Source organism: Pseudomonas syringae pv. tomato str. DC3000 (genome assembly GCF_000007805.1).
Lineage (GTDB): Bacteria > Pseudomonadota > Gammaproteobacteria > Pseudomonadales > Pseudomonadaceae > Aquipseudomonas > Aquipseudomonas avellanae.
The window spans coordinates 4,160,888-4,218,558 of record NC_004578.1 but is presented as its reverse complement, the minus strand read 5'-3'; the positions used below and the strand labels follow the sequence as shown (position 1 = coordinate 4,218,558).

Genomic DNA, 57,671 nt, shown 5'->3' with positions numbered 1-57,671 from the left:
GAGCATTGCCTGATTTTGCATCATGAGGTCACCCAGGATGGCGATGACCGAAAGCAACTGGAGCCGATGGCCAAGGCCGCCAAAGCAGAGTTACAGCAAGATGAGCTGACGGTCACTGCCGATGCCGGCTACTCCAATGGCAAGCAGTTTCAGGCCTGCGAGGATGCTTCGATTACGGCCTATGTACCGCCCAATCGTTCGAAAAACCCTGGCAGTCATGAAGAGCAGCTCTTTGAGCGAAAAGACTTTATCTATGAGGCCGGACACGATCGTTTCCAGTGTCCGGCAGGCAAATGGTTAACGCTAAAACAGCACAACAAAGGTGATCGGATCTATCAGGCTGAGGTCGATGACTGCGCCAACTGCGCGCTGAAAACGCAATGCACTCGAGCCCAGCGCCGTTATGTCTCACGACATGCCCATGAAGAGGCTTTCGAGCGGATGGAGCAAAGAATGCAGGCGCATCCTGAGATGATGGCCAACCGAAGATCCATCGTTGAGCACCCCTTCGGCAACCTCAAGCAATGGCTATTTGGTAATGGCCGTTTCTTGCTGCGACAACTGGAGGGGACAAAAGCTGAAATGGCCTTGGCGGTGAATGCTTATAACCTGAAACGAGCGATTAAAGTGCTCGGTGTGCGCCATCTGATGGCTTTGATGGGCTGAGCGGTCATTTTTTCGTCTGCTGCCAATACAAAACAAAACGCCCCGAACAAGTCGGGGCGTTTGCTTGGGCCTTCATCAGTGTGTTTTCACACAGTCTGCTTGAGGTGCCGTTTTTTTTGGGGCCAACAGGCTGATCAGTCGTGCAGGGTTTCGGCTGCGTACAGCGTGTTTTCCAGCAGGCAGGCACGGGTCATGGGGCCAACGCCGCCCGGGACCGGAGTAATCCAGCCGGCCCGGGGCAGGGCGGTCTCGTAAACCACGTCGCCGACCAGCTTGCCATCGTCCTGGCGGTTGATGCCGACGTCGATCACGATAGCGCCGGGCTTTATCCATTCGCCCTTGACCAGGCCGGGCTTGCCAGCGGCAACCACCACCAGATCGGCGCGGCTCACATGGCCTGCCAGATCCTTGGTGAAGCGGTGGGTGACGGTGACGGTGCAGCCCGCCAGCAGCAATTCCATCGCCATCGGGCGACCGACAATGTTCGACGCGCCCACCACCACGGCATCCAGGCCGTACAGATCGACACCGGTGCTTTCCAGCAGGGCAATGATGCCTTTTGGGGTGCACGGACGCAGCAGCGGAATGCGCTGAGCCAGACGCCCGACGTTATAAGGATGGAAACCGTCCACGTCCTTGTCCGGGCGAATGCGCTCCAGCAGCAGCGACGCGTCCAGGTGAGCAGGCAAAGGCAACTGCAGCAGGATGCCGTCGACAGCCGCGTCTTCATTGAGGCGGTCGATCAGATTAGTCAGCGCCACCTGAGTGGTCTCGGCGGGCAAGTCGTAGGCCTGGGAGATAAAGCCGACTTCCTCGCAGTCCTTGCGCTTGTGAGAAACGTACACCTGGGAGGCGGGATCGCTGCCAACCAGAATCACCGCGAGGCCCGGCGTGCGCAGACCTTGCTGGCTACGTTCAGCGACGCGTTTGGCGATCTGCTGGCGCAGGCTGGCGGCGATCGCCTTGCCGTCGATTAGTTTTGCAGTCATGACGCGTGATTAACCATCGAGAGGAAATAAAATGAGCGCGCATTCTCGCATGACATGGCGCGAGGGCAAAGGCGCTTGCTCTGCATATTCAGCTAACTCCTTTATCTAGCTGAATTTTTTTCAAAAAAAGGTTGACGACCCCGGGGGCCGTCTATAAGATTCTTCGCACTTGCCGGGCAGAGCCCAGCACTGGTTAAGCTAGCACTGGTTGATTAGGTCAGGCAGAGTTGCAAATCAGCTCGGTGTGATTGAAAGCCCTTTAGTTTGTTATCGCAAGAATACAAATTATATAAGTGCCCGTAGCTCAGCTGGATAGAGCATCCGCCTTCTAAGCGGATGGTCGCAGGTTCGAGTCCTGCCGGGTGCGCCATTAAAGGCAGCTTTGGCACAGCAAGTAAGATACACCGTCACATGCAATATGGTGGGCGTAGCTCAGTTGGTAGAGCACAGGATTGTGACTCCTGCGGTCGTGGGTTCGAACCCCATCGTCCACCCCATATTAAGAAGGGCGCCAGATTCATAGTCTGGCGCCTTTGCTTTAAAAGTCTGAAATGCGGATGTGGTGGAATTGGTAGACACACTGGATTTAGGTTCCAGCGCCGCAAGGTGTGAGAGTTCGAGTCTCTCCGTCCGCACCAGATGTACTTTCGCAGGGTTCCGTTGAGAACCGCGAAAGTCAGAAGAAGCCCGCCAAGTGCGGGCTTTTTGTTGCGTTGAGTTCCGCAAGACTCCAGCGTCTTCCGCGCATTTTTAGTACATTAGTCAGCCCGTCGTGAATCCGGGTTGACTGGTGATGCACTAATGCCCCTGGCTGACACCGCCGTCCGGCAAGCAAAGCCCAAGGAAAAAGACTGCAGCGTCTACCTGCCGTGAAAGTGGTGCCGGTGAGGTGGGAGGGGTTGTTGTTCGGGTTGAAAAAATAGAAGTTCCGGACGAGGAAGAGTACGAAGAGCAAACTGTTGAAGTGTCTGTCGTGGATGGCAAGGCTGTTCGCGTTTAATCGACAGTCATCAAAACTCGCCAGCTCATGGACACCTATCCAGAGTTTGATGCAGCCGGTAAGCGTGTCATGATCATGGCAAACGTTGCAGACGGTACTTACATTGATGAGACTGGCGATACCAAGATTAAATTTATTGAGGTGTTGCAGGAGTCTTCAATTCAGATCGGCAGGAAGAAAACAATAGATGTAGAGATTTCGAAGATGTTGTGACCAAGGCAAAAGGCTGCCGCATCCATTACAGATTGGGTGCCCAGCAGGTCAAAGATGCGATGACGTCAGTCGGTATTGATGATTTTGCGGGATGGGTATTGTCCGACAAGAATGATCGCAATTCGCGCCAAGGGCTTCGCTATGAGCAATTCATTGCGGTGCTGATCAACGGCGTTAAGCAGCTCGATGAGCGTCTGGAGCGTTTGGAAAGCAATCTGGCGTGTGACCAGATGTAGCGGCCCGGGGCTCTGGTCCTGAGTTTATTTCCCCATTGCTGCGTTATCTCTAGGGAAGGTCTGAAGTAGGCATCGATTTTTGACGCTCTCATGGCCTGAGGTTCAAAAAAAGCTCGCCCGATCAGATAATTAGACGTTTTCCGCTCTTAACTCATCGATTTTCCTTCAAACAGCACCTTTCCAAGGCGTTTTTCCGCATTACAGGCGCACCTCTCCCATCGCCAGCAGCCGTTTTCGCACCATCCAAAGGTTCGACAAGGCAAACAGAGTAGCCTGTTGCGCGGTGTTTTTAGCCAGCCCGCGAAACCGGACTTTCGTATAACCAAACTGGCGCTTGATCACGCGAAACGGATGTTCAACCTTCGCCCGTAACTGGGCTTTCGTGAACTCGATTTTGCGATAGACCCGTGCGATCAAACTTTTCTCGCCATGCTTTTTATAACGGCTTGGGCGGGCCGCAATTGACCAGATCATCTGACGATCCTGATGCTCCGCACGCTTGTCCACGCCGGTGTAGCCCGCATCACCGCTGACATAGGTTTCCTCACCATGTAGCAATTGATCAACCTGAGTCACGTCCGCCACATTCGCCGCAGTACCCACCAGGCTATGGACTAAACCCGACTCGGCATCGACGCCGATATGCGCTTTCATGCCGAAGAAATACTGGTTTCCTTTCTTCGTCTGATGCATTTCGGGATCGCGTTTGCCGTCCTTGTTCTTGGTCGAGCTCGGCGCATGAATGATCGTCGCATCGACCACCGTACCTTGGCGCAGCATCAAACCTCGATCACCCAGATAGCCATTGATGACCTGCAAAATCCCGCCTGCCAACTCATGCTTTTCCAACAGACGCCGGAAGTTGAGAATCGTGGTTTCATCGGCGATTCGATCCAGACTCAACCCTGCGAACTGGCGCAGGATCGTTGTCTCGTAAAGTGCTTCCTCCATCGCCGGATCGCTGTAACCAAACCAGTTCTGCATCAGGTGAATACGCAGCATCGCCATCAGCGGATAAGCCGGACGGCCACCTTCGCCCTTTGGATAATGTGGTTCGATAAGGGCAATCAAGCCTTTCCAGGGCACAACCTGATCCATCTCGATGAGAAAGCGCTCGCGGCGGGTATGCTTACGTTTACCCGCGTACTCGGCATCGGCGAAGGTCATCTGTTTCATCAGGGAAGCTCGGTGAAAGGTGTTGGGGTATTTTGCCAAATCAGGAAACCTTTTTCAGAGTTTCCCTAGGTGTTTCAAATATACATGGTACAGTCCGGTCAGTATTTTCATACTTGACGCGAAGGAATGCAGCAATGATAACCCTTGTACAGTCAGACTTGGCTGCACAGAAGATTAGAATAGAAGCGTTTTGTAAACGTGTTCTGATCGTTCTGCTAGTTGGATTGCCGATACTTTCCGCTGTTTTTAATATTGTCTCATGGCTTCGCTATGGCGTTGACCTCCCTTTTCTGGACGATATCAGACCTTATTATCACGAAACTGCGGGCTCCCTCAAACTGCACGACCTTTTCACCTCCTCAAACGATACCCTTTACCCTCTGGGGATGGCACTGGATTCATTGGCGTTCAGGTGGTTGAGTGGGAACACCATTGCATACCAAGCCATCAGCATGACCTTAGTGCTTGGCGGGATACTGTTAATTCAATGGAAATTGCTCGAGTACTGTTTGAACGACAAACTGTTATCCGCAGCTGCCTTTTCAAGCCTACTGATAATGCTGCAGCCCGATTCATACTGGGGCCTTCAAAACATGGCGTACCATCAGGTGCTGCCTTTGCTTTTCATCCTGACGGCCTCACTTGTCAGTGTGAGCTCGTTTGGCACAAAGCTTAAATGCACATTCGGCATTCTTCTGGCGACGGCATCCGGGCTGGTCTATATCAGTGGTGCCTTCGCTTTTCTCGCTTTCTCTGTGGCAATGCTGACTCGTGAGCTGTTTGTGGTTAAGAAGTCGCCACAAGTAATGGGTATGGCGATATCGATGCTTTTACCTTCGATACTTACCAGCCTGTTGCAAGGGTGGGTGATTGTAGGAATACAGCATGGTATTCATCGGGCTGATACTGCAATGGCTTATCCGTGGGATGCCGAATTCTGGATATTCATTCTTTCTAAAATTGCACGATCTCTTTATCTATCCGAGATGTTTCCGTTTTTATCATTGGGTATTGCTAGCCTGGGGCTTGCCTCTCTGCTGCTTATATCTCTGTTGTCGTTGGTAGTGGCTCGACGTTACGGAAACTACGGTGCATTAGGTCGAGTCTCATTTATCGCGTTCCCGGTGTTTGCTGCGATATTAGTTTACCTTGGGCTCGTCTCGGCGGGTCGGGCAAACCTTCATCCAGCAAGCATCGATTCTGGAATGAAGTTGTTTACGTTTGGTTTCGTAAGATTTCATTTCTTCTGGGTGTGCGCTGCGTGGCCACTGGTAATAGCAGCCGTGTTTGCTGCGATGTCGAAAGCCAACAAAGTGTTTCCGGTTTCTCTTGTCATCGTTATGTGTTTCGCATCTGTCGCACTCGTTGTCGGCACAAAAATCACAGAACACGACGCGTACTACAAACAAACCTACGATATACGCGTTGAGAACATCGCATGCCTGAATCAGGGGAATCAGCGCGGAGGTTTCTTCCAGTGCCCCGGCGTTCACCCTGGAATCGACATGAGCCTCATCCTTCGCTACGCGCGTTCTATAGGGGCGTCCTTTGCCGGACTGGCCACCACATCGCCTGCTGCATTCGACACCACAGGTGCGCTCTACAACATTGGATCGGACAAATTCGAGGTCGCAAATATTACCGTTCTCGACACCGACAACCGGATGATGACCGGGTCTGACCCGATGATTATCCTGAGCCCAACCATGCTGGCTACATTGCCCGCTTGCCAACTGTTACAGGTCAGAGTTCGCCTTGAAGTGGAAAGGGCAGATCTGGCGCAGTTGTTTTACACGCCGGTTGGGGAAACGCTCTCGGAAATCAATTCGCTGGTTAAGCCAGTAGGATTGGGCATCAATGAACTGACGTTTGAAATGAAAAGCGACAAAGGTTTTGCCGGATACCTGCGCTTTGACCCAGTCACTGGCGCCCAAAACATCGCGATCCAGAACCTTGAGGTTCGATGCCTGTACGATTTGAAAGCGACTTAAGGCATCGTGTTCTGCCGGCTGAGCTCAGGCGATGTCTGCTGCGGTCCAGCGTCAGCTAATCAGTACAGCAAAAAGTACATCGATTCTTGCCTGTGAATTTTTGTGCCTGTTACCCGGGTTTTTGGGGCCTGAATTTGGTTCCCTCCGTCCGCACCAGATGTACTTTGGCCGGGTTCCACTGATAATCGCGAAAGCTAAAAGAGGCCCGCACAGTGCGGGCTTTTTTTCGTGTCGAGTTCGCATTTGTTCAGCTGTATCCGCGGTTTTCAAGCGCGTCGATCGGTGCGTCTTGACCTCACCTTGGGCAGTTGCCTGAGGGGCGCTGCTTGAAGCCAGGTCATCATCAATATTGGCAGCGGCTTCTTTCAGGTGGTTCTTGCGGGGCGGGTGGCCGCTTACTCGATGACCAGCAATATTCTGGATTGGCACAGAAGAGACGAGTTTTCACCCGGGATCTCTGTAACGACGCTATAGCCGCCGGATTCCAGTGATGATAAATCTGCTGTGAATGAAAAGCCTGACTTCAGGAATTTTTCATTGCCGAATGCTTTTACCAAATCCGGGCGATCAACAATGGTGGGGTTCTTGAACGTGGTGGCGGTGCCCTTGTAGCCCGTCAGGCGAAGTCTGATTTCCTTGGGTGCGCTCTGGTTAGTGGTATCGATCGCCCATCCGTTGAATTGGACCATGCCTTTGGCGACATAAACAGTTGACCCTGTCTTGCCGCCGATGGAGTCTACTGCGCATTTATCTGATGAGTAATGGGTGGTTTTTGTATTTGCTACGTTTTCCTTGTTTCCTTCTTTTTCATTGCAGCCGGTAATGGCTGCGGAAGTTATAGCCAGAAAACTTAGTGCAGCAATCATTTTGTACATATTTTTTCCTGAGCGATGTCGATGTTTTGGTGGCTAGGTATCTTGACTGTTTTAACTGTTCGGCAAGGTGTTGGTGCGGGGTGGAGATTGTGAAATTCACCGTGGTTGAAGCCTCTGTCCTCCCGGCTGGAGAAGCAAAATCAGCGGTCGGAGTATGGAGTGGTTGGTGGTGCAGCACAAGGGCGCAACATCCGGCTGGCTACGCCTTTGCTCGGGTCTTTCCCCTGCGTAGCCAAGGGAGGGGCAAGGGTAGGGTGAGCCGCTGTTTGTGTTGCTCGTTACTGTCTATAGGGGGCTGGTTTTCCGCACCGCGGCTGTCCACCCTTTAAGTAAGCTGTTGTGATGGCATGAGCGACTGTCTTTTCGTTATCGTTATGTATTGACAATGATGCGATGATTTCATGCTTTTTCAATGTTGATGTTTTGCGGGGTGATGTGGTCGTGTCGGGCGGCAGGCCTTCAATGTTTTGCTTCGGTAAGTTGTCTTGCTTTTCGACGGTGTACAGCAAGATTTTCCGAAGTCTCGGCGCGTGTGATGTGGGTGCATCAGCCTGAGCTTTCGTTATTGATGATGATTTTTGAATTGGCAGTCGGTGTCAGAACTGGTCTGCGCAAAAATTGTCCGTCTGGTCAATTGCTTGCCATGGGTGGCGCGTCCAGGCTGCGTTGTGTACGATGCGCGCCGGGTTCAATAAGGCTTCGAGGCTGAAGTCATGTATGGCAGGCATCTGGTTGATTTTAGAATTTTCCATCTGCCAGGTCCCGTATGGCTCGGGTGAGAACGCCCAGACTGCAAAAAAGCTAAATGAAAATGGCCGCCTTGAGCGGTTTTGTTGTTTCAACGTATTCGTTTTACCGCCTCGCAGGCCCAGCGGCTGCATCGCCGCTGGTCGAGTGGGGCGCTGTGTAGAGGGGTCGGTGATCGTTCGGTGCAGGTGCTTCCTTATATAGACGCCGTGCCAGACCTGTCGCGAATGGTGCGAGGTGTATGTTTTTCACCTCTGGCCGTAGGCCGATTCCTTTTTTAACCCGCCCTTTTTCAGTAGGGTGACTTCTTGAGTTTGACCCACTAGAATGCATGCCCTTGATTCTGGGGTCGGAAACGGCCGGCTAACGTCTGTGCAACGAGGAATATCCATGCAAGTTTCTGTTGAAAATACTTCCGCTCTTGAGCGCCGCATGACCATTGGCGTGCCTGCCGAACGCATCGAGACTGAAGTCAACAAGCGTCTGCAGCAGACTGCACGTAAAGCCAAGATCCCGGGCTTCCGCCCTGGCAAGGTGCCGATGAGCGTGATTCGTCAGCGTTACGAAGACGGTGCACGCCAGGAAGCACTGGGCGATCTGATTCAGGCTACCTTCTATGAAGCTGTCGTCGAGCAAAAGCTGAACCCGGCGGGTGCTCCTGCTGTAGAGCCAAAATCGTTCGAAAAAGGCAAAGATCTGGAATACGTGGCTACTTTTGAAGTATTCCCGGAATTCACCGTCGCCGGTTTCGACACCATCGCCGTAGAACGTCTGTCCGCCGATGTCGCTGACAGCGATCTGGACAACATGCTGGAAGTGCTGCGCAAGCAGAACGTTCGCTTCGAAGTGGCCGACCGTGCCGCCCAGAACGAAGACCAGCTGAACATTGATTTCGAGGGCAAGGTCGACGGCGAAGTATTCGCTGGCGGTTCCGCCACCGCCACCCAGCTGGTTCTGGGTTCCGGCCGCATGATCCCTGGTTTCGAAGACGGTCTGGTTGGCGCCAAGGCCGGTGAAGAGCGCGTTCTGAACGTGACCTTCCCTGAGGACTATCAGAACCTCGACCTGGCCGGCAAGGCTGCCGAGTTCACTGTCACCGTCAATACCGTTTCCGAGCCAAAGCTGCCTGAGCTGAACGAAGAGTTCTTCAAGCAGTTCGGCATCAAGGAAACCGGTATCGAAGGCTTCCGCACCGAAGTTCGCAAGAACATGGAGCGCGAGCTGCGTCAGGCGATCAAGTCCAAGGTCAAGAATCAGGTCATGGACGGTCTGCTGGCCGCCAACCCGATCGAAGTGCCTAAAGCGCTGCTGGAAAACGAAGTCAACCGTCTGCGCGTCCAGGCTGTTCAGCAGTTCGGCGGCAACATCAAGCCAGACCAGCTGCCTGCAGAGCTGTTTGAAGAGCAGGCCAAGCGTCGCGTAGAGCTGGGTCTGATCGTTGCCGAGGTTGTCAAGCAGTTCGACCTGAAGCCTGACGATGCTCGCGTTCGTGAAATGATCCAGGAAATGGCGTCCGCCTATCAGGAACCTGAACAGGTTGTTGCCTGGTACTACAAGAACGAGCAGCAAATGAACGAGGTACGTTCTGTTGTGCTTGAAGAGCAAGTTGTAGATACTGTTTTGCAGAAAGCTAGCGTGACCGACAAATCGGTCTCCTACGAAGAAGCTGTCAAGCCGGTGGAAGCTGCAAAAGCCGACTGATTCTCTTTTTCGTGCGAAAACACCCACAAGCCAGCCTTCGCGCTGGCTTGTGCGTATTCAAGACTCGACTATTTGGGAGTGAATGCAGGACATGTCCCGCAATTCTTATATTCAGCAGAACTCTGACATCCAGGCCGCTGGCGGCCTGGTCCCGATGGTTATCGAGCAGTCCGCCCGTGGCGAACGCGCCTATGACATCTATTCGCGCCTTCTCAAGGAGCGGGTCATCTTTATGGTTGGTCCGGTAGAGGACTACATGGCCAACCTTATCGCCGCGCAACTGCTTTTCCTTGAAGCGGAAAACCCGGACAAGGATATCCATCTCTACATCAACTCACCGGGCGGTTCGGTCACTGCAGGCATGTCGATCTACGACACCATGCAGTTCATCAAGCCGGACGTCTCGACCATCTGCATCGGTCAGGCGTGCAGCATGGGTGCATTCCTGCTGGCTGGCGGCGCAGAGGGCAAGCGTCACTGCCTGCCTAACTCGCGGATGATGATTCACCAGCCGTTGGGCGGTTTCCAGGGTCAGGCGTCGGACATCGACATCCATGCCAAGGAAATCCTGCACATTCGTCATCGCCTGAACTCGTTGCTGGCGCATCACACCGGCCAGAGCCTCGAAACCATCGAGCGTGATACCGAGCGTGATAACTTCATGAGCGCAGAGCGTGCGGCGGAATACGGCCTGATCGACTCCGTGATCAACAAGCGTCAAATGCCTGCCTAAGCGGCTCAAAATGTAGGGGGTCGGCACAACCGACCGCCTGCGGACTTGAAAAAGCCCGCAATAGCCTTCATCTTGTGTTGCAAGCCTACCGGATTGGATCGATCGAATGACTGACACCCGCAACGGCGAGGACAACGGCAAATTGCTCTATTGCTCCTTCTGTGGCAAAAGCCAGCATGAAGTGCGCAAATTGATTGCCGGCCCCTCGGTCTTTATCTGCGACGAGTGCGTCGACCTGTGCAATGACATCATCCGCGAGGAGGTGCAGGAAGCACAGGCAGAAAGCAGCGCGCATAAATTGCCTTCGCCTAAAGAAATCAGCGGCATCCTTGACCAGTATGTAATCGGTCAGGAACGTGCCAAAAAGGTTCTCGCAGTAGCGGTGTACAACCACTACAAGCGTCTGAACCAGCGCGACAAGAAGAACGACGATGTCGAGCTGGGCAAGAGCAACATCCTGCTGATCGGCCCTACGGGCTCCGGCAAGACGCTGCTGGCTGAAACACTGGCCCGCCTGCTTAACGTGCCGTTTACCATTGCCGACGCCACCACCCTGACCGAAGCCGGTTATGTGGGTGAGGACGTCGAAAACATTATCCAGAAGCTGTTGCAGAAATGTGATTACGATGTCGAGAAGGCCCAGATGGGTATTGTCTACATCGATGAAATCGACAAGATTTCGCGCAAATCCGACAACCCTTCGATCACTCGTGACGTTTCCGGTGAAGGCGTGCAACAGGCCTTGCTGAAACTGATCGAGGGCACCGTGGCTTCCGTTCCGCCTCAAGGTGGTCGCAAGCATCCGCAGCAGGAATTCCTGCAGGTGGACACGCGCAACATCCTCTTCATATGCGGTGGCGCCTTCTCGGGCCTGGAAAAGGTCATTCAGAACCGTTCCACCCGTGGCGGCATCGGTTTCAACGCCGAAGTTCGCAGCAAGGAGGAGGGCAAGAAGGTGGGCGAGTCCCTGCGTGAGGTCGAGCCTGACGATCTGGTCAAGTTTGGTCTGATCCCGGAATTCGTCGGTCGTCTGCCGGTGCTTGCAACGCTGGACGAGCTGGATGAGGCTGCTTTGATTCAGATCCTCACCGAGCCGAAAAACGCGTTGACCAAGCAGTACGCCAAGCTGTTCGAAATGGAAGGCGTGGACCTCGAGTTCCGCACCGACGCGCTGAAATCGGTTGCCCGTCGTGCGCTGGAGCGCAAGACCGGTGCTCGTGGCCTGCGCTCCATCCTCGAAGGCGTGCTGCTCGACACCATGTACGAGATCCCGTCGCAAAGCGACGTGAGCAAGGTGGTGATCGACGAGAGCGTTATCGATGGCACGTCCAAGCCGTTGCTGATCTACGAAAACAGCGAGCCACCCGCCAAGGCTGCTCCTGACGCGTAAAGCATTGATGTGCGTTTGCGTGTGAAGTGACACAAAAGGGGGCCTTTTCGGCCCCCTTTTGCATTTTCGGCCAGTTCATTCGTTCTGTATGAAGAAACTGATCTTGGCGTGGTGTTTCTCTAGAGCTTGTTTTTTTTGAACGCTACCCCCATCTTGGCTTCAAGCTAATTCCATCTGTCCCGGCCAACTGGCCGCCGTAGAGGCGAAATCATGAAGACCACTATTGAATTGCCTCTCTTGCCATTGCGTGATGTCGTGGTTTATCCGCACATGGTTATCCCGCTGTTCGTGGGGCGCGAGAAGTCTATCGAAGCCCTTGAAGCGGCGATGACAGGCGACAAGCAGATCTTGCTGCTCGCGCAAAGAAACCCGGCTGACGACGATCCTGACGAAAAGGCTCTGTACAGCGTCGGCACCATCGCCACCGTATTGCAGCTGCTCAAACTGCCGGATGGCACCGTCAAGGTGCTGGTTGAAGGTGAGCAGCGAGGTTCGGTGGAGCGTTTCATCGAAGTCGATGGCCATTACCGTGCCGATGTGGCGTTGATCGACGAAGTCGATGCGCCAGACCGCGAATCGGAAGTGTTTGTGCGCAGCCTGCTGGCTCAATTCGAGCAGTACGTGCAACTGGGCAAGAAAGTCCCCGCAGAAGTCCTCTCTTCGCTCAACAGCATTGATGAGCCAGGCCGCCTGGTAGACACCATGGCGGCGCATATGGCGCTGAAAATCGAGCAGAAGCAGGAAATCCTTGAGATTATCGACCTGTCAGCCCGTGTCGAACACGTGCTGGCCTTACTGGATGCCGAAATCGACCTGCTGCAGGTTGAAAAGCGCATCCGCGGTCGCGTGAAAAAGCAAATGGAGCGCAGCCAGCGCGAGTACTACCTGAACGAGCAGATGAAGGCCATTCAGAAAGAACTTGGCGACGGCGACGAAGGCCACAACGAAATCGAAGAGCTGAAAAAGCGCATCGACGCTGCTGGCCTGCCCAAAGACGCTCTGGCCAAGGCAACTGCCGAGCTGAACAAGCTCAAGCAGATGTCGCCGATGTCGGCCGAGGCGACCGTTGTGCGCACCTACATCGACTGGCTGGTTCAAGTGCCGTGGAAGGCGCAGAGCAAAGTTCGCCTGGACCTTGCGCGTGCCGAAGCGATTCTCGACGCCGACCATTATGGTCTGGACGAGGTCAAGGAACGCATCCTTGAATACCTCGCTGTGCAGAAGCGCGTGAAGAAGATTCGTGGTCCTGTGCTGTGTCTGGTAGGGCCTCCAGGTGTGGGTAAAACCTCCCTGGCCGAGTCCATCGCCAATGCGACCAATCGCAAATTTGTGCGTATGGCGCTGGGTGGCGTGCGTGACGAGGCTGAAATCCGGGGTCATCGCCGTACTTATATCGGTTCGATGCCAGGAAGATTGATACAAAAGATGACAAAGGTGGGCGTTCGCAACCCGCTGTTCCTGCTCGATGAAATCGACAAGATGGGCAGCGACATGCGTGGCGATCCGGCCTCGGCATTGCTTGAGGTTCTGGACCCCGAGCAGAACCACAATTTCAACGACCACTACCTTGAAGTCGACTACGACCTTTCGGATGTGATGTTCCTCTGCACCTCGAACTCGATGAACATCCCGCCAGCCTTGCTGGACCGGATGGAAGTCATTCGTTTGCCGGGCTACACCGAAGACGAAAAGATCAACATCGCCGTCAAATACCTCTCGCCCAAGCAGATTCAGGCCAACGGCTTGAAGAAAGGCGAGGTCCAGTTCGACGAGGCAGCGATCCGCGACATCATCCGTTACTACACCCGGGAAGCGGGCGTGCGCGGGCTTGAGCGCCAGATTGCCAAGGTCTGCCGTAAGGCGGTCAAAGAACACACGATGGAAAAACGCTTCTCCGTGCAGGTCACAGCCGAGATGCTGGAACACTTCCTGGGCGTGCGTAAATTCCGTTACGGACTGGCCGAGCAGCAGGATCAGATCGGGCAGGTAACCGGTTTGGCGTGGACGCAGGTGGGCGGTGAATTGCTGACCATCGAAGCCGCAGTGGTCTCGGGCAAAGGGCAATTGATCAAGACCGGTTCTCTGGGCGATGTGATGGTTGAATCGATCACTGCCGCACAAACCGTGGTACGCAGCAGGGCCCGTAGCCTGGGCATTCCAGCGGATTTCCACGAGAAACACGACACGCACATCCACATGCCTGAGGGCGCTACGCCGAAGGACGGCCCGAGCGCCGGTGTGGGCATGTGTACCGCTCTTGTGTCAGCGCTTACACAGATCCCGGTGCGTGCCGATGTGGCAATGACCGGCGAAATCACCTTGCGCGGGCAGGTTCTGGCGATTGGTGGCCTGAAGGAAAAACTGCTCGCTGCACATCGCGGTGGCATCAAGACGGTGATCATTCCGGAAGAAAACGTGCGTGATTTGAAGGAGATTCCTGACAACATCAAGCAGGATCTGCAGATCAAGCCCGTTAAATGGATTGACGAAGTCCTGCAAATTGCGCTGCAATACGCGCCGGAGCCGTTGCCGGACGTGGCTACTGATCTGGTCGCAAAGGATGAAAAACGCGAGTCGGACTCTAAGGATAGAATTAGCACGCATTAAGACTGGGCAGGCTTCCTTGACAGCTTTTTAGAGCCCTTGTTATAAAGCGGCTCTTCAAAGCAATCACCAGCAAGCCTTCCAGCGCTCGTTTTGCTTAACACCTAAAACTTAGAAACATACTCAATATAGAGATAAGGGGACTTAGAGTGAACAAGTCGGAACTGATTGATGCTATCGCTGCATCTGCTGATATCCCGAAAGCTGCTGCTGGCCGTGCGCTGGACGCAGTGATCGAATCCGTCACTGGCGCTCTGAAGGCTGGCGACTCGGTTGTTTTGGTTGGCTTTGGTACGTTCTCCGTGACTGATCGTCCTGCTCGCATCGGTCGCAATCCTCAGACCGGTAAGACGCTGGAAATCGCTGCTGCTAAAAAACCAGGTTTCAAAGCCGGTAAAGCTCTCAAAGAAGCTGTCAACTAAGCCTCTTGAAGCTTTTGCCCGCTGGGTCAGACCCGTTCTGGTCCAGTAGCGCAGCGGTGGTGCGTTCGGTTGCGACACCGAAGGGTTCGAGCCCTACCGCTTCGTCAGTTACGAGAAGGCGCATCCTCGGATGCGCCTTTCTTCTATCCGCTTTCTACCCACGCTCCGCGGTTGGTTAGTCAGTTCAACCGTTTTGGGGGACGCAATGCTGCAGAACATCAGGGACAATTCACAAGGCTGGATTGCCAAGACAATTATCGGAATCATCATCGCTCTGATGGCCTTCACCGGCATCGAGGCAATGTTTACCGCTACCAGCAACAAGCAGAACGCAGCTGAGGTCAACGGCGAGGACATCACTCAGAATGAGTTGAGTCAGGCTGTGGACATGCAGCGCCGCCAGTTGGCTCAGCAGCTTGCGCAGCAGTTGGGCAAGGATTTCGATCCTGCGATGCTCGACGAAAAACTGCTGCGTGAATCGGCCCTCAAAGGCCTGATTGATCGCAAGCTGCTGCTGCAAGGCGCAGGCGATGCCAGGTTCTCGTTTTCCGACGCCGCACTGGATCAACAGCTGTTGCAGACGCCTGAGTTTCAGGTTGATGGCAAGTTCAGTGCTGACCGATTCGACCAGGTGATTCGTCAGCTCGGTTACAGCCGTATGCAATTTCGCCAGATGCTGGGTCAGGAAATGCTCATCGGTCAGGTGCGTGCGGGTGTTGCGGGCAGTGCCTTCGTGACCGACGCACAGGTTGACGCTTTTGCCCGTCTGGAAAAACAGACGCGTGATTTCGCTTCGCTGACGCTGCCGGCTGATCCTTCTGCAGTCAAAGTGACCGACGACGAAGTCAAGGCTCACTACGACCAGCATGCCAAGGAGTTCATGAGCCCTGAGCAGGTTGTGCTTGATTACATCGAATTGAAGAAATCGTCTTTCTTCGACAAGGTGACGGTCAAGGACGAAGACTTGCAGGCGGCCTATCAGAAAGAAATCGCCAACCTGTCGGAACAGCGTCGTGCTGCACACATCCTCATCGAAGTGAACGACAAGCTGAACGACGATCAGGCCAAGGCAAAGGTTGAAGAAATTCAACAGCGTCTGGCCAAGGGTGAGGATTTCGCAGCGCTGGCCAAAGAGTTCTCGCAGGACCCTGGTTCGTCCAGCAAGGGCGGTGATCTTGGGTTTGCAGGTAAGGGCGTCTACGACCCGGCTTTTGAAGAGGCGCTGTATGCCTTGAACAAGGACCAGGTTTCGCAGCCCGTGCGCACAGACTTCGGCTGGCATTTGATCAAGCTGCTGGGCGTCGAAGCGCCGTCGGTGCCGACCTTTGCCAGCTTAAAAGAAAAGCTGAGCAACGATCTGAAATCGCAGCTGGTCGAGCAGAAGTTTGTCGAAGTGACCAAGCAGCTGGAAGATTCTGCATTTGAATCCTCCGATCTGACTCAACCGGCACAAGACCTGGGTCTGAAGGTTCAGACCACAGCGCCATTCGGTCGTGAAGGCGGTGAAGGCCTGACGGCCAACCGCGCGGTCATCCAGGCTGCGTTCAGCCCGGAAGTCCTGGAAGAGGGTTCCAACAGCAACACGTTGGAGCTGGATCCGGAGACCGTTCTGGTTGTGCGCTCCAAAGAGCACCTGCAACCGCAGCAGTTGCCGCTTGAGAGCGTTGCCAGCTCGATTCGCGCTCAACTGGTCAAGGAGCACGCCACGGCTGCTGCGAAGACCAAGGGCGAGGCTCTGCTGGCCGGACTACGTGATGGCAAGATCCCGTTGGCTGCGAAGCAGGACGGTCGTGACTGGAAATCGATGGAAGCGGTTTCTCGCAGTCAGGAAGGTGTTGATCCTCAAGTTCTGCAGGCGCTGTTTCGCATGCCAAAGCCTGTTGCCAAGGAAAAGCCGGAATTTGCCAGCATTACCGCAGCCGATGGCAGCTTCGTGATTGTGCGTCTCAATGGCGTGAATCAGGCCGCTGCACCGACTGATGCGGAAAAGGCGCAATATCGCCGCTTCCTCGCGTCGCGTGCCGGTCAGCAGGATTTCGCGGCCTACCGTGCACAGTTGGAAAGCAAGGCGAAGATCGAGAAGTTCTAAGCTCGAAACCTGCCCAAAAAAGAAGGCCGCTCAGTGAGCGGCCTTCTTTTTGAGTGCAGGAAAGTAAGCTGCAGGAAAGTGCCGCTCGCGAGGAGCGGCGCTTGCCGTCTTACTCGTCCATGCTGCCCATCGCGGTGGTGTTGAAACCGCCATCGACGTACATGATTTCACCGCTGATGCCCGACGCCAGGTCCGAACACAGGAACGCGCCGGCGTTGCCGACCTCGTCGATGGTGACGTTGCGGCGCAGAGGGGTCTGCGCTTCGTTGGCTGCCAGCATCTTGCGGAAGTTCTTGATGCCCGAAGCGGCCAGCGTGCGGATCGGACCTGCTGACACGGCGTTGACGCGAGTGCCTTCCGGGCCCAGGCTGCCGGCCAGGTAACGAACGCCGGCTTCAAGGCTGGCCTTGGCCATGCCCATGACGTTGTAGTTAGGCATGGTGCGCTCTGCGCCCAGGTACGACAGGGTCAGCAGGCTGCCATTGCGGCCTTTCATCATTTCGCGACCGGCCTTGGCCAGGGCCACGAAGCTGTAGGCGCTGATGTCGTGAGCGATGCGGAAACCTTCGCGGGTGGTGGCGTTGGTGAAGTCGCCATCGAGCTGGTCGCCCGGCGCGAAGCCAACCGAGTGAACGATCACGTCCAGGCCGTCCCACTTCTTGCTCAGCTCTTCAAAGACCTTGTTGATCTCTTCGTCGCTGGCCACATCGCAAGGGAAGCACAGCTCAGGGCCTGAACCCCAGCCTGCGGCGAACTCTTCGACACGACCCTTGAGTTTGTCGTTCTGGTAGGTGAAGGCAAGCTCAGCACCTTCACGATGCATGGCGGCGGCGATACCGGATGCGATGGACAGTTTACTGGCGACACCGACGATCAGGACGCGCTTACCGGCGAGAAAACCCATGTGTTGTTCCTCTTCAGGTTCAGGTTAATCGACAGCTACGGGGGCTAGAAAAGCGGCCTCCAGCAGCTGCTGTGTATAAGGATGTTGCGGTGCGGCGAAGATTTCCTGCGCTGCACCCTGTTCGACCACTTGGCCTTGCTTGACCACCATCAGTTGGTGGCTCAGCGCTTTGACGACAGCCAGGTCATGGCTGATGAACAAATATGTCAGGTTGTACTTGGTTTGCAGCGAGCGAAGCAATTCGACCACCTGGCGCTGCACGGTCCGGTCGAGGGCCGAGGTCGGCTCGTCCAGCAGAATCAGCGCCGGTTTGAGCACCAGCGCCCGGGCAATGGCAATTCGCTGCCGCTGACCACCAGAGAATTCATGGGGATAGCGGTGCCGGGTGTCCGGATCCAGGCCAACCTCCCTGAGTGCTTCGATGATCGCCGTCTGCTGCTCGGCAGGCGTGCCCATGCCGTGGATGCGCAAGCCTTCGCCGACGATTTCACCCACCGACATGCGCGGGCTCAAACTGCCAAACGGGTCCTGGAACACCACCTGCATCTGCCTGCGCAACGGTCGGATTTGCTGTTGCGACAGAGATTCTAGCGCGTTGCCCTTGAAACGTATGGTGCCCTGGCTGCCAATCAGTCGTAGAATCGCCAGCCCCAGCGTCGATTTGCCCGACCCGCTTTCGCCCACGATACCCAGTGTTTGCCCTTGCGGCAGACTGAAGCCAATGCCGTCCACCGCCTTGGCGTGGTCGACCGTGCGCTTGAGCAGGCCTTTTTTGATCGGGAACCAGACTTTCAGGTCCTCGACCTCGAGCAGCGGAGCACCGGCCGGGTTGGTCGAAGGACCGCCGCTGGGCTCTGCGCTGAGCAACACTTTGGTATAAGGATGTTGCGGCGAACGGAACAATTCTTCGCACGATGCCTGTTCGACGATGCAACCGCGCTGCATGACACATACTCGGTTGGCTATTTGCCTCACCACGTTGAGGTCGTGGCTGATCAGCAACAGTGCCATGCCCAGTCGAGCCTGCAATTGCTTGAGCAATTCGAGGATTTTCAGCTGTACCGTGACATCCAGCGCAGTGGTCGGTTCGTCGGCAATCAGCAGCTCGGGTTCGTTGGCCAGCGCCATGGCAATCATCACGCGCTGGCGCTGGCCGCCTGATAGCTCGTGTGGCAGGGCTTTGAGGCGTTTATGTGGCTCAGGGATGCCGACCAGTTCCAGAAGCTCCAGCGTGCGTGCTGTGGCCGCCTTACCGGTCAGCCCCTTGTGCAGGCCTAGCACCTCGTTAATCTGCTTTTCGACCGAATGCAGCGGGTTGAGTGAGGTCATCGGCTCCTGGAAGATCATGGCAATGCGGTTGCCACGGATCGAGCGCAGTTTTTTCTCTTCTGCTTTCAGCAGGTCTTCGCCCGCATAGTGAATGGTGCCGCTCGGGTGGCTGGCGATGGGGTAGGGCAGCAGACGCAGAATCGAATGCGCGGTGACCGATTTGCCCGAGCCGCTTTCGCCTACCAGCGCCAGGGTTTCACCGCGACGAATATCGAAGCTGATGTTCTCGACCACCCGTTGCCGCGAGTCGCCCGTCACGAACTCGACCGCCAGATCGCGGATTTCGATCAGATTGTCGTTGTTCATCTTATTTCCTTGGGTCGAATGCATCGCGGGCGGATTCGCCGATGAATACCAGCAGGCTCAGCATGATGGCCAGCACCGCAAACGCGCTGATGCCCAGCCAGGGTGCCTGCAGGTTGGATTTGCCCTGTGCGACCAGCTCGCCCAGCGAGGGTGAACCGGCGGGCAGGCCGAAACCTAGGAAATCCAGTGCCGTCAGGGTGCCGATGGCGCCAGTGAGAATGAACGGCAGGAAGGTCATGGTCGAGACCATGGCGTTGGGCAGAATGTGGCGGAACATGATTGCGCCGTTTTCCCTGCCCAGCGCCCGAGCCGCACGCACGTACTCCAGGTTGCGACCGCGCAGGAACTCGGCACGCACTACGTCCACCAGGCCCATCCAGGAAAACAGCAGCATGATACCCAGCAGCCACCAGAAGTTGGGCTGCACAAAGCTGGCCAGGATGATCAACAGGTACAGCACAGGCAGGCCCGACCAGACCTCCAGAAAGCGCTGGCCCAGCAAGTCGACCCAGCCGCCGTAATAGCCCTGCAAGGCACCGGCAATCACACCGATGATCGAGCTGAGGATGGTCAGGGTCAGGGCGAACAGCACGGAAATCCTGAAGCCGTAAATCACTCGCGCCAACACGTCACGGCCCTGATCGTCGGTGCCCAGCAGGTTTTCCCGGGACGGTGGCGCAGGGGCGGGTACTTTCAGATCGTAATTGATGCTCTGGTAACTGAACGGGATCGGCGCCCACAGGGTCCAGCCATCTTTCGCAGCCAGCAGCTCCTTGATGTACGGGCTCTTGTAATTGGCTTCCAGCGGGAATTCGCCGCCGAAGGTGGTTTCCGGGTAACGCTCGATCACCGGAAAATACCACTGGCCGTCGTAGCGCACGGCCAGCGGTTTATCGTTGGCGATCAGCTCGGCGCCCAGGCTCAGGCCGAACAAAATGAGGAACAGCCACAGAGACCACCAGCCGCGTCGATTGGCTTTGAAACGTTCGAAACGGCGGCGATTGAGAGGAGACAACTTCATATCAATGCTTCCTGCTTTCGAAATCGATGCGCGGATCCACCAGGGTGTAGGTGATGTCGCCGATCAGCTTCACCACCAACCCAAGCAGGGTGAAGATGAACAGGGTGCCAAAGACCACCGGGTAGTCGCGGTTGATAGCGGCTTCAAAACTCATCAGGCCCAGGCCGTCCAGCGAGAAGATCACCTCCACCAGCAGCGAGCCGGTGAAGAAAATACCGATGAATGCCGAGGGGAAACCGGCAATCACCAGCAGCATCGCATTGCGGAACACGTGACCGTAAAGCACCTTGTGATTGCTCAGACCCTTGGCTTTGGCGGTGGTGACGTATTGTTTGCTGATCTCGTCGAGAAAGCTGTTCTTGGTCAGCAGGGTCATGGTGGCGAAGTTGCCGATCACCAGTGCGGTGACGGGCAGCACCAAGTGCCAGAAGTAATCGAAAATCTTGCCCAGCGTGCTCAGCTCCTCGTAGTTGTTGGAGGTCAGGCCGCGCAACGGAAACCAGTTGAAGTAGCTGCCACCGGCAAACACCACGATCAGCAGGATTGCAAACAGGAAGGCCGGAATGGCGTAACCGACGATGATGGCCGAGCTGGTCCAGACGTCGAACTGGCTGCCGTGGCGCGTGGCCTTGGCGATGCCCAGCGGGATCGACACCAGATACATGATCAGCGTGCTCCATAACCCGAGGGAAATGGATACCGGCATTTTCTCGACAATCAGGTCAATCACCTTGGCATCGCTAAAGAAGCTGTCGCCGAAATCCAGCGTGGCGTAGTTCTTGATCATGATCCACAGGCGTTCCGGTGCCGATTTGTCGAAACCGTACATGCGTTCGATTTCCTTGATCAGCGCCGGGTCCAGACCTTGCGCGCCACGATAGTTGGAACCCGCTACCGATACTTCCGCGCCGCCGCCGGCAATCCGGCTGGTGGCCCCGTCGAAGCCTTCGATCTTGGCGATCATCTGTTCCACCGGCCCGCCGGGGGCCGCCTGAATGATGACAAAGTTGATGATCAGGATGCCCAGCAGGGTCGGAATGATCAGCAGCAGCCGCCGCAGAATATAAGCCAGCATGTTATTGCTCCGCGTTCGCAGGCTTGGCCTGATCAGTGGCTGACGGGGTCGCGGTCACGGGTTTGACATCCGGTTTGGCCCACCAGGTCATCAGGCCGATATCAGAAAGCGCCTTGGCCTTGGGGTGATCGATGTGGTTCCAGTAAGCCACCCGCCAGGTCTTGATGTGCCAGTTGGGGGCCACATAGAAACCCCACAGCAACACCCGGTCAAGGGCCTTGGTGTAGTTGATGAGGCTGGCGCGTGAGTCGGCGTTGATTAGACCGTTGACCAGCGTATCGACGGCTGGGTCCTTCAAACCGATGACATTGCGACTGCCCGGATTGTCGGCGCTGGACGAGTCGAAGTACACGCGCTGCTCGTTACCGGGCGAGCTGGACTGCGGAAAGCTGCTGACAATCATGTCGTAGTCCCGCGAACGCAAACGGTTGATGTATTGCGACACATCGGCGCGGCGAATCACCAGTTCGATACCCAGATTACTCAGGTTGCGTTTGTAAGGCAGCAGGATGCGCTCGAATTCGGTCTGTGCGATCAAAAATTCCAGCTTCACCGGGTTGCCTTGGGTGTCGACCATCTTGTCATCGACGATTTTCCAGCCGGCTTCCTGCAAAAGCTGGAAGGCCCGACGCTGTTGTGGGCGAATCATGCCGCTGCCGTCGGTAACCGGTAGCTGAAAAGCCTCGGTGAATACCCGATCCGGAATCTTGCCGCGCAGCGGTTCGAGGATTTTCAGTTCCTCGGCAGAGGGCAGGCCGCTTGAGGCCATTTCCGAGTTGTCGAAATAACTTTTGGTACGGCTGTAGGCACCGTTGAAAAGCTGTTTGTTGGTCCACTCGAAATCCAGCAGCAAGGTCAGCGCTTCGCGCACCCGCGCGTCCTGGAATACCGGTTTGCGCAAGTTGAAAACGAACCCCTGCATACCGGTCGGGTTACCGTTGGGCAGCTCTTCCTTGACCAGCCTGCCATCGCGGACTGCCGGGGTGTTGTAGGCGGTCGCCCAGTTTTTGGCGCTGGTCTCTATCCAGTAGTCGAACTGCCCGGCCTTGCCGGCTTCCAGAGCGACAGTATTGTCGCGGTAGTAGTCGGTGGTCAGCACGTCGAAATTGTAGAAACCCTTGTTGATCGGCAGGTCCTTGCCCCAGTAATCCTTGACCCGCTCATAGCGCACCGAGCGCCCGGCTTTTACATCGACCACCTTGTACGGCCCGCTGCCCAGCGGGAAGTCCAGGTTGCCTTTGCTGAAGTCGCGGTCGGCCCAGAAGTGCTTGGGCAGCACGGGCAACTGGCCAAGAATCAGTGGCATTTCGCGGCTGCCCTTGTGCTTGAACTTGAACAGCACCCGCAGCGGGTCTTCGACGACGACCTGATCGACGTCGGCGTAGTAGCCCTTGTACATGGGCGAGCCGTGTTCCATCAGGGTCTTGAAGCTGAATTCCACATCTTCGGCGCGGATCGGGTGGCCGTCATGGAAGCGTGCTTCAGGCCGCAGGTAGAAGCGTACCCAGCTGTTGTCCGGCGCTTTCTCGATTTTGCCGGCAACCAGCCCGTATTCACTGAAGGGTTCGTCCAGGCTGGCGCGGGCCAGGGTGTCGTAGATCAAGCCGATGTCATCTGCCGGCACGCCCTTGTTGATAAACGGGTTGAGGCTGTCGAACCCGCCAAAGCCTGCCTGACGGAACGTGCCGCCCTTGGGCGCATCCGGGTTCACGTAGTCGAAGTGCTTGAAGTCGGCCGGGTATTTGGGCTGTTCGTCGTACAGCGTCACGCCATGCTGAGGCGCCGCCTGTACCGTGCAAGCGAGGCTGGCCAGCAGCAGGCCGGCCGCTTGCGCGCGCAGGGAATGCAATGGGTTCATCGGGGCTTCTCCAGAGTCTTGAGCCACCACGCACGTAGCCCCAGGGTGTAGGGCGGGGTAGTGACCATGGCGAATCGGTTGCGATAGGCAAGCCGGTGATTGTTCAGGTACCAATTGGGAATGCTGTAGTGCTGGGACAGCAGCACGCGGTCCAGCGCCCGTGCGGCGGCGACCTGTTCGTCACGGGTCTGCGCGGCCAGCAGTTTGTTCAGCAGCGCATCGACCACCGGGTTGGCGATACCGGCGTAGTTCTTGCTGCCGTTGATCGTGGCCTGACTGGAGTGAAAATATTGCCACTGCTCAAGACCGGGGCTCAGCGTCTGTTGCAGGGTCATGAGAATCATGTCGAAGTCGAAGCGGTCCAGGCGCTGTTTGTACTGCGCGCGGTCGACGGTGCGAAGGCCGACATTGATGCCCAGACGGCGCAGGTCCTCAATGTAGGGCTGCAGAATGCGCTCAAGGTTGGGGTTGACCAGCAGGATCTCGAAGCGCAACGGTTGTTTGTTCGCGTTGAGCAACCCCTGATCGGAAAGCGTCCAGCCTGCGTCGGTCAGCAGTTTCAGGGCTTTGCGCAGGGTATCGCGCGGGATGCCGCCGCCATCGGTCTTCGATGGCGCAAACGGTTGGGTGAACAGGCTGGGGGGCAATTGATCGCGGTAAGGGGCGAGCATCAGCCATTCACCGCCGGTCGGCAGGCCCGTCGCGGAAAATTCGCTGTTGGGGTAGTAGCTGGTCGAACGGGCGTAGGCGTCGCTGAACAGCGTGCGGTTGGTCCACTCGAAATTGAACAGCAGCCCCAGCGCTTCACGCACGCGAATGTCGGCGAAGGCCGCGCGCCGGGTGTTCATGAACAGGCCTTGGGTCTGGGTCGGTATGCGGTGCGGGATCTGCGCCTTGATCACCTGGCCGTTGGCGACCGCTGGAAAGTTGTAGCCATTGGCCCAGTTTTTGGCCTGATGTTCGATGTAGATATCGAATTCGCCCGCCTTGAACGCCTCGAACGCCACGTCACTGTCGCGGTAGAACTCGACCTCGACCCGGTCGAAATTGTATTTGCCGCGATTGACCGGCAAGTCCTTGCCCCAGTAATCCTTGACCCGCTCGAACACCAGTTGGCGTCCGGGCTGTACGCGCGTGATGCGGTAGGGGCCGCTGCCCAGTGGCGGCTCGAAGGTCGTGGCCTTGAAGTCTCTGTCTTTCCAGTAATGCTGGGGCAGCACCGGCAGTTCGCCCAGACGCAGGATCAGCAGCGGGTTGCCGGAACGCTTGAAGACAAAGCGGATGCGGTGCCGATTGAGGATATCGACGCGTTGCACTTCCTGCAGGGCGGTGCGGTACTGAGGGTGACCGTCCTTGAGCAGGGTCCGGTAGGAAAAGGCCACGTCGTAGGCGGTGATCGGCTTGCCGTCGTGAAAGCGCGCTTGCGGGCGCAGGTTGAACACCACCCAACTGCGGTCCTCGCTGTATTCCACTGACTGGGCAATCAGCCCGTAACTGGACGTCGGCTCGTCGCCGGAGGGGTCGTACTGGCCGGTGCCGACCATGAGCGGTTCGTTCAGCTCACTGACGCCATATTGCAGGAAGTTTCCGGTCGAGACCGGGCTGCTGCCCTTGAATGTGTAGGGGTTGAGCGTATCGAAAGTGCCAAACGCCATCATTCTCAAGGTGCCACCTTTCGGCGCCTCGGGATTGACCCAGTCGAAATGAGTGAAGCTGGCCGGGTACTTGAGCACACCAAACTGCGCGTAGCCATGACTTTCGGTAATGGCTGCGTTGGCGCAGAAGCTCAAGGCCAGGCTGACGATTAGCAGGAAGGGACGTATCACTATCCAGACGACCTGGGCTTTCGGGTCGCTAACAGTAACAGCTTGTTCCCGTTGGAAAAAGACCGCAGGTGAGGGCGTGGCCAGGACTGCGCCGGCCACCCGCCCCAAGGTCATTGAAGGGCAGGTGGCCGAGGTCATCAGTGCGGCAGGTAAACGGTCAGGGTCTGGCCCGGTTTGAGGGCCTGCCCGCTACGTGGGTTCCAGCGCTTGAGATGTTGCATCTCGACGTTGAAGCGCTTGGCGACCAGGTACATCGAGTCGCCTTTCTGGATCTTGTACTGCATGGATTTCTTTTCGCTGTCTTTACTGCTGGCGCTGGCGACCGCCTTGTTGCCGGCTTTGCTGGTGTCCTGCATGACCAGCGCCTGACCGACCTTGAGCTTCTTGCCGGTGAGCTTGTTCCAGCGTTGCAGGTCTTCGACATCCACCTTGTTGGCTTGCGCGATGGTGGTCAGATTGTCGCCGCTTTTGACTTTATAAGTACGGGTGCGCGTCGGCTTGTCGTTACTGGCCAGCGCTTCGAACACCGGTTGCGAGGAGCGTGTTCCTGGCTGCACCGGAATGCTCAGGGACTGGCCGACTTTCAGTTTGTTGCCCGCCAGCTTGTTATTGCTTTTGAGCGAGCTGGTCGTGACCTGATAGCGACTCGCCAGGCTTTCCAGCGTATCACCCTTGCGCACGCGGTAAGGCTGCCAGGCGACCAGTTCTTCCTGCTTCATGGTCAGCAGGCTGGCGGTCAGCAGTTGCGCCTTGGACGTAGGCACCAGCAAGTGCTGGGGGCCATCGACGGTCAGGCGCTTCTTGTAGGCAGGGTTGAGCTGGATAAGCTCGTCTTCGTCGATGTCGGCGGCGCTGGCCACTTTGGACAGGTCGACACGCTTGTTGAGTTCGACGACTTCGAAATAGGGCTGGTTGGCGATCGGGTTGAGGTTGACGCCATAGGCTTCGGGCGACAGCACCACCTGCGACAGGGCCAGCAGCTTGGGCACGTAGTCGCGGGTTTCCTGCGGGAGTGGCAGGTTCCAGTAGTCGGTCGGCAGGTTGAGCTTGTCGTTGCGTTCGATGGCACGGCTGACCGTCCCTTCGCCGGCATTGTAAGCGGCCAGGGCCAGCAACCAGTCACCGTTGAACATGTCGTGCAGGCGGGTCAGGTAATCCAGTGCGGCAACCGTGGAGGCCTGAATGTCGCGACGCCCGTCGTAGAAGCTGGTCTGGCGCAGGTTGAAGTAGCGCCCGGTGGACGGGATGAACTGCCAGAGGCCGACGGCCTGGCTGCGTGAAACAGCCATCGGGTTGTAGGCGCTTTCGATCACCGGAAGCAGGGCAAGCTCCAGCGGCATGTTGCGTTCTTCGAGGCGCTCTACGATGTAATGCATGTACAGGCTGCCGCGCTCACCAGCGTTTTCCAGAAAGGAAGGGTTGTTGGCGAACCACAGGCGCTGTTGATCGATACGGGGGTTCTGGTCGTTGCCTTGTTGCAGTTGAAAGCCCTGACGCATGCGCTCCCACACATCTTGTGGCGGGGCGAGGGGCGTGGTGGGCTTGTGAGACAGAAAAATCGGCTTTTGCTTGATACCGGCGGCCATGTTCGGCGTGCGGTGGCTGCTGACAGGGTCGACGCTGGCAGTGCTCTGGCAGCCGGCCAGAAGCGCGCTCGCGGTGACGGCCATGGCCTGGGCCAACCGAGTTAATGCGTCCGAATGTGAAGGCTTGCTGATAGATGACGACATTGTTCGGGGGGTACATCCAGACGAAAATGTCGGGCGATTCTAGGAACCAGCCTGCCGTCGGTCAACCTTTCAGAATTTTATTGCGGTTTCAGGGTCGGCTCAGAACTTATCTTTCCATGCCCTCAAGCTGGCAAAGACCGCACTCTGCGAGGTGTTTTGCCCGCCGCTCCGTTCGTCCGCTTTTTCTTTAACGGATGTTTCACGGGTGCGCAGAAAGGGATTTGTGCGTTTTTCCAGCGCCAGGCTGGAAGGCAGGCTGATGCGGTTTTCGCTGCGCATGAGGGTCACCTGGGCGAGCCGCTCGGCGATATCCTGATTGTCTGGCTCGACGGCCTGGGCGAAACGCAGATTGCTCAGGGTGTATTCGTGGGCGCAGTAGATCAGCGTGCTGTCCGGCAATGCCGCGAGGCGTTCCAGCGACGCATGCATCTGCCCGGGCGTGCCTTCGAACAGGCGTCCGCAACCTGCGGCAAACAATGTATCGCCACTGAACAGCAGCGGCGCGGCCGCGTCTTCATGGTAGAAGGCAATGTGGCCCAGGGTGTGGCCGGGCACCGCATGCACAACGAACTCGAGACCGAGCACGGTGAGCCGGTCATGGTCGGCCAGCGCGACATCGCGGGCTGGAATGCTCTCTGCCGCGGGCCCCAGCACGCGCGCCCGGGTGGCCTGCTTGAGTTCGACCACGCCGCCGACGTGATCATTGTGGTGATGGGTAATGAGGATGTCGGTCAGTCGGCAGTGCGGGTTTTGCGCCAGCCATTCCAGCACCGGCGCGGCGTCGCCCGGATCGACGACCACACACTGCTGGCTCGAAAGGTCTTGTAACAACCATATGTAGTTGTCATTGAAAGCAGGAAGGGCATGGATCTGTATCATGGCGCAGTTCGCTTAGCGGCGGACAATGGTGCATCTTAGAGTCTGTTGCCGCTGTACGCGAGCACCTCCGGAGGAGAACTCATGACCGATGAAGCGTTCGCTCAGGCTGATCCTGAGTGGCTTGCATTGATCCGCGCTGCCCGTGAATGGCTTTCGGGGCCGTTGGGGCAGCTTCTGCTCGAAGAAGAACGGCGGGTTCTCGACGAAGAGCTGGGGCGTTATTTCGGCGGTTATCTGGTGCATTACGGGCCTTCTGCGCAAAACCCGCCCGTGGCCCCTCAGGTGCAGCGCAATGTGCGGCTCGGTGCGCCGTTGCCGGGCGTCGAGATTGTCTGTGAAGAGCAGGCATGGCCCTTGAGCGAGCACGCGGCCGATGTGGTCGTGCTGCAGCATGGCCTGGATTTCTGCCTGTCGCCCCACGGTCTGCTACGCGAAGCGGCAAGCAGCGTGCGGCCGGGCGGGCACTTGCTGATCATCGGTATCAACCCCTGGAGCGCCTGGGGCGTGCGGCATGTCTTTGCGCGGGATGCGTTGCGCAAGGCGCGCTGCATTTCATCGTCGCGGGTCGCCGACTGGCTGAACCTGCTGGGCTTCGCGCTGGAGAAACGGCGCTTCGGATGCTATCGTCCGCCCCTTGCTTCAGCAGCATGGCAGTCACGTCTTGCGGGGCTCGAAAGCCTCGGCGAGGGACGGCAGAGCCCCGGCGGCGGTTTCTATCTTCTGGTCGCGCGCAAGCTGGTGGTAGGTCTGCGGCCGTTGCGTCAGGTGCGCCGCGACCCCATCGGCAAGCTGATCCCAATGCCCATGGCCAAGGTCAGTCGCAACACTCAGGATTGTTCCTGAGCACTGCCATGCTGCAGGTGAAGCCCATCATTCTGGAAAGGTCGTAATGAGCGATAGCGTTGAACTCTTCACCGACGGCGCCTGCAAGGGCAACCCTGGCCCGGGCGGCTGGGGCGCCTTGCTGGTCTGCAAGGGTGTCGAGAAAGAGCTGTGGGGCGGCGAAGCCAACACCACCAACAACCGGATGGAGCTGACTGGCGCCATTCGCGGGCTCGAAGAGCTCAAACGCCCGTGTGAAGTCACGCTGGTGACCGATTCGCAATACGTGATGAAGGGCATCACCGAGTGGATGGTCAACTGGAAGAAACGCGGCTGGAAAACCGCCGCCAAAGAGCCGGTCAAAAATGCCGATCTCTGGCAGTTGCTCGACGAGCAGGTCAGCCGTCACACGGTGAAATGGCAGTGGGTACGCGGCCACATCGGGCACCCTGGCAACGAGCGTGCCGACCAGTTGGCCAATCGTGGCGTCGACGAGGTTCGCGGCATCAAGCGCGCATAGCCAGCCGCAGGCTCGCAACGGCTGCGGCGTGGTAGAATCGCCGCCTGCAGATGAGGCAACAGTCAATGACAGTGCAAAACCTGGACAACAGATCGATCGTTCTCGACACCGAAACCACCGGTATGCCAGTGACCGATGGTCACCGTATCGTCGAGATTGGTTGTGTCGAACTGATTGGCCGCCGCCTGACCGGGCGGCATTTTCACGTTTACCTGCAACCCGACCGCGAAAGTGACGAAGGCGCAATCGGTGTTCACGGCATCACCAACGAGTTTCTGGTCGGCAAGCCGCGCTTTGCCGAAGTTGCCGATGAGTTCTTCGAGTTCATCAAGGGCGCGCAACTGATCATCCACAACGCAGCGTTCGACGTTGGTTTCATCAACAACGAATTCGCCTTGATGGGTGCGCAGGACAAGGCCGACATCACCCGGCACTGCAAGATTCTCGACACCCTGATGATGGCCCGCGAGCGCCATCCGGGGCAGCGCAACAGCCTCGATGCGCTGTGCAAACGCTATGGCGTCGACAACTCGGGTCGTGAGCTGCACGGCGCTTTGCTCGACTCCGAGATTCTGGCCGACGTCTATCTGGCGATGACCGGCGGGCAGACCAGCCTGTCGCTGGCCGGCAACGCCTCGGATGGCAACGGCTCCGCTGAGGGCTCCGGCAATCGCGGCAGCGAAATTCGCCGCTTGCCAGCTGATCGCAAGCCTTGCCGAGTCATTCGTGCCTCGGAAAGTGAACTGGCCGAGCACGAAGTCCGTATGACCACCATCGCCAAGGCCACCGGTGCGCCTGCCCTGTGGGTACAAATGCTGGAAGCCGGGGCACAGGCCTCTTCCTGACCGTAACCGGCAAATGGTGACATGACCGTGGCAAATCCTGCTTTGAGCATTCGGGTTGCAGACGAATGCTTCGAGGACTACATCCTCAACAGCGAATTTACCTTTACCGTGCTTGGCTATGCCCAGCCGCGCATTGGCGAAAGCGTTGACTCATGGCAGGTTGAGCTGGTCGAGCCCTACAGCAAGAATTACGGTATCGACTCTCAGGAGTTCGCCGACCATCGCGACGCCGCGACCAGCACGGTGATGGTTGCCTGGCTGGACGACTGCCCGGTCGGCCATATCGTGATGAGTACTCACTGGAGCGGCTTCGCCTACATCGATGAGCTGGCCGTGGACGAGTTGGCGCGGCGGCATGGCGTAGGGCGCTCGTTGCTCGATGTCGCTGAGTTCTGGAGTCGCAAGCGCAATTTGCCGGGCATCGTTCTGGAAACCCAGAACAACAACCTGGGTGCCTGCAGATTGTACGAACGTTGTGGCTACGTGGTGGGCGGGGTGGATCACATGCGCTACAAGGGCATTGATCCCAATACTCGCGAAACGGCGATTTTCTGGTATCGGATCTTTCAGGACTGACGACGACTTCCCGCCGGCATCAGTGGCTCGGGCGGGAGCGATGTCTGCATTACGTGGGTGTGCGGGTGATCTTCACGCCGGATTGCACCAGTTGAAAGTCTTCTCCGCCCAGATGTTTTACCCGGTCGCCGATCGCCAGTCTGTAGGTGATCACCGGCTGCCCGTCCTGCGCCTCATCCGGCTGCGATTCCTGGAACTCATGCACCGGGTAGACCCGACCTTCGGCGTCTCTGGCATGAAATTGTCCGACGAGAACTGAAGCCATTTGCTCTGTAACCTCTGAAACTGAATATAACTGCTGGTTTACTAATCCATCGAGGCTAGTAGACCACTGATTTATAGGGGAGTTTGCCTTTTTGAAAAAAATAATCCAGGCGCTTGCAGTGTCCAGGCGGAATTGAGTGGCGCCGACGTCGTCTAAACCTGGCTTCTGTTCTATACCTAACCCTTCCTCCACCAGATGACGGATATTTTCATGAGCCAGGTTCATACCATTGCCGTATTGGTCGGCAGTCTGCGAAAAGAGTCCATCAACCGCAAGATCGCGCTGGCACTCGCCGAGTTGGCGCCAGCCACTCTGAAGCTGAACATCGTCGAAATCGGTGATCTGCCGCTGTACAACGAAGACATCGATGGCGACTCGCCACCGCCATCCTACAGCGTTTTTCGCGAGCAACTGGGTGCTGCCGACGGCGTGCTATTTGTAACCCCAGAGTACAACCGCTCGGTGCCCGGCGCCCTGAAAAACGCCATTGACGTGGGCTCGCGTCCTTACGGCAAAAGCGCGTTCAGCGGCAAGCCCGGTGCAGTGATCAGCGCATCACCCGGTGCGGTCGGTGGCTTTGGCGCCAACCATCACCTGCGCCAATCGCTGGTGTTTCTGGATGTCTTGTGCCTGCAGCAGCCTGAAGCCTATCTGGGCGGTGCCGGGAGCTTTTTTGATGAGGCGGGAGCATTGTCCGACAAAACCCGTCCGTTTCTGGAGAAGTTCATCAACGCTTTCGCCGCCTGGGTTGAAAAGAACGCTCAGCCTTCCGTCAATTGATTTGAGCGAAGCGCGCCTGCTGATCAATTGCTTTATGTAACGCAGGCGCTTCGCGCTACCTCAATAAGCTGTTTCCTTTTCCTCTGCCACGCGTCCGGCGCAGTGAGCGATGAGGGCCATTCAAAGGAAACAGCACATGCCAACAGCACTTCCCTATTTTTTCAGCGACTCCCTGCGCAGCCGATTCGCACAGGACATTCAGGACGCAATTGGCAGCTCTCGCATCAGCAGCGACGATGGCAAGTGGTTGCAACGGCTGCTTGCCGCGAGTATTGAACCGGGCACCGATGCAGGCCTCCCAAGAGTCGACAGGCTGATCATGGGCGACAATTCGCCTGATGACGCGGAGCTTGCGGGGGCGTGGTTGATCAGCGATCCGGTTGCAAGTGCCACATCTGTTTTTTTGAGTACGCTGGCTTTCGGAATCGAGCGCTTCGAAAGCCGCTCCTCGCTGCTCACCGCCTTACAGGGGCGGTTCAGCAACGTCAGCGATATCTCTACTGTCGAGGCAGAGCGTGTCGACGGCTCACTGTTCGATGCGCGCATGCTGGCTGTCATGCGCCAGCAGGCCGGGCATCTGCAAAGCCTGTCTATTCAGTTGCAGGCGTTGCCGGATCTGCGCGCTGCGGCAGGCAAGGCGTTGCAGAACGTTTTAGCGCAGAGAGGCCTTGCAGAGGGTATCGACGTCTTCAGTCAGATCGTGCAGCTTCTGGATATCAACCCTGAGAGGGATCCAGGGGTCTCATCGGTAATGGGGACTCAGTACCTGGTCGATGCTGCGGTGCAGGCATACTCATTGGAGGCTCTTCCTGCAGGCCTGAAACGGCAATTTCTGGATGCTGAGGGTCAGGCCTTTTCTCAGGCGCAGGCAGCTCTTTTCGAGCAGGCGCTGGCTGACTCGGTTTGCGCAGTCCCTGCTGTATACGAGCAATTGCTGGCTGACTACTGGATGGCTGAACGGCTGGACGGGCGCACAGTGCGAGACTTTACCGGTCAGGCGCTTGCGGAGTGCTTTCGTCAGCATCTTTTAGCGAGCCGGGCACATGGCACGATGACCGAGGCCGAGTATCGGTGTTTACTCACTCTGCTGCCTGCGTGTTCTGGCGCGATTGATCCGCAATCGATACGGGTCCGCCGGTTGTCAGTCGCTGTGGCCGCAGATGAGCCGGTCAAGCAGGTTGGCGTGTTCCTGATTGATTTTCCCGCAGAAGATTTGTCGAGCACGTTTCTTTATTCTTCGCTGCCGGGTTTCTTGCGCTTCGGCGATTCGGCTCAGGCAATCGCGCACGTAGTGAGCGGCTCTTCACATGCCGGACTGCTGTTTTACTCATCCCTTAACGATCACCCTGCCGTCAGGATGCAGGGGCAAGTCGAGTTGCACCCGAATGCGCTCACCGCGGCGTTTTTCAGCGAATTCGTCGATTCGGTCATCGCCTTGCAAAAGCGCAATCTGCGTTACGTGCTGGGCCTGTCCGCCATCCATTCTGAAAAAAATCCGGTCCGGGTTGATGATGCACTGGACATCCGCAGGTTGTTGGACGGACGTCTGTCGAGCCTGCATGACTCAGGGCGCTGGCGCCCGGAGCCGCTTGCGTTTGATCTGGCGTGGGGAGCGACTGCGCAGGTCGGCAGTGGGCAGACGTCGGGCCTGATCTCCGAGCCTTCCTACAACTGGATCGGCAAACTGAAGAAGCTTGATGCACTGCTTGAGCGCGTTGATGCTCTGCATTCCGGGGTGGATGGCTGCATGCGTCATGCGCTGAACCGTTATCTGGCGGTCATTGGAGGACCGCCACTGGATGCCCGGACGCTCTGGGTGTTACCGGATGCCGAGGACGCAGTGCCCGTGCGCTTGCTTTCGTTGGCGCTTGACCGGGTTTGCGGTTATACGCAGGCAGCTCTGTCTGACAGCGTGGTGGTTGCAGGGCTGATAACTCCGATTCTGGATCGGCCGGTACAACGCCTGCCGTTGGCGTTGCTTGAGCAAATGCTGGTCTGTGTACAGGAAGATTTTTCTCGCCGCTTTGAAGAGCAGATAGGCGAATTCTACTCACGTACGATTCGCCGTCTGGACACCCGCATGCACCCCGGTGTGATGTCCATGTTGGTTCGAGAGTACTTACTGCGCCTTGAATTGCTTGTTGAAAAGCGTATAGCCACGCTTCCTGAATCAATGATCCAGAGCGTCCAGCAGTTACTGGATCGACCGCTGCCCAGCCTCAGGGCGGCGCTGGGTGACGCGCGTGTCGATGCTTTTTCCATTGCTGTTCAGTACGACTCGGCATCACCCGCGATCAAGGTGTCCAATGCTTTTGTCGTCTATGACAGGCTGGCGCGCAGTGAGCCCGTTCTCTGGGTACTAAGCAAGGGGCTGATACGTTTTGAAAATCTGCAGGCGCTGGAACAGTATGTCGCATTGTTGCTGAAGGGGACTGAACTGGCTTCGCACGTGTCAGGCGTTCTTGCCGAGCCGGACAGGCAGGCGCTGCTTGGCCATCGCGCCCGTGCAGGTTCGCTGGACCTGAAAGTGACATTGCACTGCATCGAAGGGCATTTCATCGAAGCGTTGCAGCTTGACGAAATAGAGCGTCAGAGGCGCACAGCGGCCTACGTTTACCAGGATGCCGTGAGCTGGCGAGTGCCATCAGAGCTTTTCAACAATCTGTTGGGAGCCGTGGAGCGCGAAGACCGAAATCGCAAAGCGTTAAGTTACCTGGGCGTTGCCATTCAGTTCATCATCTACAAAGCCATTGTACCCACCTGGGTCAGCGGCGCGTCGAGGGCTGATCAGATTACGCTGGTGGCCGCCCTGCAACGGTTTTACGTGACCTGTGTCGGGCAGAAGGATTTTCTGTTTGATATCCCCAGCCTCTACGACTATTCCTGCGAGCAGCTGAAAAACAGGTTCAACACCGACTTCGTCGAGCCTCGTCCTGATCCTGAAAACATCCGGATCACGCTGGAGCATTATGTTCCCGCCCCGGTTACGCCAGGGCAGACGCCTCAATCGATACCCGCGGCGACGCAAGCGGTCAGTGAAAACCTTGTGGAGTATGCCATCAACCGTTTTCTGTCCAGACAGGACGGCGTGATTGCTCTCTCATCACGGGATAATCAGCCGCTGAACCCGGCGCTTACGCCCGCTTATATTCGAGAGCTTGTCACGTCACTGGACATCGCCACAGGTTTCCGGAGCATGCTGGATTCAGCGTTGGCCACGACTACCTCCAGCTACCTCGAACGGCGCAAATTGTTCGTCGAGCAGGTCCCTTCGCTGGACATCCTGCGGGCATTCGCGCTCAGGCTCAAGAACGAGCTGTCCGAACAGGCCTATCGGGTTGTCGAAAACGTGCTGAACATGCCTGACGCCATCGCGCGACTTCCTGTCAACGGCTGCAAGATGGTGTTCAGCCCCTTGAAGCTGCTTGCGGCCAAAGAGGGCTGGGAGCCGAATGTCGTACTCAATACGTACCTGATGGGGCCCTCGGATAGCCAGCCAGGGGTGTGGGTACTCTACGCACCGCTGCACGAGGAATTTGTTTTCAAGGAGTACCCGGATCAGGCCGCGCTGCTGCACGACATACATCACTCTCCTGGCCTTCAGGCTTATATGCTGGATCGTGTCGATCCTGATGTGCGAAAGATCTATGATCACGGCGGCTTCGTGGAGCCACACCTGCCCTTCAGTGTCGAGTCTTCGTTTGATTCACCCTTCGAGACTCCGGCGCCGGTGACCGTGCAAATCGATCCTTATGAAGGCAACTGTCTGCTGCTGATGTTCAAGGGCGCTCTGGATATCCTGAAGTTACAGGTGCAGCAGCACAGCGTTACTAACGCCGAACATCGTCGGTCGGCGGCGCAGTATTTGTTTACCTTGGGTGCCGAGCAGATCATGGCGCTCATGCCGGGTCGTGTGGGGGCGTTGATTGGCATCATTCAGGGGCAGTCTCTCCTGAATATGTCGGTTATTTCTGCTGGAGATCAGCATTGGGGCAAAGCACTGTCGGAGTTCATGGCTGCTCTGGGCGTGATGATTACTTCCGGGGATCCCTCGGCGGCCCCAGCGCGGGAGGGTGACGAGCCCGGTCCTGGTTCTGAAGGCATCGGCTCGACTGACCCGCTCATACAGCTTGAGGATATTGCTGACTTGCCTGAGTTTTCATGGGGCAACAGCTCCATGACGCAGCAGATACGAGATCGGCTGCGTGAATTCGAAGTCCACGATACTGCGTTGTACACCCTGCAACGCGATGAACTGCTGAGTGTTTACCGCGACCCGGCCACCGGTAAAAATTATGCAGCCATCAATGGCAAAATCTATGAGCTACAGAACGATGAGGATGGCTGGTTTATCATCGCGGGCACCAAGGTCGGGCCATCGGTCATTCTTGATGTCGATCAGCAATGGAAGATTGATATCCAGGGTGGCCTAAGGGGCGGCGGTGGCGCTCTCACCCGTATGGACGGCAGTCTCGTCGACGATCTGGTCGAGGAAATAATGGTCGTCAATGCTCGAGGCATGTCCGAAATCCGTCACGCTTACCGCGAGATGGCCCAGTCCATCGAAGATGCACATGCCCAGGCTCAGCGCTATCTGGAAACCTCTCTGGCCAATTTAACCCGCGAGTTGCCGGAGGGAGGACTGGATCCGCGCACCGAAAAGATCATCGGCGACTTCTTTGGTCAAAAGGTTCCGGATAAGCAGCTATATGACATCACTAAAAGGGCGGTCGCCGATATTTATCAGGCGCTGATGGACCCCTCCCTCTCACCCATTGACTCTCCACGTTTTGTAGTCGGGGTCAATCGACTGGGTAACGAGTCGTCGAGTGCTTTCATCTTCGAGGCAGATCCGTCAAGGCGGGTCTTTCTGACTGAGCAGTTCTTTCGGTTGCCGAGCTACCGGTTCAAGATCAGAGTAATGCGTTCGGGTGAATTCAAGTTTGGTCCGCATTATCGCGCCGCTATTCTGATTCACGAGCTCTCCCATCTGGTTTTAAAGACAGATGACATTGCGTACGTTGATTCTCAGGCCCCATTCGTTGACTTGCTCGAAGACGCACCGACCTATCGGCTGCGTATCCGAAACGAGCTGATTGCCCAGCAGCAGAAGACATTGTCCTACCAGACTGACCGCGACAAACTGTTCAAGCAACTGGACGACGACGACGCGTGGCGCGACCTGAGGCGAAAGGACGGCAACGGTAAACAGTCGATTCTGCGTATCTGCGGCAAGAAAACCCTTGAAGAGGCGCGTGATGTTTTTTACGAAAATGTCCGAAAGCGTGCCGATGTCATGCTCAAAAATGCGGATTCAGTCGCATTGCTGGTGACGTTACTGGGGCGAGAGCGATTTGTGAGACGCTGACGCAACGCCCCGGCGGCGCAAGCTGTCGGGGCAGTGGTGGCGCGTCAGACCAGATAGTGACGCAGTTCCCGTGCAATCAGCAGGCGCTGGATTTCACTGGAACCTTCATAGATCTGGGTAATGCGGGCGTCGCGGTAATAACGCTCGACCGGGTAGTCCTCCAGATAGCCATAACCACCATGAATCTGAATCGCCTTGGAGCACACCCATTCGGCCATCTCCGAGGCGAACAGCTTGGCCTGTGAAGCTTCTGACAGGCAAGGCTGCCCGGCGCTGCGCAGGCGCGCGGCATGCAGAATCAACAGCCGTGAGGCATTGATGCGGGTGTGCATGTCGGCCAGCAGGTTGGCGATGCTCTGGTGCTCGATTATCGGCTTGTCGAACTGCACGCGTTCACGCGCATAGGCCAGCGCCGCTTCAAAGGCCGCTCGGGCTATGCCCAGCGCCTGGGCTGCGATACCGATACGGCCACCTTCCAGATTGGAGAGGGCGATAGACAACCCTTTGCCACGTTCCCCCAAAAGACCGGCTGCCGGGATACGGCAGTTATTCAGCGTGACCGCACAGGTATCGGAGGCGCGAATGCCCATCTTGTGCTCGCTGCGGTCCACCACAAAACCGGGATTGTCGGTCGGCACCAGAAACGCCGACAGGCCCTTTTTGCCAAGCTCGGGATCGGTCACGGCAAACACGATTGCCAACTGCGCCCGTTTGCCATTGCTGACGAACTGTTTGGCGCCATTGATGACCCATTCGTCACCTTGCAGTTCGGCGCGCGTGCGCAGGTTATGCGCTTCGGAGCCCGCATGCGGTTCGGTCAGGCAGAAGCAACCAATGGCCCGGCCGGTGGCAAGCTTTTCCAGCCAGGTGTGTTTTTGCTCATCGGTCCCGTAGTTGAGGACCGGACCGCAACCCACCGAGCTATGAACGCTCATCAGCGTGCCGGTGGCGGCGTCGGCGGCGGAGATTTCCTCAACCGCGAGTGCATAGGCAACGTAGTCTATGTAGGTGCCGCCCCATTGCTCCGGGACCACCATGCCCAGCAGGCCCAGCTCGCCGAGTTTGGCAACCAGTGCGTCATCGATCCAGCCCGCTTTTTCCCAGGCCTGGGCATGCGGGGCGATTTCGTTGCGGGCAAAGTCGCGCGCCATGTCGCGAATCATTACCTGCTCTTCGGTCAATTCAAGATCGTGCACGACTCAATTCTCCAGACCGCTGAAGAAACTCTGCACATGCGCAGCACTGACGTCCTGCTCGCTGGCGTGTTTCCATTGCGGCTTCTTGTCTTTATCGATGATCAGGGCGCGAATGCCCTCGATCAGGTCGCCGCGCTCGAACCATTGCCGGTCCAGGTGCAGCTCCATGGCAAAACAGGAAGACAATGACAGATGGCGTCCACGGCGGAGCATTTCCAGGGTTACGGCCATGGCCAGCGGCGAATGCCTTTTCATTCGGCTGACGGTGTCCAGTGCCCACTCGCGGGTGTCGCCGATGACGACTTCCTGTAGTTGTTCGAGCATGCTGGGGATGTCCGGCAAACCGAAAAAGTGATCGATGGCCGGGCGCAGTATTTCCAGGGGCGGGTAGGGCAGGCGCTGTGTGGCCAGCTTGGCCAAGGCTCCCTGCAGGTCCTTGAGCGGCGTCGATTTCCATTTCAGGTGATCAAGCATATGGTCCAGGCGCGGCAGCATTTCGCTGTTCATCGACCAGTTGGCAAGCCCGCAGTACAGCGCATCGGCAGCGCCGATCTGTGAACCGGTAACGCCCAGCCAGGTGCCCAGCCCGCCTGGCAGCCTGGAGAGGAAGTGGCTGCCGCCGACATCCGGAAAGTAGCCGATTGCAACTTCCGGCATGCCCAGCCGGCTGCGCTCGGTCACCACGCGCAGGTCGGCCCCTTGAACCAGTCCCATGCCGCCGCCCAGCACCAGACCGTCCATGAGGGCCAGCACGGGTTTGCGGTAGCGGTGTATGGTCAGGTCCAACTCGTATTCTTCAGCAAAGAAGGTCTGATGCAGATCCTGGCCGTTCTTATGGCTTTCATACAGTGAACGGATGTCGCCCCCGGCGCAGAACGCCTTGCCGCCTGCGCCACGCAGAACCACCGCATGAACAGACGCGTCATCAGCCCACAGATCCAGTTGCTGACGAAGCGTGCGGACCATGTCCAGATCGATTGCGTTCAGGCCTTCCGGGCGATTGAGGGTCAAGTGACCGATGTGGTTACGCACCTCGACACCGATCGAATCCCGGCTGGCGGGTTGTCGAACCGAGCGGGCGGATGAAACCTGTGAACTCATTCTGAACTCCTTGTTCGGTTGCGCTTTCTTCTTGTTCGAGTCTGGTACAAGCGTCGTGGAAGATCCTAGCAGCGCAAATGTGCAAAGCAAAACTGCGTTTAAGCATAGCCTGAAGTTACAAATAGCCACTATTGGGGCTATTTATCGTTATGTTTATCGAGGCTTGAGCTTTACTTCGCGTGACTGGCTGCACGAATCGTTACCAGGCGCTTGAGTATTCTGGCTGTCGTTACTGTCACACAAGTGAATTCATCCAGCAGCTCCCATGAAAAAGCTCACATGAAAACTTCCCCGCATGCCAAGCCCAGCCGATGACTGACAAGTACGCTCCGCGCGACTGGGCTGCCCACGAGCGTCCGACCATGCCGGGCTCGCCATCGACGCCGCTGCACTCGGATGCCAGGCGCTGGGCGTTCGCGCTGGTCGGCGTCATCGTCGCGCTCACCGGCGGGCTCGGCAACGCACTGGTGGTCGCTAACCTGCCGTATCTGCAGGGCGCGCTGGGTGCCACCTCTCAAGACATCGCCTGGCTGCCGGCTGCGTACATCATGACCAACGTGTCGATGAACCTGCTGCTGGTGAAATTTCGTCAGCAATTTGGTCTGCGCGCGTTCACTGAGCTGTTTCTGGTGCTGTACGCGCTGGTGACCCTGGCGCACCTGTTCGTCAACGACATCGATTCAGCCATCGCTGTGCGGGCAGCGCACGGTATGGTCGGTGCGGCGCTCAGTACCCTGGGTCTGTATTACATGATTCAGGCGTTCCCGCAGAAGTGGCGGCTCAAGGCGCTGGTGCTCGGGCTTGGCACGGCCCAGCTGGCCACGCCGCTGGCCCGGCTGGTGTCCGAGGATTTATTGCAGATTGCCCAGTGGCGCGGCCTGTATCTGTTCGAACTGGGCATGGCGTTGCTCTCGCTGGGCTGCGTGCTGCTGCTCAAACTGCCACCGGGTGATCGGTTCAAAGCATTCGAGAAACTGGATTTTCTGACGTTCGGGCTGCTGGCGAGCGGCTTTGCGCTGCTTTGTGCGGTCTTGTCGCTGGGGCGTATCGAATGGTGGCTGGAAGCGCCGTGGATAGGCGCGGCGTCGGCGGCGTCCATCGTGCTGATCTGCGCCGGGCTGGCGATTGAGCACAACCGCAGCAACCCGTTGTTGATCACGCGCTGGCTGGGCAGCGGGGCGATTCTGCGTCTCGGGCTGGCCGTCATCCTGTTTCGTATCGTGCTGTCCGAACAGTCCGTGGGCGCTGTAGGGTTTCTTCAGGCGCTGAACATGGGCAGTCAGCAATTGCATACCTTGTATCTGGTGATGCTGCTGGGCAGCGTTGCGGGGCTTGCGGTCAGCGCGTTGACCATCAACCCTGCGCACCTGATCAAGCCCTTGCTGATCTCGCTGGCGATGATGGCGCTGGGTGCCTGGATGGACAGTCATTCGACCAACCTGACCCGGCAGTCGAACATGTACCTCAGCCAGTTCCTGCTGGCGTTTGGCGGCACTTTTTTTCTCGGTCCGACCCTGGTGCTGGGCATCAGCGGCGTGCTGGCCAACCCGCGCAATATGGTCAGTTTCTCGGTGCTGTTCGGGATTACCCAGAACATTGGCGGCCTGATCGGATCGGCTGCATTGGGCACTTTCCAGATTGTGCGCGAAAAGTTTCACTCCAGTCATATTGTCGAGCACCTGACCCTGATCGACCCACTGGTACAGTCGCGGCTGCAAAGCTACAGCGCCAGTTACAGTTCGGTCATTGCCGACCCGTTGTTGCGCAACAGTCAGGGCATTCGCGCCATGGCCACGGCGGCGACCCGGGAAGCCAACGTGCTGGCCTATAACGATGTCTTCATGCTCATTGCACTGATTGCGGTGCTGACCATGATCTGGATTTCATTGCGCATGCTGTGGCTGAAAATGACCACCCAACCCCAGGCGTTGGCGCCCGTGGCACCTGCCGCTTCGCCTACCGTACCTTATTCCGGCGTTCAATCTTCATGACCGAATCCAAGACCCCTGATACCGAAGCACCTCGCAGCTCGCCTGCACCGGCCCCGGCACCCTTGACGTCCCCGGTCACCAGCAAGCCGCGCTCGACCCGCAAGCGAGTGGTGTCTTCAGTGATTTTCGGTGCCGTCGCACTGGCCGGGGTGCTGCTGGTGTTGTACGCCTGGCAGTTTCCACCGTTTGCCAGCCCCATCGAGAGCACCGAGAACGCGCAGGTCAAAGGCCAGACCACGCTGATCGCGCCGCAACTGAGCGGTTATGTTTATGAGGTGCCGGTGCAAGACTTTCAGTTCGTCAAGGCGGGCGACTTGCTGGTGCGTCTGGATGACCGCATCTACCGTCAGCGCCTCGATCAGGCCTTGGCGCAACTGGCTGTGCAGAAGGCATCGCTGGCCAATAACCTGCAACAGCGGCGCAGCGCCGAAGCGACGATCGGCCAGCGTCAGGCCGAGTTGCAGAACAGCATCGCCCAGAGCCGCAAGAGCGCCGCCGATCTGCGCCGCAATCAGGCGCTGGTGACCGATGGTTCGGTGTCGAAAAGCGAGCTGGACGTGACCCGGGCGGCCGATGCCCAGGCCAATGCCGCCGTTGCAGAGGCGAAGGCAGTATTGCTCATCGCCCGTGAGGACCTGCAAACCGTCATCGTCAACCGTGGCTCGCTGGAAGCCTCGGTGGCCAACGCCCAGGCAGCCATCGAACTGGCGCGCATCGACCTGGACAACACCCGCATTGTTGCTCCGCGTGACGGTCAGTTGGGGCAGATTGGTGTACGTTTGGGTGCCTACGTCAATTCGGGTGCGCAACTGATGGCGCTGGTGCCGGAGCAGCGCTGGATCGTCGCCAACATGAAAGAAACCCAGATGGCCAACGTGCGCCTCGGCCAGCCGGTGAGTTTCACCGTCGATGCGCTGGACGGTCGTGAAATGCACGGCCATGTACAAAGAATATCGCCCTCAGCAGGTTCGGAGTTCAGCCTGCTGCCCGCCGATAACGCGACCGGCAACTTCGTGAAAATCTCCCAGCGCATCCCGGTGCGCATTGTCGTCGATGCCGACCAGCCGATGCTTGAGCATCTACGGCCGGGGATGTCGGTGGTGGTAAGTATCGATACCAGCGTAGAGGGGGATGAGCCACCGGACGCTGAGGCACGATAATCGCCACTATCGTGCGACGCTCCGCGTCGCATGCCTTTCTTGACGCTCCGCGTCCTCTTTGTAACCTGCATTCAAGACGTGGTGAGGCACCTCTCGCCAATGACCTCAAAACAGTTTGCTGAACACCCAGTACAGCGAGCCTGACAGCAAAATAGCTGCCGGCAGGGTCAACACCCAGGCGGTGGCCAGGTTGCGCAGGGTGCGCATTTGCAGTCCCGAGCCGTTGGCGACCATTGAACCTGCCACACCGGACGACAACACATGAGTCGTCGACACCGGCAGCCCGTACATGTCCGCTGCGCCAATGGTGAACATCGCCACCACCTCTGCCGACGCCCCTTGGGCGTAGGTCATGTGCGTCTTGCCGATCCGCTCGCCGACGGTCACGACGATACGCTTCCAGCCGACCATCGTGCCCAGCCCCAGGGCGATGGCCACGACAATCTTGACCCAGGTCGGAATAAAACGCGTCGCGCTGTCGATCTGCCCTTTGAACGCATCGAGCTTGGTCTGGGTATCTGCGTCGAAATTGCCCACCTTGTTTTTATCCATCAAGCGGATGGTTTCCGAGGTCAGGTACATGTCGTTTCGCACGTTGGTCACCGCTTCCGCAGGCACCTTCGACAGCGACCCATAGCTGGCAACCTGATTGCCGATCTTGCCGGTCATCACCGCCAGCGCCGGGATCAGGTCAGGGCCCGCCTGCCTGCTGACCAGATAATCCGACAGCGTCTGGCGCGAATCACTTGGGGCGGGCTGCGGCACACTGCGAATCAGCGCCTGCTGGGTGACTTCGGCCACAGCAGCGAACTGAGTGGCCTGATCGGCCGGCATGGTGCGGTTTAGCGCGTAGGCCATCGGCAGGGTGCCGACCAGAATCAGCATGATCAGCCCCATGCCTTTCTGTCCATCGTTGGAGCCGTGCGCGAACGACACGCCGGTGCAGGTCACGATCAGCATGGCGCGAATCCACAAGGGCGGCGGCGCGCTGCCTTCAGGTGCCTTGTACAGTGCGCGATTCTTGATGAACATGCGCATCGCCAGCAACAACAGGGCGGCACAGCCAAAGCCGACCAGCGGCGAGAGCAGTAAGGAGTAACCGATCTTGGTGGCCTGAGACCAGTCCACGCCGCTGGTGCCGTCACGCCCATGCATCAATGCGTTGGCAATGCCGACACCGATGATCGAGCCGATCAAGGTGTGCGAAGAGGAGGCCGGCAGGCCCAGCCACCAGGTGCCGAGGTTCCAGATGATGGCCGCGATCAGCAGCGCGAAAATCATGGCGAAGCCTGCCGACGAGCCAGTCTGCAGGATCAGCTCCACCGGCAACAACGCGATGATGCCGAACGCCACGGCACCACTGGAGAGCATCACGCCGAGAAAGTTGAAAAAGCCCGACCAGACCACCGCAAAGCCAGGCGGCAGCGAGTGGGTATAGATCACCGTTGCGACGGCGTTGGCGGTGTCATGAAAGCCGTTGACGAATTCAAATGCCAGCGCAATCAGCAAGGCCACGCCCAACAGCACGAACGGGGTCCAAGTGGTGACCACCGTGCCCATGTCGTCGACATCCTGCTTGAGGCTGTAGCCGGTAAATAACAGACCTGCGATGAGTATCGCGAAGAAAATGACCATGGTCAGTCGGCCGGGTTTGCGCCCGAACTGAGTCGCTGACAGGCTCGCACGACCTGTAGCGTCGGGAGAAAGTGCGTTTATAGCCATGTTCGCAATCCTGGGTTGAAAGAATATTGACATGGTCATTGCAAAATGTGACAGAGATGCGACATGGGCTTGGTCAATGCGCTTTTGCGCCAGATTTCTGACAACCGGCAAGCCGGTCAATAATCTCCGCGTTTGCGAAATGCCCAGCGTCCTGCCACCAGCGTAAAGGTCGCGACCAGCGCCACCAGAATCCAGAAGCCTTCCGGGTCAGTCGATAGCGGCACGCCGCCGACGTTCATGCCGAAGAAGCCGGCAACAATGTTGATCGGCAGCGCCAGCACCGTGACCACGGTCAGGGTGAAGAGCGTGCGGCTGCTCTGTTCGTTGAGGTTGGCGGCAATCTCTTCCTGCAACAGCTTGATGCGCTCACCCAGTGCCGTCAGGTCGTTGATCACCAGCGACGACTCTTCAACGGACTGACGCAGTGCCTGTGCATCCTGTTCGCGCAGCCACTGCGGGGGGCGATGCAGCAGGCGCATCAACGAGCCTGGTTCCAGCGCGAGCAGGCGTTGCAGGCGCACCAGCACCCGGCGTATTGCACCGAGTTCGGAGCGATTGTTGCTCAGCCGCTGGGAAAGCAACTGGTCTTCGATACGATCGACATTGACGCTGGTCTTGCGCAGGAACTGGGTCAGCACTTCGCCTTGGTCGCTCAGCAGGTGGGCGAGCAATTCCAAGGGGGAATCGAACTGTTCGCCGCGCTTGACCGCCGAACGCAACTTGTCCACCGAGCGCAGCGGTTGCAGCCGCGCGGTGATCAGCAACCGTTGCCGCGCGCAGACCCATAACGTCGAAATGTCGGTCGACAGCCTGTTGAAATCGAACACCACATCGTTGACCACTGCCAGCAAAGTCGCGTCAACGTGTTCGATTCGGGTCGAGCGCGAGCCTTCGTGCAGCGCTTCGAAAAACTCTTCCGGCAGTTCCAGATGGGTTTTCATCCAGCGCTCGCAGGCAGCGTGCGAGAGGTTGAGGTGCAGCCAGATAAAGTCTTCTTCGTCGGGCGGACGTTGCAAGTAATCCAGCGCGGCAGCCGAGCCGATTTCCTGGCCGCTTTCGCCGTGGCGAAAACGGAAGCCATAGAGCAGGCCGAACAGGTCTGAATCCTGATGGTGGTGCGCAATACTGTGGTTCATGGCTGTCCACGTGCGGCCCGCCCGAAGGGGGGAGGCGAAGGCCGCATGATGACAAGGCGTTATTTCATATTTGTGACGGCTTGTTGCAGAGTGTTTCGTTTGCACTGGAAAGCTGGCCGCATCCGGCGGCCATTCAGTTCACAGACAGCTTGTCACCGCCGTCAGGTGCTTCAGACCATCGCCAGTGGCACCTTGCGGGTCGGTGCGGGCCAGGCCAGGTCGATATCAGCGAGATCCTGCTCGGTGAGGCGAATTTGCTCAGCCGCGATGTTCAGGCGGATATGCTCCGGGTTGGTCGCCTTGGGGATGGCAATCAGGTTGTCCTGACGCAGCACCCACGCCAGAGAGATCTGCGCTGGCGTTGCTTCATGGCGTTTGGCAATTTCATGCAGGGCAGGGTGGTAAAGCAGATCGCCGGCCTGGCCAATCGGGCAGTACGCCATCAACGGCAAGTGGCGGTCTGCGCTCCACGGCATGAGGTCGAACTCGATACCGCGCTGTTCCGGGTTGTACAGCACCTGATTGGTCGCGCAGCGCGGGTTGTTCAACTCGATCATGTCCCGGACATCAAAGTTGGACACGCCCCATGCGCCGATCTTTCCGGCCTCACGCAGACGCTCGAACGCCTCGACGGTCTCGGTCAGCGGGTAGTTGCCCGGCCAATGCAGCAGATAGAGGTCGATGTAGTCGGTGTTCATCCGGCGCAAGCTGGCTTCGCATGCGACGGGAATACCGGCACTGCTGGCATTGTGCGGATAGACCTTGCTGACCACGAAGACCTTGTCACGCTGGCCTGCGATGGCTTGCCCGACGATCTCTTCAGCGGCGCCATCGGCGTACATCTCGGCGGTGTCGATCAGGGTCAGGCCCTGTTCGATGCCCAGGCACAGACCGGCGATTTCTGCCGAGCGCTGGTGCCCTTTTTCACCCATGTGCCAGGTGCCCTGACCCAGCACTGGTACGGTGTTGCCTGCCAATTCCAGTGTGCGCATGTGACCCCCTGCATATAAATGATCAATAAGTGAGCAGTTAAGTAAGCAGGTCTCAGGCAACAAGAGGCGCGCTAGGTTCCGCACGCCTCATGATAATAAGTGCTTAAACCCGGAACTGTCTCAGCAAGGTATTCAGTTCTTCGCTCAACCCTCTCAGGTGCAGGCTGGCAGAGGTCGACTGTTCGGCGGCCAGCGCGGTGCTCTGGGACAACTGCGCAGCCTGGGTGACGTTCTGGTTTATGTCGTCTACCACATGCGTTTGTTGCAAGGTGGCGCTGGCAATCGAGGCGTTGAGGCTGTTGAGGTTGCGCAGCGCCTGGCTGATCGAACTCAGGCTCTGACCGGCCTGATTGGCCTGTTCAATGGTCAGTTGCGAAGAGCGACTGCTGTCGCCAATCACCTTGACCGCTGCATCGGAATGCTTTTGCAGGCGTTCGATCATCGCCTGAATCTCTGCGGTGGATTTCTGTGTGCGCTGGGCCAGCAAACGCACCTCGTCGGCCACCACGGCAAAGCCGCGACCCTGTTCACCGGCGCGCGCTGCCTCGATGGCAGCGTTCAGCGCCAGCAGGTTGGTCTGCTCGGCAATCGAACTGATCACCTCCAGCACGCTACCAATCTGCGTGCTCTCGCTGGCCAGGCTTTTCATCACATCAACCGCCTGACCGATGGTGCCGGAGAGGTGTTCAATCTGGCGCAGACTGTTGTCGATATTGACCTGACCCTGCTGCGCCTGCGACTCGGCATCGCGCATTTCGCTAGCAGCGTGCTCGGCATTCTTGGCCACGTCCTGCACGCCGTAGGTCACTTCATTGACGGCAGTGGCGACCAGATCCATCTGTTGGGATTGTTGCTGGCTGCGGTTCTGCGCCTGCTCGGCGTTGCTGCCCAGGTCGGTGGAGGCCTGACCCAGCGCCACGGAAGAGCTCTGCAACTGGCTGACGACATTGCGCAGCTTGGCGATAAAGGCGTTGAAATGCCCGCCCAGTTCGGTGATTTCATCCTTGCCGTGGGTTTCCAGGGTGCGGGTCAAATCACTCTCGCCACTGGCGATATTGGCCATGGCTGCAACCGCTGCTCTCAGCGGGCGGACGATACTGCGCACGATCAACACCAGCAGCAGGACCATGACGAGCACGATCCCGACGATGAACAGCCCTGCGTTCCACAGCTGAGTCTTGAACTCTGCCGCGACGTCATCCACGTACACGCCCGACCCCAGAATCCAGCCCCAGGGCTGAAACAATTGCACATAAGACGTCTTCTTTACCGGCTCGCTGGCGCCCGGTTTTGGCCAGCGATAATTGACCATGCCGGCGCCTTTGCTTTTGACAAGGGCGACCATTTCATTGAACACCGCAAAGCCGTCCGGGTCCCTGATGGTCGATATATCCTGACCTTTAAGTTTGGGGTTGGTGGGGTGCATGATCATGACGGGGCGCAGGTCGTTGATCCAGAAATAGTCATTCTGGCTGTAACGCAGACCTTTGATCTCTTTCAGGGCCTGCTGCTGAGCGGCTTCGCGAGTCATGCTGCCGGCTGCCTCAAGCCCTTGATAAAACGTGAGAATGCCGCTGGCAGTCTGCACCACGTGCATGGTTTTTTCGGATTTCGCCCGATACAGGTCTTCATGAGTCTGCCTGAGCAGGGCCGCTGCGAGCACCAGGAGCATCAGCACAGAAACGACAAGAATCAGCCACAAGCGGCGGCTGATGGACAAACTGCGCATATTCATGATCTCACCCCGAACGTTATTTTTCTTTTTTGGAGGCCGACCGGCGCAAAGCCGGATAGCAGAGCCTTTTCAGCATCTCGGCGGATCATGACCAAACATGAGATTGCCGTCACATTTTTTTACAGCTTAGGGACGGCGTGAGCAGGTATGGCGAAAGGCTTACATCGAGAGAAGCGATTGGCTCTATCGACCGACATTCGCTCAATGTAGGATCCAATTCAACAGCTGCAGCGAAGGAACGCCGCAGCGATCAGGGACGATCGACCATTGCCAGGAGGCTACTGACAGGACGTTGGAATGGTCATGTTGCAATACCACCCGCTTCGGCGGGTTTTTTGCGTCTGCAGGAAAGTGCGCTGCTCAGAATGGTTTGTTCAGCGATCCGGCTCGCAGCCCTTGAGCACCAGCCTGAGAATGGTTTGCGTGGCCGCCTCGTAATCGGCATCGTCCAGCTTCGCCTTGCCGGTGACGGTCGCAATCTGCCAGTCGAAATCGGCGTAGGTCTGGGTCGCGGCCCAGATGGTGAACATCAGATGATGAGGGTCCAGCGCGGCAATCAGCCCTTTGTCGATCCAGGCCTGAATGCACTCGATATTGTGCCGCGCCTGGCCGTTGAGCTGTTCGATCTGCTCCGGTGTCAGGTGCGGGGCGCCGTGCATGATCTCACTGGCGAACACCTTCGACGCGAAGGGCAGGTCGCGGGAAATCTCTATTTTCGAGCGGATGTAGCGGCTGAGCACTTCGGCCGGGACACCTTGCGGGTTGAAGGGCGTCGACGCGCGCAGAATAGGCTCGATGATGCTTTCCAGCACCTCGCGGTAGAGGTTTTCCTTGGATTTGAAGTAGTAATAGACGTTGGGTTTGGGAACACCGGCCTTGGCGGCGATATCGCTGGTCTTGCTGGCGGCGAAGCCTTTGTCGGCGAATTCCTCGCTGGCAGCGCGCAGGATGAGTTCTTTGTTGCGCTCGCGAATACTGCTCATGACCCGGTTATTCCCTTGCCTGCATGGCGGTCGCGCATGTTAGCACCGGGTTTGCGCAGCGCTCAATGTTGAAGGTGCCAGCAGGTGTGAGCGAGCCTTTCCAGCCGTCGTGGAGCGTTCCCATCAGCCTCTCGCTGGCTGATCAGAACACTCCACCCGGTTCACGCGTTCATCAATTCCTGAACCCTGGAAGCCAGCACATCGATTGCAAACGGCTTGGTCAGCACTTTCATGCCAGGCCCGAGTTGCTCATCGCCAATGGCCGCGTTTTCTGCGTAGCCGGTGATGAATAGCGTCTTCAGGTGCGGGCGAACTTCTCGCCCGGCATCGGCCATTTGCCGCCCGTTCATGCCGCCGGGCAGGCCCACGTCGGTGATCAACAGGTCGATATGCACATCGGAGCGCAGTAATTTGAGGCCGGCCAGGCTGTCGGATGCCTCGATGAGGGTGTAGCCGAGATCGCCGAGTGCGTCAGTGAGCAGCATGCGCACGGTCGGTTCGTCGTCGACGATCAGGATCGTCTCGCCGGACTCGGTGAACTCGACCGGTGTCTTGCCGGTGTCGTGTTCGTCCCTGACGGCGGCACCGTCGTAACGCGGTAAATAGAGGGAGATCGCCGTCCCTTTGCCGACCTCGGACTGAATGCGCACCCGCCCGCCTGACTGATTGGCAAATCCATAAATCATCGACAGACCAAGGCCTGTACCCTGACCGATAGGTTTGGTGGTGAAGAAGGGGTCGAATGCCTTGGCGATGACATCCGGCGTCATGCCGGTGCCGGTATCGGTCACGCACAACGACAAATACTGCCCATCGGGCATATCGTGGGCCTTGGCCACATCGCCCTCCATCCACATGTTGCTCGCCTCGACCATGATGCGCCCGCCATCCGGCATGGCATCGCGGGCATTGATACACAGATTGAGCAGCGCGTTTTCCAGCTGGCTGGCGTCCACCAGCGTGGGCCAGAGGCCTATGGCACCGATCGTATCGACCACGATGCTGGGGCCAACCGTGCGTTGAATCAGATCGGCCATGTCTTTGATCAGTCGGTTTACATCGGTCGGCTGCGGATCCAGCGTCTGGCGCCGGGAGAAGGCGAGCAGCCGGTGTGTCAGGGCCGCCGCACGTTTGGCAGCACCCTGTGCGGTCACGATGTATTTGTCTACGTCGCTCCAGCGTCCTTGCTCGATGCGAGTGCCCATCAGCTCAAGGGCACCGGAAATGCCTGCCAGTAGGTTATTGAAGTCATGGGCGAGACCGCCAGTCAGTTGTCCGACGGCTTCCATTTTTTGCGATTGGCGCAGCTTTTCTTCAGCCTGCATAAGCTCGGCAGTACGCGCCGCCACGCGCTGTTCAAGTGTTTCGTTGAGCGTGCGCAAGGCGGCCGTGGCCCGGTCGCGCTCGGCGGCAGTGGAGCGTCGTTCGTCTACGTTGATAAGCACGCCCGGAAAGCTCAAAGGTGTGCCATCGTCGGCGCGGTCAACCCGGCCGTTCGCCTCTATCCAGTAGTAGATGCCGTCGGTACGACGCACACGGTACTGATGGGCGTAAAGATGCCCTCGGGTGATGACGGCGTTGATCGCGTCGATCAAGCCTGGCCGGTCTTCGGGGTGAACGGTGGCAATGACCTGCTCCAGACTCAAACCCTCATGGCCCAGCGCAGGGGCAAGGCCAAAAGCCCTGGCGAAGGCTTCGTCGACCGTAAAGCGATCAGACGGCAGGTCCCAGTGCCAGGTACCGATGATCGCGCCAGCGGCCAGGGCCAGCTGCACTCGCTCAGCGTTTTCGCGGGCGACGGCCTCGCTGGTCCGTAAACGCTCTTCGGCATCCCGACGGGCAGTCACGTCGCTGAACATGACCGCGATTTGCCGATCAGCCGGCTCACCAACGCGCACCGCCTTCACTTCAAACCAGCGCTCGAACGCCTTGGCATAGTTCTCGAAACTGGCAGGCTCACCGGTTTTTGCAACGTGGCCATAGGTTTCAAACCAGAAACGCTCAAGGTCCGGCGCGAACTCGGTGACCCATTTGCCACGCAGATCGACACCTGCCTGACGCTCGAACGCCGGATTTGCCTCCAGAAAGCGATAGTCTATCGGGCTGTCGTCGGCATCGAATTTGACCTGAATGATAGCGAACGCCGATTCAATGGTTTCCAGCATGGTTCTGGAGCGCTCTTCGCTTTGGCGCAGCGCGGTCTCTGCCTTGCGTATCTGCGACATGTCGAGCATCGCGCCGATCATGCGTACGGCATTGCCTTCGCTGTCGCGGATCACATGGCCACGGTCAAGAACGTCGGCGTACGAGCCATCCTGGCGGTGAAAACGGTACTCATCGCTCCATGCCGTGCCGTCGCCGTCGATCACTGCATGAATGGAGTCGTAGACGCGCGCCCTGTCATCAGGATGGATCTGCGCAATCCACCAGTCGCCGGAGGTGTCCAGCGTCGCCAGCGGGTGGCCGTAAGCCTGTTCCAGCGCGTCGTTCCAAAGCACATGGTTGGCCGCAAAGTCCCAATCCCAGATGGTGTCGTTGGTCGCCTTCGCGGCCAGTCGATAGCGCTCCCGGGTTTCTTCGATGGCGCGGCCGCCGTCTGCTCCGGCGTCGATGCCAGCGTCTTCAAGCGCTGCGCGCAGACGCACGATCTGCGCCTCCAGTTCTTCTCGTGTCAGGTCTTTCAGAGCGCCTCCCGCCCACACATGTAATGTCTTGCCTGGGCCGGAAGGTGTCCGCGACCGGCGTGATGCAATGAAATCAGAACGTATCGGTGCTTGCCGTTCTATGGCGACCGCAATATAGCGCAGCGTCAGCACCACTGTATCGTCGCGTTGAAAGCGTCATTGGGAGTGAGCGGGTTTCAACGTCCGCGTTTAAAGTACGAGGCAAATCAGACTGCTTGAGTCTTCGGGTGTTGGGGGCTGTACTATTTGCCACGCTATTGATCGGCATACGCATACGATTCTTTAGCGTGCAGAAAACAGGTATTTTCCGGTTATCTCTCGTCTGCGTGCTACGATTTCCCATTTAAGGAAGCACGGGCCTAGCCGCCTGGTCTGCTGGTGATCTGTGGCTTCAATCCAGATAACGGGCAAGCAGGAGCGAATACCGTGATGCGAAAAGTACTCTGCCCATGTCTGTGAACTCCAGCAATTGCGGTGCACCACCGGCGGTCAAGCGCCGTCGAATTCCCAAAGGCGATCTGCGCAAGGTCGAGATCATTCAGGCCGCCATGATCATCTTTGCCCGGGATGGATATGCCGGTGCCTCGTTGACGAACATCGCCAAGGTTGCAGGCATCTCTCAAGTCGGTTTGTTGCACCACTTTCCGAACAAACTTGCGCTGTTACAGGCGGTTCTTGAACATCGCGACACGTATGTTGCCTCCCGCCTGCAGGAAGCTGATCAAGACGGTTCACTGCAAGGCTTCATGTCTTTTCTGAAATTGGTCATGAGTTTCAGCATCGAAGACGCTGCGGTCAGTCAGGCGTTGATGATTATCAACACGGAAAGTCTGTCGGTCACTCACCCGGCACATCGTTGGTTCAGCGAACGTTTCGGGATTGTTCACGGTCATCTTCAGGCTCATCTGAACGCGTTGATTCAGGCCGGTGAAGTTCGATCAGACGTTGATGTAAGGCAGATCAGCCTTGAGATAGCGGCGATGATGGACGGCATGCAGATTCAGTGGCTTCGGTCGCCGGGTGATGTGCAGATCGAACAGGCATTTGCCAGATTCATCGAGCGACTGGCGCGGGATCTGACGGGGCGTCAGGCAACCATTACATGACGGCGATGCAACCGGTGGCCTTTCGACCACCGGTCACTGCTGCCTGGATGACTGCTGTTTAGTAAGCCTGCCCTGGTTGTACCTGAACTGCCTTGCGCAGGGGTATCGGCAGGGGGTTGGAATCGCGAGTGGTCAGCTGTTCCGGATAAAGAGCAACCACGGTGCGGTCGAGGGGCAGATTTTCCGAGTCCTTGCCCACCAGTACCTTGAACTTGCCAGGGTCAACCTTCCAGCTCACCGAATCGGCCGAGTAATAAGCGAACGAACGCGAATCCAGCGCAATCGTCACCGTCTTGCTTTCGCCCGGCTTCAGATAAACCTTGGAAAAGCCTTTCAGCTCCTTCTCCGGACGATCAACCTGGGGCTTGGAGGGCTGCACATAAAGCTGAGCAACTTCAAAGCCGGCCTTGTCGCCCGTGTTGGTGACCTTGAAGCTGGCCTGAAGAGTAGCGCCCGGGGCCAGTACGTTGCTCGACAGCTTCAGGTCGCTGTATTGGTAAGTGGTGTAGGACAGCCCGAAACCAAACGGGTACAGCGGTTTGGCGTGCTTCTTGTCGTAACCGCGGTAGCCCAGATACAGGCCTTCGCTGTAGGTCATTTCAGTGGGCGGGTTGGCGCTGCTGAAATAGTAAGGCACGGGGTTGGAATACGAGGCGTAGCTCGGGTTGTCCTGCGCTTTTTTATCCAGCGTGATAGGCAGCTTGCCCGATGGGTTGACCTTGCCGTACAGAATCTCGGCCAACGCCTGGCCACCTTGCTGGCCCGGGAACCAGGCGTGCAACGAAGCGGCGACCTTGTCTGCCCACGGCTGCATGTCCATACCGCCACCGCCGTGCATCACCACAATGGTTTTCGGGTTGGCTTTCTGAATGAAGCCGATCAGTTCTGACTGAAACTGTGGCAGTTCAAACGGGTGATCGAGGGACTCGCCTTCGTACTCGAAGTTGCTGCCTGCGGCCACCACTACAGCATCGTAATCGGCCAGGTTCTTCGGTGGACGCAACGACGCCCAGCTCATCTGCACGCCGTTCAAACCGCCCAGCACCGGGATGAAGTTGCCCTTCAGTCGACGATATTCCAGACGCACGTTGTACTCGGTGCCGGCTTTGAGCGTTGGCGTTTTAACGGTGCGGGGAATGACCGGAATCAAATCGAACGAGACTTGCGCACCTTCGTCCTCAAGCACCAGTTCGTCATTGATCCAGAGCTTGTAGGCACCGTCGGCACGGACCTTGAACACATGGGCGCCGGTGATCGTCGGTTTGATCTTGCCGGTGAAACGGGCGGAAAACGAACCGGCCGCAGGCGTGTAGCCGCTGACAGCAGTGGAGCCGTTATCGGTCACGTTGGTGTTGGTGGTCCAGTCCAGATTGACACCCGGCTCTATGCGGTTGGCAACCGGGTCGCCCGATAAGGTGGTGTTGGCGTAATACTCGGCTTTGACGCCTGAGTTGCTGACGGCCTGTTTGTTGTCGCCTGGCTGATACCACACTGAAGACTTCGGATTCAGGCTCATCTGTGGCAGGTAGTCGACATTCGATGCATTCGATGCCAGTTGCTTGAGCCCGCTCACTTCGGTGACATAACTGGCCGGTGCCGAGTAGGCCGTGCCGAAAGGCGCGGAGGGCGGTTGTACGGCCATGTCGCCAATGACGGCGATCTTCGCGCTTCTGGCCAGCGGCAGCAGCGGTTTCTGGCCATCTACCGGCTCATTGCGCAGCAGCACTATCGATTCGCGCGCGACGTTCAGCGCCGCCAGTTGGCCGTATTCGCGATGCTCAAGCGGCTGGGCCTTGTTGATGCCCTTGTCAAAGCCGTAGCTGACCAGAGCTCGCAGGTTGCGGCGGACCTTGTCGTCGATCACGTTCTGATGCAACTGACCGTTCCAGACGTAAGGCAGCAGCTTGGCTTCGGTAAACTGGAGCCCGCTCGGCATGTCGATATCAGTGCCTGCCCAGGCGCCCTTGAAGGCGTCCTGGACCGAGTTGAAATCGCTCATGACATTGCCCTGGAAGCCCCATTGGCCTTTCAGGATGTCAGTAATGAGATGATGATTTTCACACGCGTACTCGCCGTTGATCTTGTTGTAGCCGCACATGACCGAAGCAATATTGGCGTTCTTGACCAGCGATTCGAAGCCGGGCAGATACAACTCCTGCATCGCGCGTTCGTCGATTTTCACATCCAGATAGTGCCGATTCGCTTCCTGCTCGTTCATCAGGTAATGCTTGGCCGCGGCCTGCACGCCTTGCACCTGAATGCCGTTGGTGACTGCCGGCGCCAGGACCGCGCCGAGGAACGGATCCTCACCACTCATGTACTCGGCTGACCGCCCGTTGAACGGCGTCCGGTAAAGGTTGATGGCCGGTGAAAGCATTTGCTGGCCACCCGCGATGCGGGTTTCATAACCAATGGCCAGGCCGAATTCCTTGGCCCGGTTGATACTCCAGGTGGCCGCCAGCGCAGACGGGGAAGGGTACTGCGCGCCGAACGTCTTGCCGCCACCAGCACGCCCATCGCCGAGTCGTAGGCGACAGTGCCCTGCAGATTGAATTTATCCAGCTTGGGGATCATTCGCCCGTCGTCGACGCGCGAAAAGTTGATCTTTTCTGACTGAGTCATGTTGTCGAGCATGGCGCCTACGCGCGCCTCAACTTCATTGCCGGTCATCGGAGTCACAGCAAGCACTGTGCTCGCCTGGGCCACACTGAGCGCAAGTACGCTCAAGCCTAAGCCTTGTTTGATCATGGACACGGAGTTATTCCTTGCGTAATACCTTGGGTGAAATTCGGTGCGTCAACGACCCGATCAGGGCTTTTCGTTGCCGGCAGGGGCGTCAGCGGTGTCGATCGGAGCGTCCACAATCGTCTGTGCTCCGCTGGGTATTTTCCCCGCGGCAAGATCGGCCCCGGTGATCTGCTCGCGCTGTGTATCAACCTCCACACGGCGCTCGCTCGACGTAGCGGGCAGAGGGTTTTCCTTGTTGGCGGCTGAAACCGCGAAAGTGGTCAGGCAGGTCAGCAAAGTGGCAACTAGAGGCAGCAAGCGTCTGGCCATCGGGAGAATCTCCAAACAGAGGTATGAAACAGAGGGCATATAAGCCAGCCGCTTGTGGGCGGCTGACGGGTAGCGTTGAAAAGGGTGTGGCGAATAAAAATTACTGAGTGATAAAAATACACGAAGTCATTTTTATAATGATTGAATAACTAAATTTTAAATTTCTTATTTTGTTATTTTATTGATTTTTATGTTGTTAAATTTAAATTCTATGGCAATAAAATGCCGTTATTGCTTTATTTGAGGGAATATTTTGTCTTTTTCTTAAGCAGAATGATCGCTCTGTTTTGAGGTTTTTTGCGAACTTTTCATTGCCCGATTGGCCTCTGGCCAGCAGCGATTGCTGCCAGCGCTTGAATGCCTGCAGCCAGCGCGAGGATGTGCAGTTCGCCGGACGGGCTACTGCTAGAAGCCCTGGCACCGCCGTTCACGCCGCTACCGAGTTGTCCGGTAGCGGCGTGCTTCACGGTCAGAAACTATACTTCGCCGTCAGTGCATAGCTGCGCGGGTTGCCGTAGACGTCGGTAGAGCCCCAGACACTGCTGGCGCCAATCGCGGTGTAGTAGGTACGGTCGAAGATGTTGTTGGCGTTCAGTTGCAGGTCCAGATGCTTGTTCACCTGATACCCGGCCATCAAGTCTGCGACGGCATAACTGCCCTGTTCCAGACGGTAGCTGGCGTCGGTAAGGGCAATGTCGTTGTACAGGCGGCTCTGCCAGTAGACGTTGCCGCCAACGCGCATTTTTTCCAGTGCGCCTTGCAGGCGATAGACCGTCGAAAATTTGAACAAATGCTCAGGCGTGTCGGTGTCGAAGCGCTGATTTTCTTTCGCCGGATCGAAATCCTTGAGGTAGTGGGTGCGGGCGTAGGTGTATCCCGCCCCGACTTGCCAGTTCTCGGTCAGCGCACCCTGTAGCTCCATGTCGATGCCCTGACTGCGCACCAGGCCTGCGGCATCGTAGCAAGTGAGTACCGCGCAGCCTGCCTGGGTTGGCGCTTCGGTCTTGAGGTTTTCCTGATCGATCTGGAACACCGCAAGGCTGGCGTTGAGAGCGCCGTTGAAATACTCGCCTTTGATACCGACCTCATAGTTCTTGCCCACCACGGGGTCGAGCACTTTACCGGACAGGTCCTGATAATTCTGCGGGTTGAAGATATCGGTGTAGCTGGCGTACAGGGAGTACTGGTCATCCAGTTTGTAGATCAGGCCCGCGTAACGTGTCAGGTTGCGGGTGACCTTGAAGTCCTCGTCGCCTGAGCGGTCGTCGTAGTCGTACCAGTCCAGACGACCACCGAGAATCAGGGTCAACGGGTCCGCCAGGCTCAGGCGCGTGGTGAGGTAGATTGCGTCCTGGGTGGCGATGTTGTGAGTTTTACCGTTGCGGACAAAGTCCGGCTTCGGCGCGCCGATAGGGAGTCCGGTGTCGTAGGGGCTGTATTCCTTGCTGGTCTTGTCGTAGACGCGCCTGCTGGTGCCGACCACCACTTCATGAGTGCGGCCAAACGCTTGGACCGGGCCGCTGGCGTAGGTATCGAATGCAGCCTGCTTTTCATCGGGCCTGGACTGATAGGCCGTGGTCTCCAGCGGACCGTTGTAGCGAGAGAGGTAGGTGCCCGAGAACACGCCGTCCAGCGTGGAACTCGAGCCCGCAACGCGCAGTTTCCAGTCGTTGTCGAAACGATGTTCAAGTTCGCCGAACACGGTGTCGATCTGGATTTTCTTGTTTTCCCAGTCCGTGCCGGGGTAGGTCGAGCGGGACAGGTTCAGGTGGTGGCCATCGGCGCCAAGCGGCAGGCTGCCCCAGAAAAAGTTGGTTTGATCCTCCTGACGAGACAGGCCAAAGGTCGCCGTGGTCGCATCCGTCAGGTCGG

Annotated in this window: 42 protein-coding genes, 3 tRNA genes and 1 pseudogene (2 of these 46 running past the window's edge); 22 read left to right on the top strand and 24 right to left on the bottom strand. The window is 57.7% G+C overall.

Features of this window, described 5'->3' with window-relative positions:
- On the top strand, nt 1-666 hold the end of the coding sequence (locus PSPTO_RS19315) for an IS1182-like element ISPsy6 family transposase (protein WP_164923171.1). The gene continues 759 nt to the left of window position 1, outside the view; only the last 666 of its 1,425 coding nucleotides appear in the window; its start codon lies beyond the left edge, outside the window; it ends in the stop codon at nt 664-666.
- Between the two features lie 134 nt (nt 667-800).
- Here PSPTO_RS19315 and folD read toward each other — a convergent pair whose 3' ends face one another.
- Complete coding sequence (gene folD, locus PSPTO_RS19310; protein WP_005769204.1) at nt 801-1,655, bottom strand: bifunctional methylenetetrahydrofolate dehydrogenase/methenyltetrahydrofolate cyclohydrolase FolD; 855 nt, start codon at nt 1,653-1,655, stop codon at nt 801-803.
- Nucleotides 1,656-1,948: 293 nt separating this feature from the next.
- Here folD and PSPTO_RS19305 point away from each other — a divergent pair.
- The 5 genes from PSPTO_RS19305 to PSPTO_RS19285 all read left to right on the top strand — a co-directional run bounded on the left by PSPTO_RS19305 (nt 1,949) and on the right by PSPTO_RS19285 (nt 3,104).
- Nucleotides 1,949-2,025 (top strand) — tRNA-Arg (locus PSPTO_RS19305).
- A gap of 51 nt (nt 2,026-2,076) precedes the next feature.
- A tRNA-His gene (locus PSPTO_RS19300) sits at nt 2,077-2,152 on the top strand.
- Nucleotides 2,153-2,208: 56 nt separating this feature from the next.
- Nucleotides 2,209-2,293: transfer RNA gene (locus tag PSPTO_RS19295), tRNA-Leu, on the top strand.
- A gap of 389 nt (nt 2,294-2,682) precedes the next feature.
- Nucleotides 2,683-2,868 (top strand): hypothetical protein, encoded by a 186-nt coding sequence (locus tag PSPTO_RS19290; RefSeq protein WP_005769206.1) that lies wholly within the window; start codon nt 2,683-2,685, stop codon nt 2,866-2,868.
- Complete coding sequence (locus PSPTO_RS19285; RefSeq protein WP_005769208.1) at nt 2,865-3,104, top strand: hypothetical protein; 240 nt, start codon at nt 2,865-2,867, stop codon at nt 3,102-3,104. The genes PSPTO_RS19290 and PSPTO_RS19285 overlap by 4 nt, the downstream gene beginning before the upstream one ends.
- Before the next feature lie 198 nt (nt 3,105-3,302).
- Here PSPTO_RS19285 and PSPTO_RS19280 read toward each other — a convergent pair whose 3' ends face one another.
- On the bottom strand, nt 3,303-4,280 hold the full coding sequence (locus tag PSPTO_RS19280; protein WP_007247571.1) for an IS5-like element ISPssy family transposase: 978 nt from the start codon (nt 4,278-4,280) through the stop codon (nt 3,303-3,305).
- A gap of 134 nt (nt 4,281-4,414) precedes the next feature.
- On the opposite strand from PSPTO_RS19280, the gene PSPTO_RS19275 reads away from it, so the two are divergent.
- Nucleotides 4,415-6,271: a hypothetical protein gene (locus tag PSPTO_RS19275; protein WP_011104695.1), complete on the top strand. Its 1,857-nt coding sequence runs from the start codon at nt 4,415-4,417 to the stop codon at nt 6,269-6,271.
- Between the two features lie 395 nt (nt 6,272-6,666).
- Here PSPTO_RS19275 and PSPTO_RS19270 read toward each other — a convergent pair whose 3' ends face one another.
- Both PSPTO_RS19270 and PSPTO_RS19265 read right to left on the bottom strand, forming a co-directional pair.
- Nucleotides 6,667-7,146, bottom strand: a complete 480-nt coding sequence (locus PSPTO_RS19270) for a lipoprotein (protein ID WP_005770745.1) — start codon at nt 7,144-7,146, stop codon at nt 6,667-6,669.
- A gap of 596 nt (nt 7,147-7,742) precedes the next feature.
- A complete protein-coding gene (locus PSPTO_RS19265) occupies nt 7,743-8,027 on the bottom strand; it encodes a hypothetical protein (RefSeq protein ID WP_162491834.1) in 285 nt (94 codons plus the stop codon).
- Nucleotides 8,028-8,283: 256 nt separating this feature from the next.
- Here PSPTO_RS19265 and tig point away from each other — a divergent pair, with 256 nt between their 5' ends.
- From tig to PSPTO_RS19235, 6 genes are all read left to right on the top strand, one after another.
- Nucleotides 8,284-9,594 (top strand): trigger factor, encoded by a 1,311-nt coding sequence (gene tig, locus PSPTO_RS19260; protein WP_007245213.1) that lies wholly within the window; start codon nt 8,284-8,286, stop codon nt 9,592-9,594.
- Nucleotides 9,595-9,685: 91 nt separating this feature from the next.
- Nucleotides 9,686-10,327 (top strand): ATP-dependent Clp endopeptidase proteolytic subunit ClpP, encoded by a 642-nt coding sequence (clpP, locus tag PSPTO_RS19255; RefSeq protein ID WP_002552734.1) that lies wholly within the window; start codon nt 9,686-9,688, stop codon nt 10,325-10,327.
- 106 nt (nt 10,328-10,433) lie between these two features.
- The gene (clpX, locus tag PSPTO_RS19250; protein ID WP_005770751.1) at nt 10,434-11,717 is read left to right on the top strand and encodes an ATP-dependent Clp protease ATP-binding subunit ClpX; all 1,284 of its coding nucleotides are present in this window, start codon (nt 10,434-10,436) and stop codon (nt 11,715-11,717) included.
- 210 nt (nt 11,718-11,927) lie between these two features.
- A complete protein-coding gene (gene lon / locus PSPTO_RS19245; RefSeq protein WP_005770753.1) occupies nt 11,928-14,324 on the top strand; it encodes an endopeptidase La in 2,397 nt (798 codons plus the stop codon).
- 146 nt (nt 14,325-14,470) lie between these two features.
- Nucleotides 14,471-14,743: an HU family DNA-binding protein gene (locus PSPTO_RS19240; protein WP_002552737.1), complete on the top strand. Its 273-nt coding sequence runs from the start codon at nt 14,471-14,473 to the stop codon at nt 14,741-14,743.
- Nucleotides 14,744-14,948: 205 nt separating this feature from the next.
- The gene (locus PSPTO_RS19235; RefSeq protein ID WP_005770757.1) at nt 14,949-16,832 is read left to right on the top strand and encodes a SurA N-terminal domain-containing protein; all 1,884 of its coding nucleotides are present in this window, start codon (nt 14,949-14,951) and stop codon (nt 16,830-16,832) included.
- Between the two features lie 109 nt (nt 16,833-16,941).
- Here PSPTO_RS19235 and fabI read toward each other — a convergent pair whose 3' ends face one another.
- The 8 genes from fabI to gloB form a co-directional block, all read right to left on the bottom strand.
- A complete protein-coding gene (fabI, locus tag PSPTO_RS19230; RefSeq protein WP_005770759.1) occupies nt 16,942-17,736 on the bottom strand; it encodes an enoyl-ACP reductase FabI in 795 nt (264 codons plus the stop codon).
- A 24-nt stretch (nt 17,737-17,760) separates the two neighbouring features.
- Nucleotides 17,761-19,371 (bottom strand): ABC transporter ATP-binding protein, encoded by a 1,611-nt coding sequence (locus PSPTO_RS19225; protein WP_005770761.1) that lies wholly within the window; start codon nt 19,369-19,371, stop codon nt 17,761-17,763.
- Between the two features lies 1 nt (nt 19,372).
- Nucleotides 19,373-20,392 (bottom strand): ABC transporter permease, encoded by a 1,020-nt coding sequence (locus PSPTO_RS19220; protein WP_011104693.1) that lies wholly within the window; start codon nt 20,390-20,392, stop codon nt 19,373-19,375.
- Nucleotide 20,393: 1 nt separating this feature from the next.
- A complete protein-coding gene (locus tag PSPTO_RS19215; RefSeq protein ID WP_011104692.1) occupies nt 20,394-21,467 on the bottom strand; it encodes a microcin C ABC transporter permease YejB in 1,074 nt (357 codons plus the stop codon).
- Nucleotide 21,468: 1 nt separating this feature from the next.
- Nucleotides 21,469-23,325, bottom strand: a complete 1,857-nt coding sequence (locus PSPTO_RS19210; RefSeq protein WP_011104691.1) for an extracellular solute-binding protein — start codon at nt 23,323-23,325, stop codon at nt 21,469-21,471.
- Nucleotides 23,322-25,151, bottom strand: a complete 1,830-nt coding sequence (locus PSPTO_RS19205; RefSeq protein ID WP_005770766.1) for an extracellular solute-binding protein — start codon at nt 25,149-25,151, stop codon at nt 23,322-23,324. Before PSPTO_RS19205 ends, PSPTO_RS19210 begins: the two co-directional genes overlap by 4 nt.
- 137 nt (nt 25,152-25,288) lie before the next feature.
- Entirely contained in the window at nt 25,289-26,881 is a 1,593-nt protein-coding gene (locus tag PSPTO_RS19200) for a lytic transglycosylase domain-containing protein (protein WP_007245218.1), read from the bottom strand.
- Between the two features lie 99 nt (nt 26,882-26,980).
- Entirely contained in the window at nt 26,981-27,760 is a 780-nt protein-coding gene (gene gloB, locus PSPTO_RS19195) for a hydroxyacylglutathione hydrolase (protein ID WP_005770768.1), read from the bottom strand.
- 81 nt (nt 27,761-27,841) lie between these two features.
- On the opposite strand from gloB, the gene PSPTO_RS19190 reads away from it, so the two are divergent.
- The 4 genes from PSPTO_RS19190 (at nt 27,842) to PSPTO_RS19175 (ending at nt 30,523) form a co-directional block, all read left to right on the top strand.
- Nucleotides 27,842-28,603 (top strand): methyltransferase domain-containing protein, encoded by a 762-nt coding sequence (locus PSPTO_RS19190; RefSeq protein ID WP_011104690.1) that lies wholly within the window; start codon nt 27,842-27,844, stop codon nt 28,601-28,603.
- Nucleotides 28,604-28,649: 46 nt separating this feature from the next.
- Nucleotides 28,650-29,102 carry a ribonuclease HI gene (gene rnhA, locus PSPTO_RS19185; protein ID WP_005770770.1) on the top strand — a complete coding sequence of 151 codons (453 nt, stop codon included), beginning with the start codon at nt 28,650-28,652 and terminating at the stop codon, nt 29,100-29,102.
- A 65-nt stretch (nt 29,103-29,167) separates the two neighbouring features.
- On the top strand, nt 29,168-29,947 hold the full coding sequence (dnaQ, locus tag PSPTO_RS19180) for a DNA polymerase III subunit epsilon (RefSeq protein ID WP_005770771.1): 780 nt from the start codon (nt 29,168-29,170) through the stop codon (nt 29,945-29,947).
- A gap of 21 nt (nt 29,948-29,968) precedes the next feature.
- Entirely contained in the window at nt 29,969-30,523 is a 555-nt protein-coding gene (locus tag PSPTO_RS19175; protein WP_005770773.1) for a GNAT family N-acetyltransferase, read from the top strand.
- A gap of 49 nt (nt 30,524-30,572) precedes the next feature.
- On the opposite strand, the gene PSPTO_RS19170 is transcribed toward PSPTO_RS19175, so the two are convergent.
- Nucleotides 30,573-30,788 (bottom strand): hypothetical protein, encoded by a 216-nt coding sequence (locus PSPTO_RS19170; RefSeq protein ID WP_003376227.1) that lies wholly within the window; start codon nt 30,786-30,788, stop codon nt 30,573-30,575.
- A 210-nt stretch (nt 30,789-30,998) separates the two neighbouring features.
- On the opposite strand from PSPTO_RS19170, the gene PSPTO_RS19165 reads away from it, so the two are divergent.
- Nucleotides 30,999-31,568: an NADPH-dependent FMN reductase gene (locus tag PSPTO_RS19165; protein ID WP_005770776.1), complete on the top strand. Its 570-nt coding sequence runs from the start codon at nt 30,999-31,001 to the stop codon at nt 31,566-31,568.
- Nucleotides 31,569-31,704: 136 nt separating this feature from the next.
- The gene (locus tag PSPTO_RS19160; protein ID WP_011104687.1) at nt 31,705-36,936 is read left to right on the top strand and encodes a dermonecrotic toxin domain-containing protein; all 5,232 of its coding nucleotides are present in this window, start codon (nt 31,705-31,707) and stop codon (nt 36,934-36,936) included.
- 44 nt (nt 36,937-36,980) lie between these two features.
- Here PSPTO_RS19160 and PSPTO_RS19155 read toward each other — a convergent pair whose 3' ends face one another.
- On the bottom strand, nt 36,981-38,132 hold the full coding sequence (locus PSPTO_RS19155; protein ID WP_005770780.1) for an acyl-CoA dehydrogenase family protein: 1,152 nt from the start codon (nt 38,130-38,132) through the stop codon (nt 36,981-36,983).
- Nucleotides 38,133-38,135: 3 nt separating this feature from the next.
- A complete protein-coding gene (locus tag PSPTO_RS19150; RefSeq protein WP_011104686.1) occupies nt 38,136-39,233 on the bottom strand; it encodes an enoyl-CoA hydratase/isomerase family protein in 1,098 nt (365 codons plus the stop codon).
- Nucleotides 39,234-39,544: 311 nt separating this feature from the next.
- On the opposite strand from PSPTO_RS19150, the gene PSPTO_RS19145 reads away from it, so the two are divergent.
- Together PSPTO_RS19145 and PSPTO_RS19140 are read left to right on the top strand one after the other, a co-directional pair.
- Nucleotides 39,545-41,224 (top strand): MFS transporter, encoded by a 1,680-nt coding sequence (locus PSPTO_RS19145; protein WP_010202254.1) that lies wholly within the window; start codon nt 39,545-39,547, stop codon nt 41,222-41,224.
- Nucleotides 41,221-42,384 carry an HlyD family secretion protein gene (locus PSPTO_RS19140; RefSeq protein WP_011104685.1) on the top strand — a complete coding sequence of 388 codons (1,164 nt, stop codon included), beginning with the start codon at nt 41,221-41,223 and terminating at the stop codon, nt 42,382-42,384. The genes PSPTO_RS19145 and PSPTO_RS19140 overlap by 4 nt, the downstream gene beginning before the upstream one ends.
- 105 nt (nt 42,385-42,489) lie before the next feature.
- Here the strand turns inward: PSPTO_RS19140 and PSPTO_RS19135 are convergent, their stop codons facing one another.
- The 6 genes from PSPTO_RS19135 to PSPTO_RS19110 all read right to left on the bottom strand — a co-directional run bounded on the left by PSPTO_RS19135 (nt 42,490) and on the right by PSPTO_RS19110 (nt 51,597).
- Complete coding sequence (locus PSPTO_RS19135; protein ID WP_005770788.1) at nt 42,490-44,106, bottom strand: inorganic phosphate transporter; 1,617 nt, start codon at nt 44,104-44,106, stop codon at nt 42,490-42,492.
- A 116-nt stretch (nt 44,107-44,222) separates the two neighbouring features.
- A complete protein-coding gene (locus tag PSPTO_RS19130; RefSeq protein ID WP_011104683.1) occupies nt 44,223-45,242 on the bottom strand; it encodes a transporter in 1,020 nt (339 codons plus the stop codon).
- Nucleotides 45,243-45,412: 170 nt separating this feature from the next.
- Complete coding sequence (locus PSPTO_RS19125; RefSeq protein ID WP_005619515.1) at nt 45,413-46,234, bottom strand: aldo/keto reductase; 822 nt, start codon at nt 46,232-46,234, stop codon at nt 45,413-45,415.
- Nucleotides 46,235-46,337: 103 nt separating this feature from the next.
- Nucleotides 46,338-47,969, bottom strand: a complete 1,632-nt coding sequence (locus PSPTO_RS19120) for a methyl-accepting chemotaxis protein (RefSeq protein WP_011104682.1) — start codon at nt 47,967-47,969, stop codon at nt 46,338-46,340.
- A 374-nt stretch (nt 47,970-48,343) separates the two neighbouring features.
- Nucleotides 48,344-48,952 carry a TetR/AcrR family transcriptional regulator gene (locus PSPTO_RS19115; protein ID WP_003376205.1) on the bottom strand — a complete coding sequence of 203 codons (609 nt, stop codon included), beginning with the start codon at nt 48,950-48,952 and terminating at the stop codon, nt 48,344-48,346.
- 161 nt (nt 48,953-49,113) lie between these two features.
- Entirely contained in the window at nt 49,114-51,597 is a 2,484-nt protein-coding gene (locus PSPTO_RS19110) for a PAS domain-containing protein (protein WP_011104680.1), read from the bottom strand.
- Nucleotides 51,598-52,085: 488 nt separating this feature from the next.
- Here PSPTO_RS19110 and PSPTO_RS19105 point away from each other — a divergent pair, with 488 nt between their 5' ends.
- Entirely contained in the window at nt 52,086-52,742 is a 657-nt protein-coding gene (locus PSPTO_RS19105) for a TetR/AcrR family transcriptional regulator (RefSeq protein ID WP_005770794.1), read from the top strand.
- A gap of 58 nt (nt 52,743-52,800) precedes the next feature.
- Here PSPTO_RS19105 and PSPTO_RS19100 read toward each other — a convergent pair.
- The 3 genes and pseudogenes from PSPTO_RS19100 to PSPTO_RS19090 form a co-directional block, all read right to left on the bottom strand.
- Nucleotides 52,801-55,490, bottom strand: a pseudogene (locus tag PSPTO_RS19100) (glycoside hydrolase family 3 C-terminal domain-containing protein).
- Between the two features lie 60 nt (nt 55,491-55,550).
- Nucleotides 55,551-55,799, bottom strand: a complete 249-nt coding sequence (locus PSPTO_RS19095; protein WP_046463305.1) for a hypothetical protein — start codon at nt 55,797-55,799, stop codon at nt 55,551-55,553.
- Nucleotides 55,800-56,268: 469 nt separating this feature from the next.
- Nucleotides 56,269-57,671: the 3' portion of a TonB-dependent siderophore receptor gene (locus tag PSPTO_RS19090; protein WP_011104677.1), read on the bottom strand. Its footprint extends 766 nt past the window's final position; only the last 1,403 of its 2,169 coding nucleotides appear in the window; its start codon lies off the right edge, out of view; it ends in the stop codon at nt 56,269-56,271.

Bases quoted from the DNA above. Each gene is read 5' to 3' on its own strand.
- PSPTO_RS19265 (WP_162491834.1), bottom strand. From the start codon at position 8,027: ATGCAGCCGCTGGGCCTGCGAGGCGGTAAAACGAATACGTTGAAACAA.
- PSPTO_RS19270 (WP_005770745.1), bottom strand. From the start codon at position 7,146: ATGTACAAAATGATTGCTGCACTAAGTTTTCTGGCTATAACTTCCGCA.
- clpP (WP_002552734.1), top strand. From the start codon at position 9,686: ATGTCCCGCAATTCTTATATTCAGCAGAACTCTGACATCCAGGCCGCT.
- fabI (WP_005770759.1), bottom strand. From the start codon at position 17,736: ATGGGTTTTCTCGCCGGTAAGCGCGTCCTGATCGTCGGTGTCGCCAGT.
- PSPTO_RS19210 (WP_011104691.1), bottom strand. From the start codon at position 23,325: ATGAACCCATTGCATTCCCTGCGCGCGCAAGCGGCCGGCCTGCTGCTG.
- PSPTO_RS19225 (WP_005770761.1), bottom strand. From the start codon at position 19,371: ATGAACAACGACAATCTGATCGAAATCCGCGATCTGGCGGTCGAGTTC.
- PSPTO_RS19145 (WP_010202254.1), top strand. From the start codon at position 39,545: ATGACTGACAAGTACGCTCCGCGCGACTGGGCTGCCCACGAGCGTCCG.
- PSPTO_RS19275 (WP_011104695.1), top strand. From the start codon at position 4,415: ATGATAACCCTTGTACAGTCAGACTTGGCTGCACAGAAGATTAGAATA.
- PSPTO_RS19165 (WP_005770776.1), top strand. From the start codon at position 30,999: ATGAGCCAGGTTCATACCATTGCCGTATTGGTCGGCAGTCTGCGAAAA.
- clpX (WP_005770751.1), top strand. From the start codon at position 10,434: ATGACTGACACCCGCAACGGCGAGGACAACGGCAAATTGCTCTATTGC.
- PSPTO_RS19235 (WP_005770757.1), top strand. From the start codon at position 14,949: ATGCTGCAGAACATCAGGGACAATTCACAAGGCTGGATTGCCAAGACA.
- PSPTO_RS19160 (WP_011104687.1), top strand. From the start codon at position 31,705: ATGCCAACAGCACTTCCCTATTTTTTCAGCGACTCCCTGCGCAGCCGA.
- PSPTO_RS19215 (WP_011104692.1), bottom strand. From the start codon at position 21,467: ATGCTGGCTTATATTCTGCGGCGGCTGCTGCTGATCATTCCGACCCTG.
- PSPTO_RS19115 (WP_003376205.1), bottom strand. From the start codon at position 48,952: ATGAGCAGTATTCGCGAGCGCAACAAAGAACTCATCCTGCGCGCTGCC.
- PSPTO_RS19190 (WP_011104690.1), top strand. From the start codon at position 27,842: ATGACCGATGAAGCGTTCGCTCAGGCTGATCCTGAGTGGCTTGCATTG.
- folD (WP_005769204.1), bottom strand. From the start codon at position 1,655: ATGACTGCAAAACTAATCGACGGCAAGGCGATCGCCGCCAGCCTGCGC.
- PSPTO_RS19105 (WP_005770794.1), top strand. From the start codon at position 52,086: ATGTCTGTGAACTCCAGCAATTGCGGTGCACCACCGGCGGTCAAGCGC.
- PSPTO_RS19175 (WP_005770773.1), top strand. From the start codon at position 29,969: ATGACCGTGGCAAATCCTGCTTTGAGCATTCGGGTTGCAGACGAATGC.
- PSPTO_RS19135 (WP_005770788.1), bottom strand. From the start codon at position 44,106: ATGGCTATAAACGCACTTTCTCCCGACGCTACAGGTCGTGCGAGCCTG.
- PSPTO_RS19140 (WP_011104685.1), top strand. From the start codon at position 41,221: ATGACCGAATCCAAGACCCCTGATACCGAAGCACCTCGCAGCTCGCCT.
- PSPTO_RS19290 (WP_005769206.1), top strand. From the start codon at position 2,683: ATGGACACCTATCCAGAGTTTGATGCAGCCGGTAAGCGTGTCATGATC.
- PSPTO_RS19220 (WP_011104693.1), bottom strand. From the start codon at position 20,392: ATGAAGTTGTCTCCTCTCAATCGCCGCCGTTTCGAACGTTTCAAAGCC.
- dnaQ (WP_005770771.1), top strand. From the start codon at position 29,168: ATGACAGTGCAAAACCTGGACAACAGATCGATCGTTCTCGACACCGAA.
- lon (WP_005770753.1), top strand. From the start codon at position 11,928: ATGAAGACCACTATTGAATTGCCTCTCTTGCCATTGCGTGATGTCGTG.
- PSPTO_RS19120 (WP_011104682.1), bottom strand. From the start codon at position 47,969: ATGAATATGCGCAGTTTGTCCATCAGCCGCCGCTTGTGGCTGATTCTT.
- PSPTO_RS19280 (WP_007247571.1), bottom strand. From the start codon at position 4,280: ATGAAACAGATGACCTTCGCCGATGCCGAGTACGCGGGTAAACGTAAG.
- gloB (WP_005770768.1), bottom strand. From the start codon at position 27,760: ATGATACAGATCCATGCCCTTCCTGCTTTCAATGACAACTACATATGG.
- PSPTO_RS19200 (WP_007245218.1), bottom strand. From the start codon at position 26,881: ATGTCGTCATCTATCAGCAAGCCTTCACATTCGGACGCATTAACTCGG.
- rnhA (WP_005770770.1), top strand. From the start codon at position 28,650: ATGAGCGATAGCGTTGAACTCTTCACCGACGGCGCCTGCAAGGGCAAC.
- PSPTO_RS19130 (WP_011104683.1), bottom strand. From the start codon at position 45,242: ATGAACCACAGTATTGCGCACCACCATCAGGATTCAGACCTGTTCGGC.
- PSPTO_RS19150 (WP_011104686.1), bottom strand. From the start codon at position 39,233: ATGAGTTCACAGGTTTCATCCGCCCGCTCGGTTCGACAACCCGCCAGC.
- tig (WP_007245213.1), top strand. From the start codon at position 8,284: ATGCAAGTTTCTGTTGAAAATACTTCCGCTCTTGAGCGCCGCATGACC.
- PSPTO_RS19095 (WP_046463305.1), bottom strand. From the start codon at position 55,799: ATGGCCAGACGCTTGCTGCCTCTAGTTGCCACTTTGCTGACCTGCCTG.
- PSPTO_RS19125 (WP_005619515.1), bottom strand. From the start codon at position 46,234: ATGCGCACACTGGAATTGGCAGGCAACACCGTACCAGTGCTGGGTCAG.
- PSPTO_RS19170 (WP_003376227.1), bottom strand. From the start codon at position 30,788: ATGGCTTCAGTTCTCGTCGGACAATTTCATGCCAGAGACGCCGAAGGT.